This is a genomic window from Streptomyces sp. NPDC017529, assembly GCF_044329785.1.
Taxonomy (GTDB): domain Bacteria; phylum Actinomycetota; class Actinomycetes; order Streptomycetales; family Streptomycetaceae; genus Streptomyces.
The window spans coordinates 552,954-608,093 of the sequence record NZ_JBIRJY010000002.1; the positions used below are offsets into that span (position 1 = coordinate 552,954).

The window sequence follows — 55,140 nt, forward strand, 5'->3', positions numbered from 1 at the left end:
AACGAGGCGGTCACGCGCTCGGTGTGGGAGGGCTTCTTCCAGGACCCGAAGTTCACCCCCTCCCTCGCCCAGCGGAACCTCGTGGCGTCCGGCCTGCTGGGCCGCAAGTCGGGGCGGGGCTGGTACGACTACGCCGAGGGCGCCGCCGAGCAGCTCCCGCACACCGCCGAGCCGTGCCCGGCGCCCGCGGCGGTCGCGGTGCACGCGAAGCTCGCCGGGCCGTCCGCCGTCCTGCCGGAGCTGATCGACGAGGCCGGGATCAAGGTCACCCGGGACCGCACGCCGTCGGAGAGCACGGGGTACGTCCGGCTGCCGGGCGGTGCGCGGCTGGCCCTGACCGACGGCTGCCCCGCCACCGGCGACGTGTGCGGCCCGATGATCCGGTTCGACCTGGCGCTGGACTACCGGAGCGCCACCCGGATCGCCCTCGCGCCCGGCGCCGAGGCGTCCCCCGAGGACGTACGGGAGGCGGTGGGCCTCTTCCAGGCGCTCGGCAAGAAAGTCAGCGTCATCGAGGACGTACCGGGCATGATCGTCGCCCGTACGGTCGCGATGATCGTGGACTTCGCCGCGGACGCCGAGGCCCGCGGGGTCGCGAGCCGCGGGGACATCGACACGGCCATGCGGCTGGGCGTGAACTACCCCGGCGGCCCCTCGGAGTGGGCGGAGAAGGCAGGGAACCACTGGGTGTGGGACCTGCTGGACACCATGCACCACCAGTACGCGTCCGGGCGCTACGGACCGTCCTGGGCCCTGCGGCGCAGTTTGAAGTCGCCTTACTAGATGCTCTAATCATGACCATGGCCAAGCGTGACACCTATACGCCCGATTCGCTGCTCGCGGTCGCCGTCGAGGTGTTCAACGAGCGCGGTTACGACGGCACCTCCATGGAGCACCTCTCCCGGGCGGCCGGCATCTCCAAGTCCTCGATCTACCACCACGTGCGCAGCAAGGAAGAGCTGCTGCACCGTGCCATAAGCCGGGCGCTGGACGGCCTCTTCGGGGTGCTCCAGGAGCCCGCCGCGCTCACGGGCCGGGCCATCGACCGCCTGGAGTACGTGACCAGGCGCGAGACCGAAGTGCTGATGGACGAGCTGCCGTACGTGACGCTGCTGCTGCGGGTGCGCGGCAACACGGACACGGAGCGCTGGGCCATGGAGCGCCGGCGGGAGTTCGACGGCGAGGTCACCGAACTGCTCAAACAGGCCGCTGCCGACGGCGACCTGCGCCCGGACGTGGACGTCCGGCTGGCGACCCGGCTGCTCTTCGGGATGATCAACTCGATCGTGGAGTGGTACCGGCCGGGCCGGGGCGGCTCGGCCAGCCGTGAAGAGGTCGCGGACGCCGTGGTGCGAACGGCTCTCGCGGGGCTGCGGACGTAGCGCCGCCCCGCTTCCGCGTACCGGCCCGCACGGCGGCGGGCCTGGCCAGGCCCTATCCCTGCTCGGCCCCCAGGTCGGTTTCCTCGAAAACCAGCAGGGTGCGGGTGCTGAGCACCTCCGGGATCGACTGGATGCGGGTGAGGACCAGCTCCCGCAGCTCGTGGTTGTCCTTGGTGTGCACCAGCAGCAGTACGTCGAAATCGCCGCTGACCAGTGCGATGTGGGACGCCCCCGGAAGCGCGGTGAGCTGGGCGCGTACCGTCCGCCAGGAGTTTTGGACGATCTTCAGCGTGACGTAGGCGGACGCGCCCTGGCCGGCCCGCTCCTGGTCGATACGGGCGCTGAAGCCCCGGATCACCCCGTCGTCGATCAAACGGTTGATGCGGGCGTAGGCGTTGGCGCGCGAGACGTGTACCCGCTCGGCGACGGAGCGTATCGAGGCCCGCCCGTCGGCCTGGAGCATGCTCAGGATCGCGCGGTCGATGGTGTCCAAGGGGCGAGCGGGACGGTGCCCTCCGCTCGTGGCCATCTGTTCGTCCGGCATACCGCCTCGCCTCCCCTTCATGGACGCACTGTTCTCATCTCAGGCTGTGGAGAACCGATTGTCCACAGGCTGAGCCCGCCTGTAGCCAAAATGTGCCGGCGACCGAACAATCGGTAGGGAAGGGCGGACGCCCGCCCGTCCCACCCGCATCCCTACCCGCCCGTCGTCCATCACCGTCCTCAGCGAGGCGTTCGGCGCCTCCGATTCCGACTCCAAGGAGGTGCTCGTCATGACGGTTCTAGAGCAGCGCGGAAGCAGCAGGAGCGAGAGCCACCGGCCCGCACCGCCGCCGGCCTGGCGGCCCCGCGTCGACCCCGCGCCCCTCCTTCCCGACGCGGAGCCGTACCGCCTGCTGGGTACGGACGCCGCCGGCCGCCCAGGGGCCGAGCTGCTGACCGGCCTGTACGAACACCTGGTGCGCGGCCGCCGTTACAACGCGCAGGCGACGGCCCTGACCCGGCAGGGCAGGCTGGCGGTCTACCCGTCCTCCACGGGCCAGGAAGCGTGCCAGGTCGCCGCCGCGCTGGCGCTGAAGGAACAGGACTGGCTCTTCCCCAGCTACCGCGACACCCTCGCAGCGGTGGCCCGCGGCCTCGACCCGGTACAGGCCCTGACCCTCCTCAGGGGCGACTGGCACACGGGATACGACCCGCGCGAGCACCGCATCGCGCCGCTGTGCACCCCGCTGGCCACCCAACTGCCGCACGCGGTGGGCCTCGCGCACGCCGCCCGCCTGAAGGGCGACGACGTGGTCGCGCTCGCCCTGGTCGGCGACGGCGGCACCAGTGAGGGCGACTTCCACGAGGCGCTGAACTTCGCCGCGGTGTGGCAGGCCCCGGTCGTCTTCCTCGTGCAGAACAACGGCTTCGCGATCTCCGTGCCGCTGGCCAAGCAGACGGCCGCGCCGTCCCTCGCCCACAAGGCGGTCGGGTACGGCATGCCGGGCCGCCTCGTGGACGGCAACGACGCGCCCGCCCTGCACGAGGTGCTCACCGAGGCGGTGGAGCGCGCGCGAAGGGGCGGCGGGCCGACGCTCGTCGAGGCGATCACGTACCGCATCGAGGCGCACACCAACGCCGACGACGCCACCCGCTACCGCGCCGACGCCGAGGTCGAGCAGTGGCGCGGGCACGACCCGATAGCCCTGGTGGAGCACGAGTTGGCGGAGCGCGGCCTGCTCTGTGACGACCTCGTACAGCGGGTACGGGACGGCGCCGAGGAGCTGGCGGCCGACCTCAGGGAGCGGATGAACCAGGACCCCGCCCTGGACCCGATGGACCTGTTCGCGCATGTCTACGCCGAGCCCACCAGCCAGTTGGCGGAGCAGGCGGCGCAGTTGCGGGCCGAACTGGAGGCCGAGGCCGAGGGGACCGACGGCTCAGGCGGCCGTGCGGCGCACGAGAACGTGACAGGGGAGGAACGGCCATGACACCGACCGCGGTGGCCGCGGGGCGCAAGCCCGTCAGCATGGCGCAGGCCCTGAACCGGGCACTGCGCGACGCGATGGCCGACGACCCGGCCGTCCATGTGATGGGCGAGGACGTGGGGGAGCTGGGCGGCGTCTTCCGGGTCACCGACGGGCTGGCCAAGGAGTTCGGTGACGAGCGCTGCGGTGACACCCCGCTCGCCGAGGCGGGCATTCTCGGTACGGCGGTCGGCATGGCCATGTACGGGCTGCGGCCCGTGGTGGAGATGCAGTTCGACGCCTTCGCCTACCCCGGCTTCGAGCAGCTGATCAGCCATGTGTCGCGGATGCGCAACCGCACCCGGGGCGCCATGCCGCTGCCCCTGACCATCCGCGTCCCCTACGGCGGCGGAATCGGCGGCGTGGAGCACCACAGCGACTCCTCCGAGGCGTACTACCTGGCCACCCCCGGCCTGAAGGTCGTCACCCCGGCGACGGTCGCCGACGCGTACGGGCTGCTGCGGGCCGCGATCGCCTCCGACGACCCGGTGGTCTTCCTGGAGCCGAAGCGGCTCTACTGGTCGCGCGCCGACTGGTCGCCGGACGAGCCGGAGCCCGTCGCCCCGCTGGGCCGGGCGGAGATCCGGCGACCGGGCACCGGCGCCACGCTCATCACGTACGGGCCGTCGCTGCCGGTCTGTATGGAGGCCGCCGAAGCGGCCACGGCGGAGGGCTGGGACCTGGAAGTCGTGGACCTGCGCTCGCTGCTGCCCTTCGACGACGCCACGGTCTGCGCTTCGGTACGGCGTACGGGGCGCGCGGTCGTCGTGCACGAGGCCGGCGGCTTCGGCGGCCCCGGCGGCGAGATAGCCGCCCGGGTCACGGAGCGTTGCTTCCACCACTTGGAGGCGCCGGTGCTGCGCGTCGCCGGCTTCGACATCCCGTACCCGCCGCCGATGCTGGAACGCCACCACCTGCCGGGCGTCGACCGGATCCTGGACACCGTGGGCCGGCTTCAGTGGGAGTCGGACTGGACCGAGGGGAGCGGTGACTGATGGCCGTGGTCCGTGAGTTCACGCTGCCCGACCTCGGGGAGGGCCTCACCGAGGCGACGGTGGTGCGGTGGCTGGTCGAGGTCGGCGAGGTGGTGGCCGTGGACCAGCCGGTGGTCGAGGTGGAGACCGCCAAGGCGCTGGTGGACGTGCCGTGTCCGTACGGAGGCGTGGTCACCGCGCGGTTCGGCGACGAGGGCTCGGAGCTGCCGGTCGGCTCGCCCCTGCTGACGGTGGCGGTCGGCACCGGCGCGGAGGCGGCTTCGGGCGCCGAAGGCGGCGGGAAGGACGACGGGGAAGCGGCCGAGGAGTCGGGGAACGTCCTGGTCGGGTACGGGACGAGCGCGGCGGCGGCGCGCCGGCGGCGGGTCCGCCCGGGGGCCGGTGGCGATGCGCGGACCGGTGGCGACGCGGGGGCGGCGGGCCCGGAGCGGGGGAAGGAGAGGCCGAGTGGGAAGGCTGTGCGAGAGGGGGAGCGGGGGCGGGAGCAGGGACCGGAGGCACGGCAGGACGGCCCGGTGCCGGTCATCTCGCCGCTGGTACGGCGGCTGGCGCGGGAACACGGCCTGGATCTGCGAGAGATACGGGGGACCGGCCCGGAGGGGCTGATCCTGCGGACCGATGTCGAACGGGCGGTGCGCCTGCGGGGTACGGCAGCGAAGGACGAGGCCGCTGGTGTCGGTGGGGCGGCTGGGACTGCTGGTGTTGGCGCCATCGCCGAGGCCGGAACCGCTAGGGGTACCGGAACCGCTACAGGGCACCGAACCGCCGCAGGCCACCGAACCGCCGCAGAGGTCGGGTCCGGAGCGTACGGTGGCCTGCCCGAGGAGGCCGAGCGGATACCGCTGCGGGGGATGCGGGGCGCCGCGGCCGAGAAGTTCCGGCGCAGCCGCCAGGAGATCCCCGACGCGACGTGCTGGGTGGACGCCGACGCGACCGAACTGCTCGTCGCGCGCCGCGAGATGAACGCGGCCGGTGGTGCCAAGGTGTCGCTGCTCGCGCTGCTGGCCCGGGTCTGCACGGCGGCGCTGGCGCGGTACCCCCAGCTCAACGCCACCGTCGACCTGGAAGCCAACGAGATCGTACGGCTGCCCGCCGTGCATCTGGGCTTCGCGGCGCAGACCGACCGGGGCCTGGTGGTCCCGGTCGTACGGGACGCGCACCGCCGTACGGCCGAAGGGCTGTCCGCAGAGATGGCGCGGCTGACCGAGGCCGCACGGGACGGGGCGCTCACCCTCGGCGAGCTGACGCACGGCACCTTCACGCTCAACAACTACGGCGTCTTCGGCGTCGACGGCTCCACGCCGATCATCAACCACCCCGAGGCCGCGATGCTCGGCGTGGGCCGAATAACGGCCAAGCCGTGGGTGCACGAGGGGGAGTTGGCCGTACGCCAGGTCGTGCAGCTGTCGCTCACCTTCGACCACCGGGTCTGCGACGGGGGCACGGCGGGCGGGTTTCTGCGGTACGTGGCGGACTGCGTGGAACGGCCCGCGGTGTTGCTGCGCACGGTGTGAGCCGGGGGCGGGGACAGGAGGGGTGCCGGGCCGGTGCTCGGCGGGGCGGGCCCGCCCCGTCGGCCGGAGTGGCACCGGCGATACTCGTCGGGTGACCGACGACCCTCCAGCCACCGACCACCCCCCAGCCACCGACCACCCTCCGGCTACCAGTCAGGCTCCGCGCGACGACTGCGGTCGGGGTGCCGCCGCGTACGACGTCATCGTGCCGGCCGGGGGTGCCGCCCGGCGGCTCGGCGGGGCGGACAAGCCGGCGCTGTCCGTAGGCGGCCGTTCGCTGCTGGACCGGGTGCTCGACGCCTGCCCGGACGCGGCGCACACCGTGGTCGTCGGCCCGTCGCGCCCCACCGCGCGTCCGGTCGTCCACGTCCGCGAGGAGCCTCCCGGTGGCGGGCCGCTGGCGGCGCTGGACGCCGGGCTGCGGCACACCACGGCTCCGGTCGTGCTCGTCCTCTCCGCCGACCTGCCGTTCCTGACACGAGCGACGGTAGGGGCCCTGCTGGGGGCCGCTACGGGCAGCGCCTCGGGCGGGTGCCACGACACCGCGCGGTCGGACGGCGCGCAGGTGAACGCCGCGCGGGTGGACGGCGCGCTCCTGCGGGACGCGGAGGGCCGGGACCAGCCGTTGGTCGCCGCCTACCGGGCGGAACCGTTGCGGCGGGCGATGGCGGCGGTACGGGCCGAGCGCGGAGCGACGGCCGGGCTTCCGCTGCGTGCGCTGCTGGACCGGCTGACCCTCCGTCGGGTGGCCGACCCGACGGCCACGGCATCGTTCGACTGCGACACCTGGGAGGACATCGAAGCGGCACGCGCCCGTATCAGGGAGCATGGGAACGTGTTGGACGAATGGATCACCGCAGCCAAGGCCGAGCTGGGCATCGAACTCGATGTCGACACGGCGGCACTCCTCGATCTCGCGCGTGACGCGGCGCACGGCGTGACCCGGCCGGCGGCGCCGCTGACGACCTTCCTGGTCGGCTACGCCGCCGCCCAGCAGGGCCGGGACGTGTCCGTGCTGGCGGGCAAGGTGGCCGCGCTGGCCAACCGCTGGGCCGCCGAGTCCGCCGAGAACACCGACGCCACGCCGGAGGCGGCGCCCGAGGCCAAGCCGAAAGCGCGGCCGGCGGAATGACGGACGGGGAGTTCGACGACGCGCTGGCGCTGGCCAACGGCGGCCCCATCGAGCTGCCGGGGCGCGAACGCGGCCGAGATCACGGGCAAGATCACGGTCACGCGCCGCCTGCCGGTGGCAGCCGTATCCCCGCGCCCGACGACGGTCACGGCACGGCCTCCGACACGTACGCGCCCGTCTTCGAGGACAGCTACGCCTGGATCTTCGGCGACGATCAGCGGCCACCGGGCCGAGAAGCCGGTCCGAACCCCACTCGGGAGCCCGGCCGGCAGCCCGCCTCGGAAACCGCCGGGGACCGCAAGCCCAGTGAGAAGCCCAGCGAGAAGCCCAGTCAAAAGCCCGACACGCGACCCGACACGGAGCCCGGCAAAAAGCCCGGTACGAAGTCCAGCCGCAAAACCGGCGGTACAGGTCTGGACGACGACGCGCGCCTCGGCCCGTACACGCCCTGGGATACCACCCCCGCCCCGCCTCCCCAGCCACACGAACCACACGAGCCGTCACCCGCCCCCGACGCACCCACCAGCTCCCCCACCCGCCGCACCCACCACGGGCGCCCCGCGCCGACCGCGTGGCGTACGGCCCGTGCCGTCGCCGCCCGCGCTCCGGAAGGGCCCCTCGCCCCGGCCGTCTGCCCGCTCGGCAGCGCCGCTCTCGGGCGCACCCTCGCCGAGCCGCTGACCGCGCTGACCGACCTGCCGTCCTTCGACACCTCCGCGATGGACGGCTGGGCCGTCGCCGGGCCAGGGCCCTGGCACCTGCCCGCGCGTGGGAACGGCCCTGGCGAGGATGTCCAGGAAATCGGCATCCTCGCAGGTCACGAGAGGTCCGAGGCGCTTGCGGACGGCGACGCGGTGCCGATCGCCACCGGCGCCCGCATCCCGCCGGGCGCCACGGCGGTGCTGCGGAGCGAGCACGGCGAGGTGCGCGAGCGCCTCGACGGAGGCGCACAGTTGTACGCGCCGGCGCCCGCGCCCCCCGGCCAGGACATCCGGCCACGTGGCCAGGAGTGCCGCCGCGGCGAGCCACTCCTCCCCGCGGGCGCCCTGGTGACGCCGGCCGTGCTCGGCCTGGCCGCGGCCGCCGGGTACGACGAGCTGGCCGTGTACGCCAGGCCGCGCGTCGAAGTGTTCGTGCTGGGCGACGAGTTGCTGCGGTCCGGGCTGCCCGCCGACGGGCTGATCCGGGACGCGCTCGGTCCGATGCTCGCCCCCTGGCTGCGCGCCCTGGGAGCGGAAGCCGGGCCGCCGCGCCATCTCGCGGACGACGCCGACACGTTGTACGACGCCATCGCGGACTCGACGGCGGACCTGGTGATCACCACCGGCGGTACGGCCGCCGGGCCCGTCGACCATGTGCATCCCACGCTGCGACGGCTGGGCGCGGAGATTCTGGTGGACGGCGTGGCGGTGCGCCCCGGCCACCCCATGCTCCTCGCGCGCCTCCCCCGTACCGCCGAACCCACCCCCCGTACCGCCGAGCCCATCCCCCGTACCGACCCGCCACTCCCCCGTACCGCCGAACCCCTTACCCGCCCCTGCGCGCAGCTCTTCGTCGGCCTCCCCGGCAACCCGCTCGCCGCCGTGTCGGGCCTGCTCACCCTCGCGGAGCCGGTGCTGCGCACGCTCGCCGCCCGGCGCGGGGCGGCCTCCTGCCGGGTGCCGGTGACCGCCGCCGTGCCCGGGCATCCGCACGACACCCGGCTCGTGCCGGTCGCCTACCGGGACGAACCGGACGGCGAGGGGGACAGCGTGGCGGTCGTACCGCTGCGCTTCAGCGGGCCGGCCATGCTGCGCGGCATCGCGGCCGCCGACGCGCTGGCCGTCGTACCGCCGGGCGGCGCTGCGCGCGGCGAGTACGTCGAACTGCTCGAACTGCCCTGGTCCACCGACTGGTCGGCGGGCTGGACGGCCGAAGTGCCGGACACCCGCTCGAACGTTTCACCAGCCCCAGCCCCAGCCCCAGCCCCAGCCCCAGCCCCGGCCCCCGGCCCGACCTCGGGCCCGCCCCCCGCCCCAGGCCCGTACCCGACCGGCGGAGGCGCCGCGTGAAGCTCCCCACCCACGACGCCGCGGCCCGCGAACTCCCCGAGGACCGCGGCCACCGCGTCGTGCTGCCCCGCCGCACCCCCCTGGCGCCGCTGCGCCAGGTCGCGCGCCGCCTGCTGATGGCGCTGCTCGTGCTCGTCGCGACGGTGGCCATCGTCTGGGTGGACCGCGACGAGTACCACGACAACGCCAACGGCTCCGTCGACTTCCTCGACTGCGTCTACTACGCCACCGTCACGCTCTCCACCACCGGCTACGGCGACATCGTCCCGTACGGGGACGGCGCGCGGCTGCTGAACATCCTGCTCATCACCCCCCTCCGAGTCCTCTTCCTGATCATTCTGGTCGGGACCACTCTCGAAGTCCTCACCGAGCGCACCCGCGAGCAGTGGCAACTGAACCGCTGGAGAAACGCCTTGCGCGACCACACCGTCATCGTCGGCTTCGGCACCAAGGGCCGGTCCGCGGCCCAGACCCTGCGTGCGACCGGACTGACCCGCGACCGCATCGTCATCGTCGACCCGAGCCCCAAGGTCATCGACGCCGCGGTCGCCGAGGGCTTCGCCGGCGTGGTCGGCGACGCCACCCGCAGCGACGTCCTGGTGCGCGCCGAGATCCAGCGCGCCCGCCAGGTCGTCATCGCCACCCAGCGCGACGACACCGCCGTGCTCGTCTCGCTCACCGCCCGCCAGCTCAACAAGAAGGCGAACATCGTCGCGGCGGTGCGGGAGGAGGAGAACGCGCCGTTGCTGCGCCAGTCCGGCGCCGACATGGTCATCACCTCGGCCAGCGCCGCCGGCCGCCTGCTCGGCCTGTCGGTGCACAGCCCCAGCGCCGGCACGGTCCTGGAGGACCTCATCCAGCAGGGCAGCGGCCTGGACCTGATCGAGCGACCGGTGGTGAAGGCCGAGGTCGGCAAGTCGGTACGGGAGACCGACGACCTGATCGTCTCGGTGCTGCGCGGCCACCGGCTCCTCGGGTACGACGATCCGGCGGCCAGCCCGTTGCAGGCCGCCGACCGGGTGATCACCATCGTCAGGGCGGCCCCCGTGGACGAGCCGGACGGGCCGGCCAAGCCCGGCTCGAAGCCGATGATCCCGGGCACGGGGGTCTCTCCCATGGCACCCGCCCGCCGCGACGACTGACGGCCGGTGACCGCAGGCGCCCCCGCCGGCCGAGCGTCTTCGTACGGTGGCGAGTAGCCTCGCGGCCATGCGTGCGATCACCATTCCCGAACCCGGTGGCCCCGACGCCCTCGTATGGGCCGAGGTGCCCGATCCGCAACCCGCCGAAGGGGAGGTCCTGGTCGAGGTGGCGGCGACGGCCGTCAACCGCGCGGACCTCCTCCAGCGCCAGGGTTTCTACGATCCGCCGCCCGGCGCGTCCCCGTACCCCGGCCTGGAGTGCGCCGGCCGGATCAGCGCCCTCGGCCCCGGGGTGAGCGGCTGGTCGGTCGGCGACGAGGTGTGCGCGCTGCTGTCCGGTGGCGGGTACGCGGAGCAGGTCGCCGTGCCCGCGGGGCAGCTGCTGCCCGTACCGAAGGGCCTCGACGCGGCCGCGGCCGCCGCGCTGCCCGAGGTGACGTGCACCGTCTGGTCGAACGTCTTCATGATCGCGCACCTGCGGCCCGGCGAGACGCTGCTCGTGCACGGCGGCTCCAGCGGCATCGGCACCATGGCGATCCAGCTCGCCAAGGCGGTCGGCGCCCGGGTCGCGGTCACCGCGGGCAGCGCCGACAAGCTGGCCCGCTGCGCCGAACTGGGCGCCGACATCCTCGTCAACTACCGGGACCAGGACTTCGTCGAGGAGGTGCGCAAGGCCACCGACGGCAAGGGCGCGGACGTCATCCTGGACATCATGGGCGCCAAGTACCTCGACCCGAACGTCAAGGCGCTGGCCACCAACGGCCGCCTCGCGATCATCGGCCTCCAGGGCGGCGCGAAGGGCGAGCTGAACCTCGGCGCGCTGCTCACCAAGCGCGGTGCGGTCACCGCCACTTCGCTGCGCGGCCGCCCGCTGGCCGAGAAGGCGGCGATCGTGGCCGCCGTACGGGAACACGTCTGGCCGCTGATCGAGAACGGCCAGGTCAGGCCGATCGTGGACCGCACTTTGCCGATGCAGGAGGCGCCCGAGGCGCACCGGGTCGTGGACGCGAGCAGCCACGTGGGCAAGGTCGTCCTGACGCTCTGACCGCGGACGGAGGCAGGCCTGAGGCCGGTACGACCCCCGGGCTCTCCAGGGCTCCGCCCCAGGCCTGCCGCCCCCGCCCGAGATGCCGGACACCTCCCCCCGTGTGACGCTGAGAAGATCAGTCGGCGGCTCCGCAGGCACGGGAGGCCATGAGGGTGACTCCGGAACTCGTGACCCCGGCGAGGCTGCGCCGGTTCACTCTCGCGGCAGGCCTGCTGTTCGCCGCCGCCCTGCTGCCCCTCCCGGGCCCGGCAGCCTTGGCAGCCACCAGCCACACCCGCCCCGAAGGCACCGCATACCCCGACGGCACCGCCCGCCCCGGCGCCCCGGACCGTAACCAGGGCCCGAGCGGCCCGGGAACCGGTGACCCGGACCGCCCGAGCCCCGGCCCCGCCGGTCCGCTCCTGCCCTCGCTCCTCGCGCCGACCGGCCTGCTGCCCCTCCTGCCGCCCGCCGAGGGCCCGGCCACCGCCCGCCCGGCCCACCCGCCGGACCCGAGCCCGTCCGCGCCGCAGAGCCGTCCGTCGGCCGGTGCCGGGGCCGTACCTGCGCGCCCCTCGCCCCGCAGCCCGGCCCCCTCCGCCTCGTCCGGGCGCCTTGAGGCGGCCTCTCCGTCACCCGCCAAGCCGCGCCGGGGCGATCTGGCCGGGCGCCTCGCCAATCGCCCTTACGTGCCGCTGCCGCCCCTCCAGGCCCCCGCCCGCCAGGCTTCCCCGGCGCGGTCGCACGGCCCGTCCCGTTACGCGCCCGGTGCCGTGCCCGGCGCCGCCTCCGCCACTGCCGAGACCCCGTACGAGGCGGTGGACCAGGGCAACGGCGTGCACCGCGTCCTCCCGCTGGGCGCCGGCATGGCCCTGACCGGTCTCGGCCTCGCTTTCATCGCCCTGCGGCTGCGCCGTTCCTGACGCGTTCCGCACCGGATCGGCGTTCGGAGGTTGGATCACCTTTCTCCCAGGGCACAACCGTTCCTAGTCGTCTGTACGAGAGAATGGCGGCATGGATATGCCGATGAACGAACGGTCGCAGGAGAGTCCGCACGTCCTGGTTGTCGGCCCGGACGGAATGGCTCTCGGCAGCGCCGGCTCCGGTGGCGGGGACGGCGACGACGAGTCCCGCGAGGTTCCCGTGACGGACATGGTCGAACAGCCCGCGAAGGTCATGCGCATCGGCAGCATGATCAAGCAGCTTCTCGAAGAGGTGAAGGCCGCCCCGCTGGACGAGGCGAGCCGGGTGCGGCTCAAGGAGATCCACTCCAGCTCGGTCAAGGAGCTGGAGGACGGTCTGGCGCCCGAGCTGGTCGAGGAGCTGGAGCGGCTGTCGCTCCCGTTCACCGACGACTCGGTGCCCACGGACGCGGAACTGCGGATCGCCCAGGCCCAGTTGGTCGGCTGGCTGGAGGGGCTGTTCCACGGCATCCAGACCGCGCTGTTCGCCCAGCAGATGGCGGCGCGCGCCCAGTTGGAGCAGATGCGCCGCGCGCTGCCGCCCGGTGCCGTGCCGTCCGATGACCACGAGCAGCACCAGCCCGGGCAGGGCGGCGCCCGCTCGGGCCCGTACCTCTGATCAGACCTTACGAACACCCGCCGACCGCCGCCGCACACGAGAAGGGGCCCGGCCGCGCAGCACGCGCGCCGGGCCCCTCTCGTGCCGGAACCGGGTGACGTTACGAGCTGCGCCCGTTGGACACGGTCAGGTGAATCTTCCCGCCGGTCTTCGGGTCCCACAGGGAGGTCGGCGACTGGCTGATGACCGTGTCCTTGCCGTAGAGGGAGTTGGGGCGCTCGGTCACCTCGTACTTCCAGCCCGCGGCGTCCATGCACTGCTTCACCGAGGCCAGGTTCTTGCCGTAGAAGTAGGGCAGGTAGATCTTGCCCTTCTGGGCGTAGCTCTCCAGCGGGTCGGTGCAGCGGCTGGTGGGGATGGTGGCCGACAGGTCCGGCGGCCTGACCGAGGGGGACGGCGAGTAGGAGTACGGGTTGGTGGGGCGCGGGCGCGGGCTGTCGCCGCTGCCGCCGCTCAGGCCGATGCCGATGGCGACCGCGGTGACCACGACCACACCGACGATGGCGGAGACGACGACCACCGGGGTGTTGCCCCGGCCGCCGGAGCGGTTGCCGCCGGGCCCCGGGCCGACCGGCGCGGGCGTGGCGGGGCCCGCGTACGGCGGCGGGGTCTGGAAGCTGTTGTTGAACGGGGCCGGGCCCTGCGCGGGGATCGGCGCGGGCGGCTGGTAGGCGTTGACCGGCGGGGGCGTGGACGCCGCCGAGGGCCCGTAGGGCGAAGGTCCGGGCCCCATCTGCGGGCCGGCCTGGGGTGCGGCCTGCGTCGGCTGGTACGGCGTCTGCACGCTCGGCGGCGCCGGGGTGTGCGGCCCGGCGGCGTTGGCGGACGCGGCGGGGAAGACCGCGGAGGAGACCGACGAGCCGCTGGTGCGTGCCCGCGGGCCCTCGCTGATGATCAGCGGTGTGGCGCCGGGCTGGCCCGATCCGGCGACGCGCAGGCACTCGTCCCGCATCGCCTCGGCGGTCGGGAAGCGCTCGTTGGGGTTCTTCTTCAGCGCGCGGGCGATCAGCGCGTCCACGGCGGGCGGCAGCGACCGGTTGATGCCGGAGGGGACCGGCGGCTCCTCCTGGACGTGCGCGTAGGCGATGGCCAGCGGGGAGTCCGCGTCGAAGGGCAGCTGTCCGGTCAGCAGCTCGAAGAGCATGATGCCGACCGAGTACAGGTCGGAGCGGGCGTCCACGCCGCGGCCGAGCGCCTGCTCGGGGGAGAGGTACTGCGGGGTGCCGACGACCATGCCGGTCTGCGTCATGGAGGTGACGCCGGACTGCATGGCGCGGGCGATGCCGAAGTCCATGACCTTGACGACGTTGCGCTTGTTCAGCATGACGTTGCCGGGCTTGATGTCGCGGTGGACCAGGCCCATTTCGTGGCTGACCTCAAGGGCGGCCAGCACATCGGCCGTGATCTTGAGCGCCTTCTCGGTGGGCATCGCGCCGTGCCGGGCGATGTCGCTGTCCAGGTCGGAGCGGAGCGGCTGGCCCGCCACGTACTCCATGACGATGTACGGCACCATGCCGCCGTCCAGCTCGTCCTCGCCGGAGTCGAACACCGAGACGATGTTGGTGTGGGTGAGCTTGGCCACGGACTGGGCCTCGCGCCGGAAGCGCTCGCGGAACGCCGGCTCGCGCCCCAGCTCGGTGTGGAGCGTCTTGATCGCGACCTCGCGGTCCAGGACACTGTCGTAGGCGAGGTGCACGGACGCCATGCCGCCGGCGCCCAGCAGGTCACGGAGCTGGTAGCGGCCCCCGCCGACCGAACGGCCCTCGTACTGGCCCTGAGCGCCGTCCTGGCTCATGGTTCCGCTTCCCCCTTGGCGCACTGTTCCCGCGCACGTGTTGCGGCGCGCCGCGCCCCGTGGCTTTCTCGTGCCCGTCCGTGTAGAGACGTGTGACGTATTGACGTGTACAGACGTTACTCAACGTCGTCCGCCTGCGGCACGTGCGACTGCGGACGTGCCGAGATCAGTATGGGTTGTGTCGAGATCAGTATCCGCAATGGCGCAGCCCAGTCTGCCCCAGGGCCCGGACACGTCAAGCTGTGTGCCCGTTCCGTGACCAGATGCGCAAGATCCCATTACGGTCCCGGGCCGCTCCGGCCGCCGATCGGCCCGTGAATCCCGCTGGTGAACTTGCGACAATGGGGCCGCAGAAGGTGTGATGACCGGTCCATCACGGGACCGGCGCATGTCGCGGAGCCTGTAGCGTGCTCTAGCGAAGACCGAGACCTTACCGCTGTGATGCGGATCGATTCGACGGCGAGGACCGATGGCACCGACGCAGAGCCCCCAGGGCCCGTCCGATCCTGATGCCACCGGCTCCAACTCTTCCGATGCAAATCTTTCCGATGCACCGGAGATGTGGGGCAATGGCGGTTTGGTGGGCGACGGACGCTACCGGCTCACGCGCCGGCTCGGCCGTGGCGGCATGGCGGAGGTGTTCGCCGCCGAGGACGTGCGCCTCGGCCGCACCGTCGCCGTCAAGCTGCTGCGCGCCGACCTCGCGGAGGACCCGGTCTCCAAGGCCCGCTTCACCCGTGAGGCACAGTCCGTCGCGGGGCTGAACCACCACGCGGTGGTCGCGGTGTACGACTCCGGCGAGGACTACGCCGGCGGCTCCACCGTGCCCTACATCGTCATGGAGCTGGTCGAGGGCAGCACCATCCGCGACCTGCTGATGAACGCGGACGCCCCGCCGCCGGACCAGGCGCTGATCATCGTCTCCGGGGTGCTGGAGGCGCTGGCCTACAGCCACCAGCACGGCATCGTGCACCGCGACATCAAGCCCGCGAACGTGATCATCACCCACGGTGGCGCGGTCAAGGTGATGGACTTCGGCATCGCCCGCGCGCTGCACGGCGCGCAGTCGACGATGACGCAGACCGGCATGGTCATGGGCACGCCCCAGTACCTGTCGCCGGAGCAGGCCCTCGGCAAGACCGTCGACACCCGCTCCGACCTGTACGCGACCGGCTGTCTGCTGTACGAACTGCTCGCACTGCGCCCGCCGTTCACCGGCGAGACGCCGCTGTCGGTCGTCTACCAGCACGTCCAGGACATGCCGGTGCCGCCCTCGGAGGTCTCCTCCTCGGTGCCGCCGGAGTTGGACGGCCTGGTGATGCGCTCGCTCGCCAAGGACCCGGACGACCGTTTCCAGACCGCCGAGGAGATGCGCGGGCTGGTCCAGTACGCGCTGCAGATGCTCCACGAGCAGGGCGGCCACTCCGGTACGTGGAACACCGGGCCGGTCGCCTTGCACGAGGCCGGGCACACCCCGGCCATGGGATCGGTCGCCGCCACCACCGCGCTGCCGCACCCGGACCACGGGCAGACCACGGCACAACCGATACTGCCCCCCGGTATGCGGGACGGGGACGGCGGCTACGAGGGCGGGCACCGGCCCGCCAAGGGCGGCAGCGGCAAGATCTGGCTGATCGCGGCGCTCGCGGTGATCGCCATCGCGGTCGGTGTGGCCATCGCGCTGCAGAACGCGGGCGGCGACGACAAGAAGACCCCGGCGCCGACCAAGAGCCCGTCGGCCTCCCAGAGCTCCGAGGAGCAGACCTCCGACTCGCCCTCCGCCGAACCCTCCACGCCGTACACCCAGCCCGGCAGCACGGGCGGCGATTCCGGCTCGTACACCCGTACGCCGTCGCACCGCCCGACCACGCCGCGCACCTCCGAGCCGCCCACCAACAAGCCCTCGCCGTCCAAGCCCCCGACGTCCCCGTCGTCCCCCAAGCCGACCAACGGCGGTACGACCGGCGGCCACACGACCACCGGGTCCGACGGCGGCAACGGCGACACCAACGGCAGCACCAGCAACGGCAGCACGACCAACGGCAACACCAGCACCGGGGCCAACGGCGGCAGCGGCAGTCCCGGCGGGGCCGGCGCGATCGGCGGCACCACCGACTGACCGCCGCGCGGGCGGCCCTCACTCCGTGAAGGCCGCCCGCACCGCCGCGTACTCCCGCGTCCACCAGACCGCCAGCGCGGCCGCCGCGGGGAACTGCGGGTCGGCCCGCCGGTCGCCGAGCCGGTAGCGCCAGTCCAGCATCCAGAAGTCGTTCAGCCGCTCCCACCACACCCGGTGTACGGCGGCGGCGAGTTCGGCGGCGGGGGCCCCGCAGGCGCGGCGGTAGGCGCCCGCGTAGGCCCGTACCTTCGGCAGGTCCAGGGTGCCCGCGGGCTGTACGAAGAAGATCGCGGCGGCCCGTACGGCCTCTTCCGCGCGGGGCTGCACGCCCAGCCGGTCCCAGTCGACGATGGCGGCGGGCTCGGCGCCCCGGTAGAGCAGGTTGAGCGGGTGGAAGTCGCCGTGCACCCAGCCGGCGGCCGGTACCTGAGCGGCCGTCGGACGCCGGTGCGCCTCCCGTTCCAGCAGCGTACGGCGTTCCAGCAGCCGGTGCTCGGCGAGTTCGTCGAAGCTGCTGCGCGGCCGCGACCGGCGGGCCAGCGCCAGTAGTTCGTCGATCGTCTCGAAGGTCCGCGCGGGGTCCGCGCCGGTGCGCTCGTGCGGGGCCCTGGGCCCGCCCGTGTCGTCCGCTATGACCTGCTCCAGCGCGGTGTGCACCTGCCCCAGCAGGGCGCCCAGGCGGCAGGACTGGAGGCGGGTGAGGGCGGCGCCGTCGCGGTGCCGGCCCTCGATCCACGGGTGCAGCGCGTAGCAGCGGCCGTCGATGACCGTGACCGTGCGCCCGTCCGCGCCGGCGACCGGCGGGGCGACGGGCAGGCCGAGGGCGGCCAGGCGCCGCGTGGCGCGGTGCTGGCGGGCGATGGCGGCGCGGTCGCCGTCGAGGTGGTGCTTGAGGAAATAGCGGCCGTGCGTGGTGGTGAGGCGGTAGCCGTGGTTGAGCAGCCCTTCGGCGACGGGCTCGCACGACAACGGCTCCCCGGCGCCGTAGCGGCGCAGCAAGGAGCCGAGGGTGTGTCCGTCGGGCGTGGTCACCGTCCGGACATCGGATGAGCGCAGCACGCGCCAGATGTTAGATCACTGCGTCACGCGGAGTGGGCGTAACGGAAGACCGGGACATCGGACAGGCAGTGCACCTTGACAAACTCCGCTTCTATGCGGAGGAAAACCGGGTCGAAGGGCTCGCCGTCGGCCAGCCGCGGGGTGCGGCCGAACAGTTCCAGTTCGCAGGTCGTGGGCAGGATGGCGCGTGCGGTGCCGGTGAACTGCACGGACCAGGTGTCCGGGGCGCCGGAGTTGACGTTGTCGGCCTCGTAGGCGACGACGTTGCCGTCCAGGGCGCGGTGGTAGCCGTAGCCGCGGTGCAGCCGGAGCAGGAGGCGGCCGTCGGCCACGATGTGCCGGGTGATCGTGGTGAAGGGCAGTGCCCGCTGGCTGGCCGACACCCGCCCGTAGGGAGTGCGGTTCAGCAGCTCGATGGCGCGGAAGTCGTCGGTGGGCATGCGTACACCCTGCCGTGCCGCTGCGCGGGAGAGTAGGGGCCCCCGCCCTACCGGAAACGGGACGTTGGTCCTGAAAAGGGCAGGGTTTCTCCTGGTAAGGCCTTTTTGCGAGGTCAGGGCCGGGTCGGGCGCCGGAATTTTTTACATTCTTTGAACTTTCGCCCAAACAAGGGCCCTGGGGACGGCCGGGCCCGCCCGCGCCGCGCTACTGCCGTTCGGCCTGCATACGTGCCACGTACGCGGCCGCCTGGGAGCGGCGTTCCATGCCCAGCTTCGACAGCAGGCTGGAGACGTAATTCTTGATCGTCTTTTCCGCGAGGTGCAGCCGCTCGCCGATCGCGCGGTTGGTCAGACCCTCGCCGATCAGGTCGAGGATCTTGCGCTCCTGCTCGGTCAGGTTGGCCAGCCGGTCGTCACCGCGCGCGTTGTTGCCGTCCCGCAGCCGCTCCAGTACGCGGGCGGTGGCCACCGGGTCCAGCAGGGACCTGCCGGCCGCCACGTCCCGTACGGCGCTCAGCAGCTCGTTGCCGCGGATCGCCTTGAGCACGTAGCCCGACGCGCCCGCCATGATGGCGTCGAAAAGGGCCTCGTCGTCGGCGAAGGAGGTGAGCATCAGGCATGCGATGCTCTCGTCCTGGGAGCGGATCTCGCGGCAGACCTCGACCCCGCTGCCGTCGGGGAGGCGGACGTCCAGGACGGCCACGTCCGGGCGCGTCGCAGGGATCCTGACCAGGGCATCTGCGGCGGTCCCGGCCTCGCCGACCACCTCGATGTCCGCTTCCACGGAGAGCATTTCGTGGACGCCGCGGCGCACCACCTCGTGGTCGTCGAGCAGGAATACCGTGATTTTTCCTTCTTCGCGCACCTGCTCAGTCTCACACACCAACTCTTCCCGTGCTCCAGGTCACCGATATAACGTGCCGTTGTCCCGGCGGACTGCAACGCTGTGAACAGGGGATTGCCGACTGGTCGGCGCGATGCTCGGAAATCCAAGCAAAATACTTGGAACCCCAAGCAAAGTCGCAGGTCAGGGCCCCTTTCGCCTAGGCTCCGGAAGTAGGGCACAACGCCCCTTCCGGCAGGCCGTGGCCGGGGCACCTTGTTCCACCCGGGCCGCGCCGTGCCGCACACACCCCGTGCGCCGTAACGGATACCGGGTGAGCCGCAATACGGCCACCGGCGGACCCCGGGGGCCGGACAGACGGAGGAGCAGCACGTGACCGTGGAGAGCACTGCCGCGCGGAAGAACACCCGCGGTGGCGGCAAGCGCGCCACCGCCAAAAAGGCGACACCCGCCAAGGCGAAGTCCCCGGCCCCCGGCCAGGCACCGGCCGAGGAGCAGGACCAGCTCGTACAGCTGCTGACCCCCGAGGGCAAGCGCGTCGAGCACCCCGAGTACGCGATCGACCTGTCGCCCGAGGAACTGCGCGGGCTGTACCGGGACATGGTCCTCACACGGCGCTTTGACGCCGAGGCGACCACCCTCCAGCGCCAGGGCGAGCTGGGCCTGTGGGCCTCGCTGCTGGGCCAGGAGGCCGCGCAGATCGGCTCGGGCCGGGCCCTGCGCGACGACGACTACGTCTTCCCGACCTACCGGGAGCACGGCGTCGCCTGGTGCCGCGGTGTGGACCCGACGAACCTGCTGGGCATGTTCCGCGGCGTCAACCACGGCGGCTGGGACCCCAACAGCAACAACTTCCACCTGTACACGATCGTCATCGGCTCGCAGACGCTGCACGCGACCGGCTACGCGATGGGTGTCCAGAAGGACGGCGCCGACTCGGCGGTGATCGCCTACTTCGGTGACGGCGCCTCCAGCCAGGGCGACGTCGCCGAGTCCTTCACCTTCTCCGCGGTCTACAACGCCCCCGTGGTGTTCTTCTGCCAGAACAACCAGTGGGCCATCTCCGAGCCCACCGAGCGCCAGACCCGCGTGCCGCTCTACCAGCGCGCCCGCGGCTACGGCTTCCCCGGCGTACGCGTCGACGGCAACGACGTCCTGGCCTGCCTGGCCGTGACCAAGGCGGCCCTGGAGCGGGCCAGGTCCGGCGAGGGCCCGATGCTCGTCGAGGCGTTCACGTACCGGATGGGCGCCCACACCACCTCCGACGACCCGACGAAGTACCGCCGGGAGGAGGAGCGCGAGGCGTGGGAGGCCAAGGACCCGATCCTGCGGCTGCGCACCTACCTGGAGACCGAGGGCTTCGTCGACCGGGAGTACCTGGACGCCGTCGAGGAGGAGAGCGAGGCGCTCGGCAAGCGGGTGCGCGAGGTGGTGCGCGCCATGCCGGACCCCGACACGATGGCGATCTTCGAGAACGTCTACGCCGACGGGCACGCGCTCGTCGACGAGGAGCGCGCACAATTCGCCGCGTACCAGGCATCGTTCGCGGACGCGGAGGAGAACTGACCATGACCGTCTTCGAGAAGATCACGCTGTCCAAGGCGATCAACGAATCGCTGCGCGCCTCCATGGAGGCCGACTCCAAGGTCCTGGTCATGGGCGAGGACGTCGGCAAGCTCGGCGGCGTCTTCCGCGTCACCGACGGCCTGCAGAAGGACTTCGGCGAGGACCGGGTCATCGACACCCCGCTCGCCGAGTCCGGCATCGTCGGCACCGCCATCGGCATGGCGCTGCGCGGCTACCGCCCGGTCGTGGAGATCCAGTTCGACGGCTTCGTCTTCCCCGCGTACGACCAGATCGTCACCCAACTCGCCAAAATGCACGCCCGTGCGCTCGGCAAGGTCAAGACGCCGGTCGTCATCCGCATCCCGTACGGCGGCGGCATCGGCGCGGTCGAGCACCACTCCGAGTCGCCCGAGGCCCTCTTCGCGCACGTCGCGGGCCTCAAGGTGGTCTCCCCCTCGAACGCCTCGGACGCGTACTGGATGATGCGCCAGGCCATCGAGGGCGACGACCCGGTGATCTACTTCGAGCCCAAGCGCCGCTACCACGACAAGGGCCGCCTGGACACCGAGGCGATCCCCGACCCGCTGCACAAGGCCCGGGTGGCGCAGGCCGGCACGGACCTGACGCTCGCCGCGTACGGCCCGATGGTCAAGGTCTGCCTGGACGCCGCCAAGGTCGCGGCCGAGGAGGGCAAGTCGGTCGAGGTCCTGGACCTGCGCTCGCTGTCCCCGATCGACTTCGACGCGGTCCAGGGCTCGGTGGAGAAGACCGGCCGGCTGGTCGTCGTCCACGAGGCGCCGGTCTTCCTCGGTACGGGCGCGGAGATCGCCGCCCGCATCACGGAGCGGTGTTTCTACCACCTGGAGGCGCCCGTGCTGCGGGTGGGCGGCTACCACTCGCCGTACCCGCCCTCGCGGCTGGAGGACGAATACCTGCCGGGTCTGGACCGGGTCCTCGACGCGGTCGACCGCGCGTTGGCGTACTGAAGGGCTTGAGGAGTAGTGACCATGACTGCAACCGAACAGCGCTTCCGCGAGTTCAAGATGCCCGACGTGGGCGAGGGACTCACCGAGGCCGAGATCCTCAAGTGGTACGTCCGTCCCGGTGACACCGTCACCGACGGGCAGGTCATCTGCGAGGTGGAGACCGCCAAGGCCGCCGTGGAGCTGCCCTGCCCGTACGAGGGCGTGGTGCACGCGGTGCACTTCGAGGAGGGCACCACCGTCGACGTGGGCACCTCGATCATCGCGGTGGACACCGACCCCGGTGCGGGCCCGGCCGAGGCCCCGGCCCCGGCAGCGGAGCCCGCCCCCGCGGCGGCCGAGGAGGACGCCGAGCCGCAGGGCCGGCAGGCCGTGCTCGTCGGGTACGGCGCGGCCCCCTCGTCCACCAAGCGCAGGGCGCGCAAGCCGCAGCCGGGCGTACCGGCACAGGAGCCGGCCGCCGCGGCGGTCCAGGCGGAACTGAACGGCCACGCGGCGGCCCCGGCCCCCGCGGCCCCTGCGGCACCCGCAGCTCCCGCCCCCGGCCGGCCGCTGGCCAAGCCCCCGGTCCGCAAGCTCGCCAAGGACCTCGGCATCGACCTGGCCACGGTCACGCCGACCGGCCCGGACGGCGTGATCACCCGCGAGGACGTGCACGCCGCGGCGGCCCCCGCGCCCGCCACCGAGGCCCCGGCCCCGCGGCCGGACGCCACCGAGGCCCCCGCCGCCTCCGGCGCCCTCCGCCCCCGGGAAACCCGCATCCCCATCAAGGGCGTACGCAAGGCCACCGCCCAGGCGATGGTCAACAGCGCCTTCACCGCGCCGCACGTCACGGAGTTCGTCACCGTCGACGTCACCCGCACGATGAAGCTCGTCCAGGAGCTCAAGCAGGACCCCGACATGGCGGGCCTGCGCGTCAACCCGCTCCTGCTCGTCGCCAAGGCGCTGCTGGTCGCCATCAAGCGCAACCCCGACGTCAACGCGGCCTGGGACGAGGCGAACCAGGAGATCGTCCGCAAGGACTACGTGAACCTGGGCATCGCGGCGGCCACCCCCCGCGGCCTGATCGTCCCGAACATCAAGGACGCGGACGCCAAGACCCTGCCGCAGCTCGCCCAGGCGCTCGGCGAGCTGGTGTCCACCGCGCGCGAGGGCAAGACCTCCCCCGCCGAGATGTCCGGCGGCACGGTCACCATCACCAACGTCGGCGTCTTCGGCGTCGACACCGGTACTCCCATCCTCAACCCCGGGGAGTCGGCGATCCTCGCCTTCGGCGCGGTCAAGCTCCAGCCCTGGGTCCACAAGGGCAAGGTCAAGCCCCGCCAGGTCACGACGCTGGCGCTGTCCTTCGACCACCGGCTGGTCGACGGCGAACTGGGCTCCAAGGTCCTCGCGGACACCGCGGCGATACTGGAACACCCCAAGCGCCTGATCACCTGGGCGTAGCACGCACAAGGGCGGCCCGTGCCAACCGGCACGGGCCGCCCTCGCGCGATGCACGTCCTCGCGCGTTCACACGTCCTCGTCAGCCCCGGATGATCTCCACGGCGCGGCTGAGGTGCCCCACAGGCCCGCCCGGCGCCGTGTGGTCGGCCTGGGCCGCGCCCTTCGTCAGCGCGATCCCGCCCCACAGCGCGGCCACGAGCAGTGCGACCATGACGCTGGTGCGGGCACGCCGGCCGGCGTTCGTCCTGGGCTGCATGGTGGTCTCCCCTTGCGTACGGTTCGGAGCCTGGCTGCCGGCCCCTCCCTTCCATTACTCCACGGGAAAACGCCGATTTCGTACGCGCCAGGTACAGACTCACGTCAGCCTTAAGTCGGACACCCGATACATCCTTCGGCAGATCGCCGCCCTCGCGAGGGGTCCGCGCGGCGGGGCGAGGCCCTCCAAATGGAGTTGCCTCCTCCCCCTCCCCTCTCTACCGTCGATCCGATGAGCAGCCAAACGATCACCAGCCCCCACCGCCCCGCGCCCCTGCACTCCGTCGGCTGGCTGCACATACAGGACGGCCGTCTGCTCAGCGTCCGTACGCGCGGCAACGACACGTTCTACCTCCCCGGCGGGAAGTACGAACCGGGCGAAACCGCGCCCGAGGCCCTCTCCCGCGAACTCTCCGAAGAACTCGGCCTGACCGTCCCCGCGGGTGACCTCCGCGAAGCCTTCGTCATCCACGCCACGGCCCACGGCGTGAACGCCGGCCGCACCCTCCACATGACCTGCTTCGCCGGCGGCCCCCAGGACATCGCTCCGGTACCCGGCCGCGAGATCGCCGAATACGCCTGGTTCGACCGCCACGAGGCCCGCGAGCGCTGCGCCCCCGCCCACATGCAGGTCGTCAACCACCTGATCGAGCAGGGCCGCATGCCCGCGTGACGGCACGCACCTGAAGCTCCAGCTCCGCCCACACGGTCTTCCCTACGGTGCGGGGCTCGGTCCCCCACCGGTCGGCGAGGCCGTCGATGAGTACGAGCCCGTGCCCCGACGTGGAGGCCACCCCACGCCTCCTATGCGGCAAGCGCTCCCCGCGTGGATCACTGACCTCGACCCGCAGCACCGTCGCGCTCATCACCAACCGCACCCGGAACAACCGCCCCCGCAGCGAGCCGTGCAACAACGCGTTGGTGGCCAACTCCGAAACGACCAGCGCCGCGTCCCCCGCGGCGTCCTTCCGCCCCCACTCCGCCACCAGCCGTGCCGCCCGCCGCCGGGCAAGCGAGACGCTGCGGGCGGTGGGGGTGTAGTCGAGCGTGTCCACGTAGGTGAGTTGGGGAACGGGCATGGCTGATCGCCTCCGTCGGAGTGCCAACGTTCTTCTCGCTGTGCGAGCGAGTGAACACAGAAGGTAGTGTTGCGGTGCGTGATGCGGCAAGTTGCTCGCGCAGAAACTTTTACGAGAAGTAGGTTGGGCAACTCGACGGCAGGGGGCGAAAGATGGCGAATGACCGACCCGAACGGGGCGCTTCGGTCTCGACGGTGCTGGGCCGCAGGCTGGGCGGCGAGCTGCTGCGCATGCGGGAGGCCCGGAACCTGCGCCAGGCCCGCGCGGCGGAGGCGCTGACCGCCTCGGTCCCCAAGGTCGCGAAGATGGAGCGCGGGCTTGTCCCGATGCGGGACCCGGACATCCGTGCGCTGTGTCATCTCTACGGGTCGGACGACGACGCGACGCTGGCGCGGCTGCTGGGCCTGGCGAAGCTGGATCGGGAACGGCGGAAGGCGAAGGGGTGGTGGCACCATTCGCCGAACGCGGGGGCTTTGGCGGAGTACATCGCCTTGGAGGATGTGGCGAGCCGGATTCGGAACTGGCAGCTGTCGCTGGTCCCCGGGCTGTGCCAAACCCGCGAATACGCCCGCGCATTGGAGGTGAGTTACGGGGCGTGGCAAGACCCGGACGAGATCGAGCACATCGTCGAGGTCAGGCTGCGCCGACAGGAGAGGCTCAGCGGGGAGCGGCCCCTCCAGGTGTACGCCGTGGTCTGGGAAGCAGCCCTTCGGCAACTGGTGGGCGGTACAGAGGTCATGCGCAAGCAGCTGGGTCAGTTGATCGACCTGGCCGGGCTGCCCAACGTAAAGCTGCAGGTCCTACCGTTTCGGGCAGGGGGCCACCCGTGCATCACGGGTCCGTTCAACATCCTGTCATTCGCCGAGAACGAGGCAGTGGACGTCGTGCATGTCGACGGCATCGCCTCTACCGTCTGGGTGGAGAACGCGGAGGATAGCGCCACTTACGCAGCTTTCTTCGACCGGACCGCCAGGTTGAGCCTGGCGCCGCGAGACTCAGTCACTCTGATCGACACCATCCGTAAGGATCTATGACCCGTGTGCGAGTTCCAGTTCACCAAATCCAGCTACAGCAGCCCGGGTGGTGGCGAGTGCGTCGAGGTGGCCACCAACGTGCCCACCGTCGTGGCCGTCCGCGACTCCAAGAACCCGGCCGGGCGCACTTTGCTCTTCGGGGACCGCGAGTGGCTGGCCTTTCGGGCCGCCGTGGTCGACGGGAACATATGACCTTTCTGACTTGGGACATATTGCAGTTCGTCAAGACCAGTTACAGCGGGGGTCCCTCCAGGCAGGAGCGCGTCGAGGCCGTCGGCGCACCGTGGCCGGTAACGCAGCGACGCCTTCCCGTGCCGAACTCCCACCGTTAGGGGGCTGGTGCTCGCTCAGGGTAATCGCCAAGCTGTGGCAAGGCGCCCAACGCGAGGGGGAGAGGGGGGCGCACTTCACTCCGTAGCGAGGAGGTACCCCTATGGACTCTGCGGCCCCATGGGCTTTGCGTCTGGTTACCGACCGCCTTCCGGCAGGACCGCCGCCGTACACAGCGGCGCACCTGGACGAGATCACCCAGACTGCGGTGTACACCGACGCGGACGGCCGGGTGGTGGAGATGGGCAAGCACGGGACCAACAAGACCACCGGCACGGCGACGTACTCGGGAGGCGGAGACGGTCAGGAGCCGACACCGCAAGTCCAGGATGACAACACCACCGACTACGAGTCGGACTGACCGGTGGCTTCCACTGTGCTGGTCATCACCTCGCTGGAGGACGTCACCGCTGACTGGGTCATCGCCGCGCTGAACGAGCGAGGCGTACCGGTGGCCCGCGTCGACCCGGCGGATATCGGCGTCGGCCTGTCGTTCGCGGCGCGGATCGGTGAGGGGGAACGGCCCGTATGGAGTGGCACGGTGCGTACGCCGATCCGGACGGTGGAGCTGGACGAGGTGGCGGCGGTCTACTACCGCCGCCCCACCCCCTACCAAGGCCGATTCGCACATCTGCCCCCGCAGCAGCGGGATTTCTCGGTCGCTGAGGCCCGGCACGGCCTCGGTGGGCTCCTTTATGCGCTGCGCGGTGTCCGGTACGTCAGCCACCCGGCCGCTATTGCCCGCGCGGACTTCAAACCCGCCCAGTTGCGGCGCTTCGCCGAGCTGGGTCTGACCATTCCCCCGACCCTGATCACCAACGACGTCGCCCAAGCCGTGAAGTTCGCCGCTCACCACGGCCGGATCATCTACAAGACCTTCCGGGGCCTGCCGCCCTCGGAGAACGGCTACACCGGCGCGATCTGGGCCCAGCCCGTCGACCCCAGCACCTTCGACGACTCGATCGCGGTGACCGCTCACCTCTTCCAGGCCGAGGTGCCCAGCGTCCGCAACGTACGGGTCACCGTGGTCGGTGACCTCGTCTTCGCCCAGACGATCACCGCCCCGAGGCCGTACTGGACTGGCGCCGCTGTCCACCCGAGGCCCTTACGTACGCCCCGACCAAGGTGCCGGGCCCCATCGCCGCCGCGCTCCGCGCCTACCTGAGATCGTTCACCCTGGAGTTCGGGTGCTTCGACTTCGCCCTGACCGGCGATGCCGCGCACCCCGAGCACTGGACGGTCTACGAGTGCAACCCGAACGGCCAGTTCGGTTGGCTGCCGGACGCCGACCAGGTCGTCACAGCCCTCGCCGACCTCCTCCAGCAAGGAGCAGCACCGTCATGACGCGGGAGACCGACTTCGATCAAGACGCTGCCCAGCGACGCCGGGAGCTGGCCCAAACGCTCACGCACGCCGGCGTGAACGCTTCGGGGTGGCTCGACGCCGTCCGTACCGTTCCCCGGCACCTCTTCGTGCCCGGCTTCTACCTGCCGGCCGATGGACGCGACGCCACCGGGCTCCCCCTGTGGGAGCCGGTCACCGCCGACGGCGACTCTGCCCGCTGGCTGGCTGCCGCCTACTCGGACATCACCCTGATCACCCAGTTCGACGGTGAGGAGGCGGACTGGAAGGACCGCGCTGTACGACATGGAGGGGCACCCACCTCCTCCTCCACCCTGCCGTCCCTGGTCGTGCGCATGTGGGCCGACGCCGATGTACGCCCCGGCCACACCGTTTTGGAGATCGGCACGGGCAGCGGCTACTCCACCGCCCTGGCCTGCGCGTACATCGGCTCGGACGCCGTCACCTCCATCGAGGTCGACGCCCACCGCCTGAACCAAGCCGCCACAGCGCTCGACAACGCCGGCTACACGCCGACCCTCGCCGTGTCCGACGGCCTGTACGGCTACTGGCCCGAAGCACCCTTCGATCGCATCGTGGCGGCCTGCTCCTTCCGCTCCGTCCCGCCGGCCCTCATCGCCCAGACGTGTCCTGGCGGCAAGGTCCTGCTCACCCTCAGCGGCTGGCTGTACGGGTACGCTCGCGTTCTGCTGACCGTCGCGGAGGACGGCACGGCCGAGGGCCCGCTTCTCAACGGCACGGTCAGCTTCATGAGCGCCCGCACCCACGCCGCCCCTGCCTTCGGCAACCCCGCACACTGGGCCGCCGACATGCCCGGGGACACACGCGAAGTCCGACACGCCCCCGAGCGCATCACCGCCACCACCACAGAAGCCTTCCACCTGCGCTTCCTTGCCCAGAGCGCGGCGCCTTCCGCCCAGCTGACCACCTTCGGCGACCGGACGTACCTGATCGACACCGTCACCGGGTCAGTCGCCATCCTCACCCGGCACGATTCCGGCTGGAGGGCGCAGGAAAAAGGGCCCGTCCGACTCTGGGAGTGCATTGAAGCGGTCATCGACGTGTACGACCAGGCGGGCAAACCCCCACCAGCTACCTTCCGGTTGCACGTGGACAGCAGCGGGCAGCGACTGACTCATGCTCGACTTCCCGACCTCATGTTGCCCTGAAGGCAGCCGAGGCGCGCACAAGACGGCGTCGTACCCCGCCCACACCAGGGCGCCGTGCGCAGTGTGCGGGACGTGCGGGCCGACGAGGGAGTACTCCCGCCCTCCCTGGGCAGGCGCGCCCGGCACAGACAGTGTCGAAAGGAACGTGAGATGCGGAGCAAGTGGGTTCGGCGGGCGGCTGTGGCTGCTGGTGGTGTGGTTGTGGCGGGGGCGTTGCCGCTGGTTGGGGCGAGTCCGGCGCAGGCGATGTCGTGGGACTGCCAGCAGTACCTGCGGCATGCGGGCTACAACGTGCCCGTCGGCGGCAAGGCCGCCAACGCGTGCTCGACCGCCGAGGACGGTGCGGGGTCGGCGTACTCGCTCGACCTGTGCAGGCAGCAGCTTGAGGCGATTCACGTCAAGGACAAGCACGTGAAGCCCGCCTGTAAGAAGGGCGCTTGGCGGTAGGCGTGACAGGTATGGGGAAGGGTCCCGGCGGCATGCCCCGCCGGGGCCCTTTTCCGTGTGGGGTCAGGTGCCGGAGGCCAGCCCCGTCGCGTCGGCGAGGGTGCCGATTTCCAGGGTGAGGAGGGTGGCGGGATCGTGGCCCATGCCCTTGTAGCTGCCCTGGACTTCGAGGCTGACGATGCCGTGGGTGCGGGTCCAGGCGAGCACGGTGGCGGCGAGGGCGGGGACCGGGTCGGCCACGGGGGCGTAGGCGGCGACCCAGGTGGCGACCTCGGGGGTGGTCGCGATCCAGGCGCGTACCTCGTCGTACAGGGGCTCGGCGGCCGGCCACGGGCTGCCTTCGGCGAGGACGGCCATGAAGGGGCCGAGGACGGCGCGGGCGCTCTCGGCGGTGTGGCCGGGGGCCTCGTACGTCGCGGAGGGGGTGCCTGCGAGGAGCAGGTAGCGGTGGGGCTGGGCGACGGCCCAGTCGCGGAACGCGTGGGCGAGGGCGAGCAGGCGGTCGCGCGGTGACCGGTCGGCGGTGTGGTGCGCGGCCGTGCGGATGGCTTCGGCGGCGTCTTCGTATCCGTCGCTGATGAGGGCCGTGAGCAGGTCGTCGCGGTTGCGGAAGTACTTGTAGAGGGCGGGGCCCGACATGCCCAGGGTCTTGGCGATGGCGTTGATGCTGAGCGCTTCGATGCCGCCCTCCGCGATCTGCGCCAGGGCGGCCTGTTTGACCTCTTGCTGGACCTGGGCCCGGTACCGCTCGCGCGGCGTGGAAGGGGTGGGGGGCGTGGAGGGTGCGGCTGGCGGCATGAGGTCGGCTCCATCGAAGGGCTGGCGGAGGTCTCTCCTGAGGCAGTCAGGGTATCGGCTGTAGTGTTGGTTAGAAGGTGTAGCTATAGTGAGAGGCATTGGGTGGGCGCCGCGGTGCGGTGTCTCTCGTCGCTTCGAATGTTGGGGGTTCGCATGTGTGCTGCTTCGTCGTCCCGTCCGCTGCATGTCGTCCTGGGTACCGGCCCGGCCGGCACCACGCTCGCCGAGGAACTGCTGCGGCAGGGCCACCGGGTACGGACCGTCGACCGCGCGGGCCGGAGCCGGCTGTCCGGCGTGGAGGCCGTCGCCGCCGACCTCGGGTCGCCGGACGCCGCGCGGCAGGCGGTGGCCGGGGCCGAGGTGGTCTACCACTGTGTGAACGTCGCCTACGAGCTCCAGGTCGAGGTGATGCCCGCGCTCCAGAAGGTGATCGTGGACGCCGTGGCGGCGGTGGGCGCCCGGCTGGTGGTGACGGACACCCTGTACCCGTACGGTCCGTCCGGCGGCATGCCGCTGACCGAGGACGCGCCGTGGCGGGCCACTTCCCGCAAGGGCCGGATGCGGGCGCAGCTGGACGAGGCGTACCTGGCGGCTCACGAGGCGGGCCGGCTGCCGGTCGTGCTGGCCCGTGCGGCCGACTTCTACGGGCCGCGGGTGCTCAACTCGACGCTGGGCGCGGCGGTCTTCCCGGCGGCGCTGACCGGCGGCACGGTCCTGGCCCTCGGCAGCCTGGACGTGCCGCACAGCTTCACGCACATCGGGGACGTCGCCCGCGGCCTGGCCCGGCTCGGCCAGGAGCCGGACGCGTACGGGCTGGTCTGGCACCTGCCGACGGCTGCCGCGCCGACCGTGCGGGAGGTGTTGGGGCTCGTACGGGAGCACGCAGGGGTGGCGTTCGGTACGGAGGTGCTGGCGGAGCCGCGGCCCTGGGGGCCGTTCGACGACGCCTTCATGGCGGAGTACGCCGAGCTGTTCTACCAGCACACCGAGGCGCAGGAGATGGTTTCGGACGCTTTCGAGCGGCGCTTCGACATGGCGCCCGTTCCGCTGCCCGACGGGATCGGCGCGACCGTCGGCTGGTACCGCGGTTGGCTCGCGGAGCAGGGTGGGGCGGGCCGCGCGGCCTAAGGGATGGGCGGGCGGTGGCCGGTCAGGGCCCGGGGTGCCGGGCCGGTGCGGCGGGCAGTGGTTCCGGGGTTTCCGCCGCCGCCCGCTCCGCCGTACGGCTCGGCAGCCGGAGGGCCAGGAGTACGCCGACGGCTGCCGCGGCCGCGAGGGTCGCCAGCGTGGGGCCCATGGCGGTGACGAAGGAGGGCCCGGCCACGCGCGGCCCGCCCCCGGGGACCGGCGCGGTGAACGCCGTCATCAGCATGGTCGCCGCGGCGACGCCCAGTGTCGGGCCGAGGTTCAGCGCGGTCTGCTGGAGGCCGCCGGCGACCCCGGCGGTGTGTACGGACGCCTGGTGCACGATCGCGGCCGTCGCGGTGACCATCACCGTGCCGAACCCGGCGCCGAGGAGGAGGAAACAGGTGCCGATGGCCGCGGTGCCCGACGCCTCGTCGAGGCGGGACATCAGGAGGACGCCGAGGGTGACCAGGGCCGCGCCGGTCGCGGCCGTACGGCGGGTGCCGAGCCGGCGCGTCAGGGCGGCCGAGGCCGGGGCGCAGAGGATCATCATGACGGCCAGCGGCAGGGTTTCCAGGCCGCTGCGGAGCGGGTCGAGCGCCAGCACGTCCTGGAGGTAGTACGTGCCGAGGAACAGCGCGCCGAACAGGGCCGCCGACACGGTGACCAGGATGCCGAGGGCCGGGGCGACGACCGGGGAGCGGAGCACGTCCGGTGGGATCAGCGGGCTCGCGGTGCGTCGTTCGTGGCGTACGAAGGCGGCGCCGGCCGCCACGGCGGCGGCCAGGCCGAGCGCGGTGACCGGCGTCCAGCCGTCCTCCGGTACCCCGACGAGGGTGTTGACCAGGCCGCTCAGGGCCACCGTGAACAGGCAGGCGCCGGGCAGGTCGAGCCGTACGGCGGGCGGCGGGTCGTGCGGGGCCGGTATCCGTACGGCGAATACCAGTGCGCACGCGGCCAGCGCGGGGGCGACGTTCAGGAAGAAGACCGCGCGCCAGCCCAGGTGGGCGGCCAGCGCGCCGCCGAGCACCGGGCCGGCCGCGACCGCCAGTCCGATGGCGCTGGTACGCAGCGCGATGGGCGCTCCGAGCCGGTCGCGCGGGTAGACGGCGCGCAGCATGCCGAGGGTGGCCGGTTGCAGCAGGGCTCCGGATACCCCTTGGGCTACGCGGAGGCCGATGACCCAGCGGATGTCGGGCGCCAGGCCGATGCCGGCCGACGTGGCGGCGAAGCCGAGCACTCCCAGGGCGAAGACCCGCCGGTGGCCGTAGCGGTCACCGAGGCGGCCCGCGAAGACGAGGAGGCCGGCCACGGCGATCAGGTAGCCCGTGCCCGCCCACTGGACCTGTACGAACGAGGCGTCCAAGTCCTCTTGAACGGTGGGTTGCGCGACGGTCAGCACGGTGCCGTCCAGGGCGACGATCACGGCTCCGGTGATGCTGCTGACGAGCGTGCGGCGCTGGAGCCGGCGGGTACTCACCGGGGCTCCGGGCCCAGGTGCGCGTCGAGCGCGGCGCGCAGCAGCGGCTCGGCGTCGTCGGTTCCCGTGGCGAGCTGGAGGCTTCCCCAGGCACGCAGTTGGGCGATGCCGTGCAGGTTCGCCCACAGTGCGCCCGCGACGACCGCGGGCTCGGCGGCGGGGCGGGGCCTCACGTGGGCGACCAGGTCAACGAGGGTGGCGAAGAGCGGCAGGCTCGTCTCCCGCAGGCCGAGCTGATCGCTTTTCAGCAGGTCGTGGCGGAACATCAGCTCGAACATGCCGGGGTGGGCGCGGGCGAAGCCGACGTAGGCGCGGGCCAGGGCTTGCAGGGCGGCGCGTGCGCCGGGGGCGTCGGCGACCGCTTCGGCGACCCGGTCCGAAAGGCCGGCGAATCCTTCCCGTGCGATGGCGGACAGCAGGGAGAGGTGCGTCGGGAAATAGCGGCGCGGTGCCCCGTGCGAGACGCCCGCGCGGCGTGCGATTTCGCGGAGGGTCAGTGCCTGCGCCCCTTCGCTCGCGACGAGTTCGGCCCCGGCGGCCACCAGCCGGTGGCGGAGGTTCGCTTCTTCCTGGTGCGGGCCGTGCGGCTCGTTCTGTCGGTGCATAGACACTGTCTACCAGGAGACGTAGACAGTGTCTACGAGCTGGGAGGGGCGAGGGGAGGGTGGCTCCGGCTGCGCCCGCTGGCCGTGCCGCGCAGACTTGGTTCAATTGCCTCGTAACGGGGCGAAACCCCCGTAACGGGCTCATCACATCAGCAGGACCGAAGGGGCTGATTGGTGATGCGAGTCGCGGTCATAGGACAGGGATACGTGGGCTTGACCGGAGCGGTCGCCCTTACCCACCAGGGACATCAGGTCACCGGAATAGAACAGGATCCGGGCCGGTTGCGCTTGCTGCGCGAGGGCCGGGCGCCGGTGTTCGAGCCGGGGCTGCCGGAGCAGCTGTCGGCCGCCGGGGCCACCGGGAGGCTCCGCTTCACCGATTCCGTCACGGAAAGCCACCGGCGGACGCCGTTCGACATCGTCCTCGTCACCGTGGGCACGCCGCCCGCGGCCGACGGGTCGGCCGACCTGACGCAGGTGGACGCCGTGTTGGAGGAGGTCCTGCGGTTGCTGCCCGCGCCGTGCGTGGTGCTGAAATCCACCGTGCCGCCGGGCACCAGCGCCATGCTCGCCGAGACGCACCCCGGGCTGCGTGAACGCTTCGCGTACAACCCGGAGTTCCTCAACCAGGGCAGCGCGCTGGAGGACTGGGCCGTGCCCGCCCGGATCGTGGCCGGCACGTGGACCGAGGGCGGGCTGGAGGCGCTGCGGGAGCTGTACGCGGGCGTGTCGGCGCCCTGGGTGGCGACCACGCCCTCCGGTGCCGAGATGATCAAGTACGCGAGCAACGCCTTCCTCGCCACGAAGATCAGCTTCGCGAACGAGGTGGCGGGCATGTGCTGCGGCCCCGACATCGACATCGACCACGTCATGCAGGGCGTCGGCTTCGACCCCCGTATCGGCCACGCCTTCCTCCAGCCAGGGCTGGGGTACGGCGACTCCTGCCTGCCCAAGGACACCAACGCGCTGGCCCACTGGGCGGGCACGGAGGGGCTGGCGACGCCGTTGCTGCGCGCCACCATCGCCGTCAACGACGCGCAGGCCGGGCTGGCCATCCAGATCCTGCGCACCGAACTCGGCGCCGGACTCGGCGACGGGCCGGGCGACGGGCTCGCCGACGGTCTGGCCGACGCGGAGATCGCCGTGCTCGGCGTGCGGTACGAGCCCTGGAGCGACGACCTGCGCGCGGCCCCCAGCCGTACGGTGGTCCCCGCGCTGCTCGCCCAGGGGGCGCGGGTCCGGGTGTGGGACCCGGGCACCGACACCGGCACCACCGCGGGGCTCTTCCCCGGCGCCCGCGCGGCCGCCGGTCTGCCCGACGCGGTCGAGGGGGCGCACGCCGCCGTCGTGCTGACCGAATGGCCGCAGGCGATCGAGGCGGACTGGCGGGGGCTGGCCGCCCTGCTCGCCGAACCGCGCCTGATCATCGACGGGAAGAACTGCCTCAGCCCCGAACAGATGCACGACCTGCCGGTCCGGTACCGCAGCGTCGGTACCCGGCTGCCCGCCTCGGCCGTCCACAGCGGCGTGAGCCGCCGGGCCGGTCCCCGGACGGAGGCATGACAGGCCCGGCAGCGGGCGGCACACCCCCGCCCCTTCTCCCAGACCGGTGAATCTCGGGACGTATGTGGTCGTTGCGGGTACGGACACAGGGACACAGCGGTCGGTTGCCACGGCGAGGAGAGCGTTCCGGTGAATCAGCCACCCACGCTGGACGAGCCGCCTGCGGACGGGACTCCCCCGCAGGCGGCTCTTCCGGAACCGTCGGCGTGGGCCCCGATGCGCCGCCGGGTGTTCCGTGCCCTGTGGATCGCCCAGCTCGCGGCCAACATGGGCACCTGGATGCAGACGGTCGGCGCCCAGTGGCTGATGGGCGACCTCGGCGGCGGGGCCCTGGAGGTGGCCCTCGTCCAGACGGCCACCACGCTGCCGGTCTTCGCGCTGGTGGTGCCCGCCGGGGCGCTGGGCGACATCCTCGACCAGCGGCGCCTGCTCCTCGGCGGCCAGCTGCTGATGTTCCTCGGCGCGGCCGGCCTCGCCCTCGTCACGGGCGCCGACGCGGTGACCCCGGCCCTGCTGCTCGGCCTGACCGCGCTGATGGGAGTCGGCGAGGCCTTCTGCATCTCCTCCTTCCAGGCCATCCAGCCCGAGCTGGTCAGCAAGGACGAGATCCACCAGGCGGCGCTGCTCAACAGCGCCAACGGCAACGTCGCGCGGGCCGCGGGACCGGCCATCGGCGGCCTGCTCATCTCCGCCGCGGGGCCCGCGGCCACCTTCGGGATCAACGCGCTGTCCTTCCTGGGCGTCATGATCGTGCTCTACGCGTGGCGGCGGCCCGCCACGCACCGGCCGCTGGGCTCGGAGCACGTGCGCGGCGCGATCCGCGCGGGCGCCCGTTACGTGCGCAGGGCGCCCCAGTTCGGGGCGGTCCTCGGCCGCTCGGGGCTGTTCATGCTCTTCGCGGGCGGACTGTGGGCGCTGCTCCCGGCGATCGCCCGTGGCCCGCTGGGGATGAGCGCCGGGGGCTACGGCCTGCTGCTGGGCTGCGTCGGCGTGGGCGCCGTGGCGGGTGCCGTCGCGCTGCCGGCGATCCGGCCCCGTACGACGACGAACGGCCTGGTGACCGTCGCCATGGTGCTGTACGCGGCCACCATGGCCGTGATCGGCCTGGTGTCGTCGCCGATCGTCGCGGCGGTCGCGCTGATCGTCTCGGGCCTGGCCTGGGTGGCCGTGCTGTCGACCCTGTCCGCCTCGGCGCAGATCCTGCTGCCCGTCTGGGCGCGCACCCGCGCGCTCGCCTACTACCAGCTGGTCTTCATGGGCGGACAGGCGCTGGGCGGGGTGGGCTGGGGCCTGGTGGCCGACTGGTTCGGCGTACAGACCGCGTTCGTGATCGCGGGTATCGGACTGGTCCTGGCGACGGCCGTGGGCACGTGGCTGATGCCGATGCCCGCGGGCCACATCGACATGGAGCATGTGCAGCACTGGCCCGAGACGGAGAGCATGCAGACGCCGGGCCGCAACATCGGCCCTGTGCTGGTCATCGTCGAGTGGCGGGTGGACCGGGCCGACGCGGAGGCGTTCATCCGGGCCATGCGGCCGGTCGGGCAGGCCAGGCGGCGGACCGGGGCGACCCTGTGGGGCCTGTTCGAGGACATGGACGATCCGACGGTCTTCCTGGAGACGTTCACCGTCGTCTCCGAGCGGGAGCACCTGCGCCAGCACCTGGAGCGCGGGACCAAGGAGGACCAGGAGCTCGAAGCGCGGGCCCGCAGCCTGATCAAGCCGGGCAGCGCGCCCCGCGTACGGCACCTGATCTGGGCGTACGCGCTGGACCGCACCGAGGAGCTGTCGGCCCACCAGCACTGAGCGACCCGGGCACGGCGCTCCGGGGGCAGCGGCCTGCGCCCCCACCCCGCGCCCCCCTGCGCCCCACCCCGCTCCCGTCCGCATCCCGGACCGCCCTGCCTGACGCATACGTGTTGTATCTATGCTGTGCGCATGTCATCAGCCGCCGCTCCGGTCACCTCTGCCCCGGACTCCCCACGCACCACAGCCACCACCGGCTCCGCCGCCCCGGCGCCCGCCGAGACGCCGGCCAAGACGCCTGCCAAGACCCCGCCCGCCGCCGAGCGCGTCTACGCCTACGTCAAGCAAGCCGTACTGGAGCGGCGCTACGAGGGCGGGATGCTGCTCACCGAAGGGGAACTGGCCGAGGCCGTCGGCGTCTCGCGCACGCCCGTGCGGGAGGCCCTGCTGCGCCTTGAGGCCGAGGGGCTGATGAAGCTCTACCCGAAGAAGGGCGCCATGGTCCTGCCGGTCTCCGCACAGGAGATCGCGGACGTGGTGGAGACCCGGCTGCTGGTAGAGGAGCACGCGGCGCGCAAGGCCGTGCCGGCCGGCCCGGCGCTCCTCGCCGAGCTGGAGGAGCAGCTCGCGAAGATGAAGGAACTGGCCGCGTCCGGCGACCTCGCCGCCGTGTCCGTCGCCGACCGCTGCTTCCACGCGGCGATCGTGCGCAACGCGGGCAACCAGATCCTGGACCGGCTGTACGAGCAGCTGCGGGACCGGCAGCTGCGGATGGGCGTCGCCGTCATGCACGCGAACCCGGACCGGATCGCGAAGAACATCGCGGAACACGGCGAGATCCTGGAAGCGCTGCGCGCAGGGGACGCCGCGGCGGCCACCGACGCCGTGCACCGGCACGTCAGCTGGGTGCGGAACCTGGCACAGGGAGACGTCCGATGAGCGGCGGGACCGGGGGCCGGGGCGCCCTGCTGCCCGGCGACCCGCCCGGCGGCCGCAGGGCCATGGCGGTCTGGGGCATCGGGGTCGCCGTCTACTTCCTGGCGATCACCTACCGTACGAGCCTCGGCGTGGCGGGACTGGACGCGGCGGAACGTTTCCACATCAACGCCTCCGCGCTCTCCACCTTCTCCATCCTCCAACTGCTCGTCTACGCGGGCATGCAGATACCCGTCGGCCTGATGGTCGACCGGCTCGGCATCAAGAAGGTGCTGGTCCTGGGTGTCGTCCTGTACACCGTCGGCCAGTTCGGCTTCGCGCTGTCGCAGTCGTACGCCATGGCGCTGGGCTCGCGGGCGATGCTCGGGTGCGGTGACGCGATGACCTTCATCAGCGTGCTGCGGCTGGGCACGCACTGGTTCCCGGCCCGCCGCGGCCCGCTGATAGCCCAGGTCGCCGCCCTCATCGGCATGGCGGGCAACCTCGTCTCCACGCTGGTCCTGGCCCGGCTGCTGCACACCTTCGGCTGGACGCAGACCTTCGCGGCCAGCGCGGTCGGCGGGTTCGTCGTACTCGCCCTGGTGCTGGCCTTCCTCAAGGACCACCCCAAGGGCTACGAGCCCGCCCCGGCGCCCGCCACACACACCGGCGGCGCCTTCGTCCGCCGCCAGATAGCCGACGCCTGGCGCGAGCCGGGCACCCGGCTGGGCATGTGGGTGCACTTCACCACCCAGTTCCCCGCGATGGTCTTCCTGCTGCTGTGGGGCCTGCCGTTCCTCGTCGAGGCGCAGGGCCTGACGCGCGGTGAGGCGGGCGAACTGCTCACCCTCGTCGTCCTGTCGAACATGGCCATCGGCCTCGTGTACGGGCAGGTCATCGCCCGCCACCACGCCGCCCGCGTGCCGCTGGCGCTCGGCACCGTCGCCGTCACCGCGCTGCTGTGGGCCCTCACCCTGGCCTGGCCGGCCGACCACGCGCCGGTCTGGCTGCTGATCGTCCTGTGCACGGTGCTCGGCGGCTGCGTCCCCGCCTCGATGATCGGCTTCGACTTCGCCCGCCCGGCCAACCCGCCGGAGCGCCAGGGCACCGCCTCCGGCATCGTCAACATGGGCGGCTTCACCGCGTCGATGACGGTGCTGCTGGCGATCGGCGTGCTGCTGGACGCCACCGGCGACAACTACCGGATCGCCTTCGCCTCGGTCTTCGTCCTGGAGGCGGTCGGCGTCGTGCAGATCCTGCGGCTGCGCGCGCGTGCGCACCGGCGGGAGCGGGAGCGGCTGGTCACCAGCCGGGTCGAGGCGGTGCACGTACCGGTGTGAGGGGACCGGGCGGGGGCGGGTCCCGGCGGCCGTGCGGCGAAGGCCCCTACGGCGTGATCGCGAAGTGCGCGAGGACCGCCTCGGCCAGCGCGCGGTCGCCGTCGATCTTCACCTGTTCGGCGACGGCGGCGGGCCGCACCCGGCCGCAGGCCAGCCGCCAGAACGTCTCCCAGTCCATCGAGAACGTGACGGCCGGGCCGAGCGAGACGCTCGCGTCCACCGTGCCGTTGCCCTGCGCGTCCACCCGCACCGTCCGCATGAACTCCAGCGGGCCGCTGACGTCGAAGACGACGGCCGAATCGGCGGGCGCGCCCGCGTCCTTGGCGACCACTTTCGGCAGCGCGAGCAGCAGCAGGTCGCGGGTGAGCTGGGCGCCGGGGGAGTCGAGGTTGCCGGGGGCGTTCAGCGCGTGCCGCAGGTCCTGTTCGTGGACCCAGACGTCGAACGCCCGCTGCCGCAGGGCGTACGCGAGCGTGCGCTCCTCGCCGAGCGGGGTACGCAGCACCGTCTCGGGGTCGCGGGTCTCGTTGCGCAGCGACCGTGCCCGGCGGATGACCATGTACTCCAGCTCGGCGGTCATCTCGGGGCCTGTGTGGTGCCGCCGTACGTCCACTTGGAGTTCCATACGGCGGGCGAATTCGGTGCGCACGTGGTAGAGGTCGCGCGGCAGCGAATGGATGGGCCTGGGGTCGCCGAGCATCTCGCTCTCCAGGCCGATGATGTGCGAGACGATGTCGCGGACGGACCACCCCGGGAGATCCGTCGGCCTGTTCCACTCCCCTTCGACGAGTGGTGTGACCAGCTCGGATATCGCCTCGATGGAGTGCGTCCAGGCGTCGATGTAGGGCTGCAGGCTGGGATGGACGGTCACGGGACCCCTCGGACGGTTCGTACGCGGGCTGCTGTCTGTGCAGTTAAGTTACGCTGCGCACGGGCACCCCGGCAGTGCTTTCGGGTGACCATCGTAGGTCGATTTTTGACGGCGTACCGGCTCGAATGCTTAGGCGGTGGTACTGTGCGCGCTTCACTGATCCAGATGGGTGTGGACACGGAAGAACCGGTCAATTCGCGGCGGCAGCGCGCTGGTTCGCTGGTGCGCGAGCGGGCGGACAGCGATCTGGTGGTGCTGCCCGAGCTGTGGCCCGTGGGCGCCTTCGCGTTCGAGTCGTTCGCCGACGAGGCGGAGCCCTTCGAAGGGCCCACCTACCAGGCGATGTCACAGACCGCCCGGGACGCCGGGGTCTGGCTGCACGCCGGCTCCTTCGTCGAACGGGCCGCCGACGGCACCCTCTACAACACCTCGCTGGTCTTCGCGCCGGACGGGCAGCTCGCCGGCTCCTACCGGAAGATCCACCGCTTCGGCTTCGACAAGGGCGAGGCGGTCCTGCTGGGAGCGGGCGAGAAGCCGGCCACCGTGCCGCTGCCCGACACGACGCTGGGCCTGGCGACCTGCTACGACCTGCGCTTCCCCGAGCTGTTCCGGCAGTTGGTGGACGCGGGCGCGCAGACGCTCGTCATCCCGGCGGGCTGGCCGGCCCGCCGCCGCGCGCACTGGTCCCTGCTGGCCCGCGCCCGCGCGGTGGAGAACCAGAGCTATGTGCTGGCCTGCGGTACCGCGGGCACGAACGGCGGCGTCGAGCAGGCGGGCCACAGCGTCGTCGTCGACCCGTGGGGCGAGGTGCTCGCGGAGGCGGGGCCGTACGAGGAGGTGCTGACCGTGGAGCTGGATCCGGCCAAGGTGGGCAAGACCCGCGCGGACTTCCCGGCCCTGCGCGACCGGGTCCTGGGCCTGGACCTTCCGTAACGGCGTACAGGGACGCCGCGCTCAGTCCTCCCCCCTTTCCCGCTCCGCGAGCCGGATCACGCACACCGCGACCGCGATGAGCAGCGAGGGATCGGCGTCGTCCCGTACGACCTGCACCGCGTAAGCGTCCCGCACGGAAAGCCACCGGCGCGAGATGTCCGCCAGCAGTTCGCCGTCGTACTCGACGGCGAACTCGCGGTCCAGGATCTTGCCGCTGACGTCCAGCTCGGTGCCGTCCACCAGCTCCACGCGGTAGTGGTTGCGCAGCAGCGACAGCCGCTTGCGCCGGATGGTGGCCAGCGGCCGGTCGTCGCGCTCGATGGTCATGGTGTCGCGCAGGGCGAGCCACTTCTTGCGGATGGTGACCAGCACGCGCCGCTCGGTGTCCTTCAGCTCGAAGGTCTCGCGCAGCCGCAGGGCCTTGCCGTCGACGAGGTACACGTGCCGGCCGTGCTCGTCGTTGATCCAGTAGTCGTCACCGATGCCGAAGATCCGGTCGTGCACGAGGAATCTCATGGCTCCATGTTCCCGGCCGCCGTACGGCGAAGCGCCTTTTCCGGCCCCGGGACACGCCGCAGCCAGGTGACCTTGGGCCGCTCCTGCGCGGGTCCTTCGCCGCCCCGGGCCGCGGCGCGCGGACGATGACCCCATGGCAGACGCGGTGACGAAACGGCGGTTCACCCCGGAGGCGGGATGCGGACGATGCGCCCGGTTGGACGCGGCGCGCCGCCGGGCTGCGCGCGACCGCGACCGCAGCGCCGAGACGGACGCCCGGGTGCTGATCAAGCAGCACATAAGCGCGGACCACGGCACGGAACTGGCCGTCGGCTGGTCGTAACGGCGTACGCGGCCAGGACCGCCGCCGCACCCCCGGCCCCCGCGGCCCCCACCCGCCGTACTCCCGTGATCGCGTGTTCATGCCCAAGTGGCACTCTTGAAGCATGAATGACGCCGCCGCCGCACCGAACACCCCGCGCCGCGCCCGTGTCCGCGCCCCCGAGCTGATCGGCAAGGGCGGTTGGCTGAACACGGGCGGCAAGGATTACACCCTCGCCGACCTGCGAGGACGCATCGTCATCCTGGATTTCTGGACGTTTTGCTGCGTGAACTGCCTGCACGTCCTGGACGAGCTGCGGGAGCTGGAGGAGCGGCACCGGGACACCGTGGTGATCATCGGGGTGCACTCGCCGAAGTTCGTCCACGAGGCCGAGCACCAGGCCGTCGTCGACGCCGTCGAGCGCTACGAGGTCGAGCACCCGGTACTGGACGACCCGGAGCTGGCCACCTGGAAGCAGTACGCGGTACGGGCCTGGCCGACCCTCGTCGTCATCGACCCCGAGGGCTACGTCGTCGCCCAGCACGCCGGTGAAGGACACGCACACGCCATCGAGACGCTGGTGGCGGAGCTGGAGGCCGAGCACGAGGCGAAGGGCACGCTGCGGCGCGGCGACGGCCCGTACGTGCCGCCGGAGCCGGTCGCCACCGACCTGCGCTTCCCCGGCAAGGCGCTGCGCCTGCCCGAGGGCACCTTCCTGGTCTCCGACACCACCCGGCACCAGCTCGTGGAGCTGGCCGCGGACGGCGAGACCGTACTGCGCCGGATCGGCAGCGGCGAGCGCGGCCTCGGCCCGGACTCCTTCAGCGAGCCGCAGGGCCTGGCGCTGCTGCCGGACGGCAAGGTCGCCGTCGCCGACACGGTCAACCACGCCATCCGCACGTTCGACCCGGAGACCGGTGCGATCGCGACCGTGGCCGGGACCGGCAGGCAGTGGTGGCAGGGCTCGGCGACCTCCGGGCCCGCCCTCGACGTTGATCTGTCCTCGCCGTGGGACGTGGCCTGGTGGCAGGACCGGCTGTGGATCGCGATGGCGGGCGTGCACCAGCTGTGGACGTACGACCCGGCCACGGAGACGGTCGAGGCGGTCGCCGGCACGACGAACGAGGGACTGGTGGACGGCCCGGCCGCCGAGGCGTGGTTCGCGCAGCCGTCCGGCCTGGCGGCCGGCGGCGACCGGCTGTGGGTCGCGGACTCCGAGACCAGCGCCGTCCGCTGGCTGGACACGGACCTCGTCGTGCACACCGCGGTCGGCACCGGTCTCTTCGACTTCGGCCACCGCGACGGCGACGCTGACCAGGCGCTGCTCCAGCACCCGCTGGGCGTCACCGCGCTGCCCGACGGCTCGGTCGCCGTCTCCGACACGTACAACCACGCGCTGCGCCGCTACGACCCGGCGACCGGCCAGGTCACCACGCTCGCCACCGATCTGCGCGAGCCGTCGGACGCGGTGCTCGTCGGCGGCGAGGGGTCCGGCGACCCGGACCTCGTCGTGGTCGAGTCGGCGCGCCACCGGCTGACCCGGCTGCGGCTGCCCGAGGAGGCCGTACGGGTCGAGTCCGTCGCGCACCGCACGCAGCGCGCGGCGACCGAGGTCGGCCCCGGCAAGCTCCGCCTGGACGTCGTCTTCCAGGCCCCCGCCGGCCAGAAGCTGGACCTCCGGTACGGCCCGTCCACCCGCCTCCTGGTCAGCTCGACCCCGCCCGAACTGCTGGCCTCCGGCGACGGCGCGGACACCGACCTCGCCCGCGACCTGGTCCTGGCGGACGGCGTGACGGAGGGCGTACTGCACGTCTCCGCCATGGCGGCTTCCTGCGACGACGACCCGGCGATCGAGTACCCGGCCTGCCATGTGCACCAGCAGGACTGGGGCGTCCCGGTGCGGGTCGTGGACGGCGGCACGGACCGGCTGGCGCTGGTGCTGGCGGGCATGGACGAGGCGGACGGCGAGTAGCGGCCCCGGGGCGTCCCACCGGGGGACGCCCCTGCCGGCCCCCGGCCCCTACCCCTTCGGCTTCGTGAAGCTCTCCGCCCGGTTGAGCGTCTGGTGCCAGTAGGTGACCTGCGTGGTGCCGACGGCGAGCGGCGCGGTCGGGAAGGCGACGCGCTGCGGCGGACCCTTCGGTGCCCCGTTCAGGCCGCTGCCGCTGAACTCGATCGTCGCGTACGTCTTCTTGGGCCCGCTGCCCTTCTGGGCGGCGGTGCCGGTCGGAATGCTCGCCCAGATGGTGCCCTTGGGGGCCACGGTCTCCACGTCGCCGCCGGCCGCGTTGCTGCCCTTCAGCAGCGGCAGCGGGTCCTTGGCGCTGCCGAAGCGGATCAGCGGGTGGTTGTAGACCAGGCAGGAGCGGGTGCTGCTGGTGTTGACGGCCTTGATCACGACATGGTCGTTCGGCGTGTGCGAGTACACCTCGAACCGGAACATACCGGGACCACACGCCTGCGCACCCCGCGAGCCTGCCGCCGCTCCGGCACCCGCGCCCGCTGCCGCGCCACCGCCGATGATCTTCTTTTTCTTGCTCTTGGACGAGGATTTCGACGACTTCGACGACGACTTCTTCGAGTCCTTGCCGCTCTTCGAATTCCCGGAGCAGCCGGTCAGGACAAGCGATCCGGCCACGGCGACGGCCAGCGCCGCATACGCGGCGGAACGGCGGGAGCGGCGTGCGGTCATGGGGTCCCCCAGTGATGTCACTGCGTTCAGCGGTGCGGATCGGGCGGTGCGTGCGTCGGTGTCATGGCAACGCCACCATAGCGACTGACTCCCGGCGCACGACCGACGTCATCCCCAGCCTCAAGACGCCGCAATCATTCTCAATCGGCGTCAAACCGGGCAGGCGGGAAGCGTGGTGTTGTCCACCTGCTCGGGTCGTATCCGTATCCCCGGAACCCACATCCGCCGCCCGCCGTGCACGACCCGGAACCAGACGCTGCTGTGGCCGCCCACCTCGTCGGTGACCGTCACGCCGTTCGATATCCGGCACTCGGCCCGCAGGACGTCGCCGTGCCAGACCCGGCCCGCGATGTTGGACGGCCGGTAGGGCAGGTACGGGTCCCGGGCCAGCCCGAGCGCGCAGTTCGCACCGCGCCCCTGGCGGCAGGCGCGCTCGACGTTGTGCACGGTGATGCGGGCAGCGCCGGGCGACGGTGAGGCGGTCGCCGGCTCCCCGCCCGCCGTACCGGAGGCGCTCGCGCCGGAAGCGGGCGGCGTGTCGTCCGCCGCGTTCATGGACCACACGGCGGCGGTGGCACCGGACACGGCGACGGCGACTCCGAGGGCTGCAAGCCCGTACCGAAGGCGGCGGCGCACGGCCGAACCGGATCGGAGCCAGGCCAGTCCCCTGCCACCGGATTCCGGCACCGAATCTCCACTCCCCGCCCCCGCCCCGTCACCAGCCGGCCCCTCTTCCTCCACAGAGACCGACGGCTCGGACGCCGACGGCTCGGCCTCCTGCGCGCGGTGCAACAGGTCCACCAGCGCGGGCAGCCGGTCCTCGCCGGTGAACGAGACCTTGCACCACTGCACCAGCAGCCGCTCGTCGGGCAGGCTCTGCCCGCGCAGATAACGGGAGAGCGAACTGCGGCTCGCGGGCAGCCGCCCCTCCAACTCCTTCAGACTCAGCCCCAGCTCGCCGTGCATACGGCGCAGCGCGGTCACGAACTCCCGGGCCGGGCCGCCCAGTTCCGCGGGCAGCGGGCCGAGCGGCTTCCGCCGGGCGTTGGCGTCTCGGTTCGGTTTCCCGTACACACGGCGCATTCCAGCACAGCGACGGCGCACCGGCGAGAGGCACTCCCGCACCCCCGCGGCGGAAGTGCCTCCCGGATCTTCTACGCGTGGCGGTCCATAGGCACCCGCCGAGGCCGTGTGGAGTCCCCGTACATCCGCTCGTACATCCCGAATCCCTTCCCAGGCCGTCCGGTTCAGCCGCCGCTCCCGGCGACGACTCCCACTCTGAACGCCCCTCGGAGAGTTCCGCCCCGCCCCACGTCCCACGAGACATCCCGCCCCCTGCCACGTTCCTGACCTGCGGAGACGTGGAGAGAGCGGGACGTGATCGGGGGTACGGCGAGACGTGACGAGACGAACGCGGAGGTCGCTACGCGCAGTCCGCCAGCCGGTAAACCGACACATGCGAACCCGACTCGGCGGTGAACTCGCTGCCCTGCCAGTCGGCGTGTCTGGTCTCCAGCCCGAAGCCGGCCAGTTGGGCCATGAGGTCGAGTTCGGCGGGCCAGATGTAGCGGTGCGGGCTGCGGGCCAGGCGGGCCTGGCCGTCTTCGGTGTAGCGGAAGTGGTGGGAGACGAGGTGTTGGTTGAGAGGGTCGTAGGTGTCCACGCCGAGGTAGCCGGGTTCCGTTCCGAATACCACGGCCTGCTGCCCGGGCGGGAGTTGCCGCAGCTCGGGCACCCCCAGTTCGATGACGAACCGGCCGCCGGGAGCCAGGTGGCGGGCGGCGTTGCGGAAGCAGGTGACCTGTTCGGCCTGGGTGAGCAGGTTGGAGATGGTGTTGAAGACGAGGTAGACGAGCCGGAATGCGCCGGGCGGGCCGGCGGTTGTGGTCGCCATGTCGCCGGCGACGACGGGGATCGTCGTCTCGTCCGCCTTCGTGCGCAGTTGGTCGATCATCGGCTGTGACAGCTCGATGCCGGTGACCGGAACCCCGCGTTCCGCGAGCGGTACGGCCACGCGGCCGGTGCCGATGGCGAATTCGAGCGCGCTGCCGCCGTCGGCGAGTTCCGCGAGGCGGTCCACGGCCGGATCCAGCACCTCCGGTGCGAACATGCCCGTACCGGGAGTGTCATAACTCAGGGCGGTTGCCGCGTCCCAGATCTCGTCCTGTCGGATCTCGTCCTGTCGCATGCCCATCACGATGCACGGGCGGCCAAGGGGATGTCGACGGATTATTCGCGAGGCGTCAGGCGGCAGGCGTCAGTCGTCGTAGTGCATGCGGTGGGTCTCCTCGACCACCGGGGCCGCGGGGCTCGGCGGCTGCATGCGGCGGCGCTTGAAGATGCTGACGTAGGCCGCGATGCCGATGACGCCCACGGCCATGAGGATCAGGCCGACGAGGTGGACGTTGACTCCGGCCATGTGCCAGTCCACCGCGAAGGTCAGGATGCCCCCCACCGCGAGTAGACCGATGCACCATCCGATGCCCATGGTTCTGCCTCCGTACGCAATTGGATGTTCCGGGCCGGTCGTTGACCGGGTACCCGGGGGTGGAGGCGCCAATCGCGTGTCCTCGGCAGCGGGTCGTCACGGGCGGAGCGCGCGGCCCGGGTCGTGCTGCCAGTAGGTGACGCGGACGCTGTCGCCGAGGCGGTAGCCGTCGGGCAGCCGTACGTGTGCGCGGGGGCCGGGGACGCCCTGGCCGTCGTGGTCGGTGAAGCCGACGGACAGGGTGCGCGCCTCGTGGCCGGTGCCGGCGGTGGACAGGTCGAGGGTCGCGTACGCGGTGGCGCCGGGGGCGAGGGCGAGCGGCGCGCGGGGTGCCTGCTGCTTGGCGTACGGGGTGACGGCCGGGTCCGTGCCGCCCGTCCGCAGCCGGGGGAAACCGTGCAGGTCGCAGGCGGTCCGGGAGGTGTTGGTGACCTGGAGCAGGAGGCGTCCGGGCGGCTGGGGGAGCGGTTTGGCGGCGAGCGTGACCTTGCCGGGGTCGCAGGACGGGTGGCTGCCGCTGGCCGTCCGGTCGGTACGGGAGCCGCTGGGCATGCCCGTGCCCAGCGGCTCGTCCGAACCGCCGGAGTCCTTGCCGAAGGGGTGGAACGGCTTGGCGTCGTTGGTCTTCAGCGCTTGCTGGCCACCGCAGGCCGTGAGGAGGCCGAACGCGGCCACCGCCGTGAGCCCGGCGGCGGCGGCTCGCAGCATGCGGGACCGGCTGTGGCGTGTCCCGCGGAGCCCGCCGCCGTCACGGCTGTGGTCGCGGCGGGCGGTGGCGGCCTCCGTAACGGTGAGGTGCGGCATGGGGTCTCCCGGGGTCGCTGCGGTGTCTGCAGGGTGCATTGCCACCCTGACGTGCCCGGCTGCCGCCCGGCTAACGCTTCCCTAACGGAATCGGCACAGTGTGCCGGTGATGGTACGGATCGCGCCGCCGGCGTTCTCGTCGTCGGTGCCGAGCACACCCTCGCGGGAGTGCGGGAGGCAGGCGAGTGCTTCGATCTTGTGGCCGGTGTAGCGGGCGAGGGGCGCGGGGGACCGGCGCACGGACAGCCGTACCGCGCCGTCGCGGTCGAGCGTCACCTTGCCGGCATCGTAGACGGCGGAGTCGAAGGGGCCGTCGTCGCCGGTGTCCGAGGCCGATGAGACGGTGAGTGCGCCGGAGGGAGCTGTCTTGACGTCGCTGATGTGCCGGACGTTCGCGGCGGGATACGGCGCGTGGAACGGGGCCGTGACCGGCGAGGAGAAGGTGTGGCGGCCGAGGTCCAGGGTGGCGGCGTGCAGGGTGCCGGGGCGGCTGTTCTCGCCCCGGTCGGCCCAGACGGCGACGAGCCGGTGCGCGCGGGAGGTGAGCGCGAAGCCCTCGTAGTTGTCGTTCTCGGAGGCGCCGGGGACGGTGAAGGTGCCGAGCACCCGGGCTGCGTCCGAGCCTGTCGTGCGCAGGTGGTAGCCCTCGCCGGAGCTGGTCAGGGCGACGTACTCGCCGGGGCGGCCGGGCACGGAGTCGAGCGCCTCCAGGTCGGCGGGGGCTTTGCCGCCCTGCCAGGCCAGCGGCCGCACCTCGGGCTTCGCGCCGGTACGCAGCCGTATCGTCGCCAGGCGGTTCTCGCCGGCGCGCTTGTTGTCGCGTACGACCAGGACGTCGGTGGCGCCTGCCCGGGAGCCCGGCGCCACGGCGATGCCGCTGATGCCGGAGGTGATGCCGTCGCCGACCTGCTGCCAGGCGGCGGCGCGGGCCGTGGGATGTGCGCCGGCGGAGTGCGCGCCGGCGGTCTGCGCGGCGGCGAGGGACGCCGTACAGGCGAGGGCGGCGGCCACGGCGGTGTACCTGCTTGTGATCATGCGCAGACGGTAGGGGGAACCGGCCGGGAAGGGAACAGCCCGGGAGGAGGAAGGGAACCGGGGCTTCCGGAGGGATGCGGGGACGCCTCCGGCCGCCCCGCCCCTCAGCTCTCGCTACGGCCGTCGGCCGGTCCCTCGTCGCGCGCGAACAGCTGGGTCAGGGTGCTGATCGTGTAGACGTCGGTGGACTCCTCGTCGACCAGGTGCATTTCGGTGAGCCGGTCCAGGCCGTCCTGGATGCGCTGCGGATCGGAGCCGGCCAGCGCCGCCGCGACGGACGCGTTCAAGTGCCCGTCGGCACTGGCGGCGAGCGCGCTCAACAGGCGCGCGTCGTCGGCGGAGAGGCGGGCCACGGACATCCTGAGAGCCGCCGCGACCCCGGTGTCCTCCGCGGACAACAGGGCCAGCCGCCGCCGTTCGTCGCGCAGCGCGGCGGCGAGGCGGGCCAGCCGCCAGCGCGGCCGGGCCGTCAGCTGCGCGGCGGCGGCGCGCAGGGCCAGCGGCAGGCCGTCGCAGAGCGCGACCAGTTCCCGCGCGGCGTCCGGGTCGTCCGCGACCCGCTCGGCGCCGAGCATCGCGCCGAGCAGCGCCACGCCCTCGGCGGCGCCGAGCGCCTGGAGGGCCACGGGGCGGGCGCAGTCGGTGGCGACCAGGCCGTCGAGTCGGCTGCGGCTGGTGACGACCGTCGCGCAGTGCGGGCCGCCGGGCAGCAGGGGGCGCACCTGCGCGGAACTCTCCGCGTTGTCGAGGACGACCAGCAGCCGGCGCCCGGCCACCAGCGACCGGAACAGCGCGGAGGCCGACTGCGCCGACGTCGGTACGCGCTCCGGCGGCGTGCCGAGTGCCAGCAGGAAGTCGCGCAGGATCTCCACGGGTTCGGCCGCCGCGCCCTCGTTGAAGCCGCGCAGGTCGGCGAAGAGCTGGCCGTCGGGGAACGCCCCGGCGTACGTGTGGGCCCACTGCACCGCGCAGGCGGTCTTGCCGACGCCGGCCGGGCCGGTGACGACGGCGAGCGGGCTCTCGCCGGGCAGCGCGGACCGCGGCACGGCGGTCAGCGCGGCGAGCTGCTGCTCGCGCCCGAGGAAGCGGGCGGGCGGCCTGGGCAGCAGATGGGGCACGGGAGGCGGTCCGTTGGTACGGGCGGGAGTGCCCGAATGGCCACCGGGCGCGCTGCCCGCCTGTGCGGGTACGCGGGGGTCCACGGGGCGCTCCGGCACCCCGGCACCGGTGCGCGCGGCGCCGGGAGAGGCGTCCGCCGGCCCGTCGGCCACGGGGGCGGTGGCGGCCGCCGCCACGGCGTTCCCCGCCTCCTCGGCCCGCAGGATCTCCTCGTACGCCTGCTTCAGCCGCGCCCCGGGCCCGACGCCCAGGTCCTCGTCGAGCAGCCGCCGCGTCCGGTGGAACCACTCCATCGCGTCCGACTGCCGCCCGGTGCGGAACAGCGCCCGCATCAGCTCGGCGACCATCCCCTCGCGCAGCGGGTTGTTGACCGCGGCCGTGTAGAGGATCGCCGCGGCCTGTTCGTGCTCGCCGAGCGCGCCGTGCGCCCGGGCCAGTGCCTCGGTCGCCGTCAGCCGCTGCTCCTCCAGGGCGTGCGCGGCGGCGGCGAACGGCGGGCTGGTGACCGTGCCGGTGAGGGCGGGGCCGCGCCACAGGCCGAGCGCCTCGCGCAGCAGCGGCACCGCGTCGCGGGGCGCCGCCTCCGGCCGGGCCAGCGCGACCAGTTCGCCGAACCGGTGGGCGTCGATCAGCTCCTCGGGCAGCCGCAGCAGGTACGCGGAGCCGTGGGTGGCCAGCTCGATGCCGTACGCCTCGGCGCCGCCTCCGGCGAGCGTCGCGCGCAGCCGCGAGACATGGCCCTGGACGACGGTGCGGGCGTGCTCGGGTGGTTCGTCCTCCCACAGGGAGTCGATCAACTGCTCCAGCGGGACGGTGGTGTTGGGCTGCAACAGCAGCAGCGCCAGTACGCTGCGCCGTTTGGCGGGCCCGAGCGCCAGCTCACCGGAGCCGGTGGTGACGGATATCGGGCCCAGCAGGGAGAAGTCCAACTCAGCTCTCCAGGAAAGCCGTCAGGGCGCTCGCCAGCAGGTGCGGGTCCTCGCTGCCGCACAGCTCGCGCGCCGAGTGCATCGACAGGATGGCGACACCGATGTCCACGGTGGCGATGCCGTGCCGGGCGGCGGTGATGGGTCCGATGGTGGTGCCGCAGGGCATGGCGTTGTTGGAGACGAAGGACTGCCACGGCACGCCGGCCCGGTCGCAGGCGTCGGCGAAGACGGCCCGGCCGGTGCCGTCGGTGGCGTACCGCTGGTTGACGTTGACCTTCAGGATCGGGCCGCCGTTGGGCAGGGGGTGGTGGCCGGGGTCGTGGCGCTCGGTGTAGTTGGGGTGCAGGGCGTGGCCGGTGTCGGAGGAGAGGCAGACCGTGCCGGCGAAGGCGCGGGCGCGGTCCTCGTAGGAGCCGCCGCGGGCGAAGACCGAACGTTCCAGCACCGTGCCGAGCAGCGGGCCGTCCGCGCCGGTGTCGGACTGGCTGCCGTTCTCCTCGTGGTCGAAGGCGGCGAGCACCGGGATGTACGGCGGCTCCTCGCCCGAGGTGGCGACCGCGGCGAGCGCGGCCGTACCGGCGTGCACGGACAGGAGGTTGTCCATCCGGGGGCCCGCGACCAGCTCGCGGTCGCGGCCCAGGTAGGCGGGCGCCTCGACGCTGTGCAGCATCAGGTCCCAGCCCCGTATGTCGCCCGCCGGCACCCCCAACTCGTCCTCCACGAAGGCGATCAGGTCGCCCTCGCGCACCTCGCCGAGGCCCCAGATCGGCGTCATGTGACGCTGCTTGTCCAGCTTGAGGCCGTCGGCGTTGACGGAGCGGTCCAGGTGGACGGCGAGCTGCGGCACCCGCATCAGGGCGCGGTCGACGTTGACGAGCCGGGTGCTGCCGTCACGCAGGGTGACGCGGCCGCTGAGGCCGAGGTCGCGGTCGAGCCAGGTGTTGAGCAGGGTGCCGCCGTAGACCTCCACGGCGACCTGCCGCCAGCCGCGGTGGCCGGTGTCCGGAATCGGTTTGACGCGCAAATTGGGAGAGTCGGTGTGTGCGCCGACAATCCGGTACGGAGTGGCCGCCGTGGCCCCCTCCGGCACGTACCAGGCGATGATCGCCCCGCCGCGGAGCACGTACTTGCCGCCGCTCTCCCGGTCCCAGGCATCGGTCTCGGCCACCTGGTGGAAGCCCGCCTTCTCCAGCCGCTCGGCCGCGTTGGCCACCGCGTGGTACGGCGACGGGGAGGCGGCGAGGAAGGACATCAGGTCGTCGGTGTGGCCGCGGTCGAAGCGAGGGGAATGGCTCATGGATTCAGCATAAGGACTAGCGGGTGCCCTTCCCCGGTATGGCAATCCGCATGCATCACGGTATGGGCATCTTCGGTGCCCATCGGGGCAATGCGGGACCGGTCTCCAGGTACGGTGGAATGCGAACCCGTGCAGGAACGGAACGACGCGGAGCCGCCGAGATGCCCGACGCCGAGGGACACCCCGCCCCCGCCGAGATGACGCTGCGTACCGTACTGGCCGCCTTGGCCGACCCGCTGCGGTACGAGGTCGTGCGGGCCCTGGCCCGGGACGCCGACGGGGCCGCGCGCACCTGCGCGTCCTTCGGCTTCCCGGTCTCGAAGTCGACACTCAGCCACCACTTCCGGGTGCTCCGTGAGTCTGGGCTGATCCGGCAGGTGGACCGGGGCAACAGCCGGGCGGCGACGCTGCGGCGGGACGAGATCGACGCGCGCTTCCCGGGGCTGGTGCAACTGGTCAGGGACAACCCGGCCGTGCCCTGAGCCCTTCCGGGCCGGGAAGACGGTGCCCCGCACGACGATGCCCGCCTCCCCGGGGGATGGGAGGCGGGCAACGCCAGCATGGCGCGCTTGTCTGAGAAGGATGTGAGAGCCTGCCGCGCACCGCGCCTTTCAGGACGCGCCTTAGGCGCTCCTTAGAACGCCCTTAGAGCGCGGCAGGCCCCTCGGGACCCCTCTAGAAGGCGGCCTCGTCCAGCTCCATCAGCGACTGGTCGACGGTCTCGGCCAGGCCACGCTGCACGGATACGCCCGGCAGCACGTTCTGCGCGAAGAACTTCGCCGCCGCGATCTTGCCCTCGTAGAACGGCTTGTCCTTGCTGGAGGCGCCCGCCAGCTTCTCGCTCGCGACCGCGGCGCCCTTCAGGAGCAGGTAGCCGATGACGACGTCGCCGGAGGCCATCAGCAGGCGGGTGGTGTTCAGGCCCACCTTGTAGATGGACTTGACGTCCTTCTCGGTCGCCGCCAGGTCGGTCAGCATCGCGCCGACGATCGCCTCCAGGTCGGCGGCGGCCTTGGCCAGCTCGCCGCGGGCCGCCTCCAGCGCCTCGCCGCCGACGGCCTCCGCGAGGAACTTCTTGATCTCCTCGGAGAGCGCGGTCAGCGCCTGGCCCTGGTCGCGGACGATCTTCCGGAAGAAGAAGTCCTGGCCCTGGATGGCGGTGGTGCCCTCGTACAGGGTGTCGATCTTGGCGTCGCGGATGTACTGCTCGATCGGGTACTCCTGGAGGTACCCGGACCCGCCGAAGGTCTGGAGCGACTGGGCCAGCTGCTCGTAGGACTTCTCCGAGCCGTAGCCCTTGACGATCGGCAGCAGCAGGTCGTTCAGGCGGGTCGCGGCGGAGGCGTCCTCGCCGGCGGCCTCCTTGGCGATGATCTCGTCCTGCACGGTCGCCGTGTAGAGCACCAGGGCGCGCATGCCCTCCGCGTACGCCTTCTGCGTCATCAGCGCGCGGCGCACGTCGGGGTGGTGGGTGATGGTGACGCGCGGCGCGGTCTTGTCGGTGAAGGCGGCCAGGTCCGGGCCCTGCACGCGCTCCTTGGCGTACTCCAGGGCGTTGAGGTAGCCGGTGGAGAGGGTGGCGATGGCCTTCGTGCCGACCATCATCCGCGCGAACTCGATGATCTTGAACATCTGGCGGATGCCGTCGTGCTTCTCGCCCAGCAGCCAGCCCTTGGCCGGGAGGTTGGCGCCGAAGGTCATCTCGCAGGTGTTGGAGGCCTTCAGGCCCATCTTGTGCTCGACGTTGGTGGCGTAGACGCCGTTGCGCTCGCCCAGCTCGCCGGTCTCCCAGTCGAAGTCGTACTTCGGCACGATGAACAGCGACAGGCCCTTGGTGCCGGGACCCGCGCCCTCGGGGCGGGCCAGCACGAAGTGCACGATGTTCTCGGACATGTCGTGCTCACCGGAGGTGATGAAGCGCTTCACGCCCTCGATGTGCCAGGAGCCGTCCGCCTGCTGCGTGGCCTTGGTGCGGCCCGCGCCGACGTCCGAGCCCGCGTCGGGCTCGGTCAGCACCATGGTGGAGCCCCACTGCTTGTCCACCATCAGCTGGGCGATCTTGTGCTGCTCCTCGGTGCCCTCCTCGTGGAGCACGCCCGCGAAGGCCGGGCCCGAGGCGTACATCCAGATCGCCGGGTTGGCGCCGAGGATGGTCTCGGCGAAGGCCCACAGCAGGGAGCGCGGCGCGGTGGTGCCGCCGATCTCCTCCGGGATGCCCAGGCGCCACCACTCGGCGTCCATGTACGCCTGGTAGCTCTTCTTGAAGGTGTCGGGGACCGGAGCGGTGTTGGTGTCCGGGTCGAAGACCGGCGGGTTGCGGTCGGTGTCGGCGAAGGAGTCCGCCAGCTCGTTCTCGGAGAGCCGGGCGATCTCGCTCAGCACGCTCTTGGCCGTGTCGACGTCCATCTCCGCGAACGGTCCGGTGCCGTACACGCTGTCGCGCCCGAGCACCTCGAAGAGGTTGAACTCGATGTCGCGGAGATTCGACTTGTAGTGGCCCATGGGTACGGCTCCGTAAGGTTCGGGAGGAGACCCAGCGCTTGGAAGCGAGGGACCTCAAAACGCAATACCAGCAAGTAGCTCCGATGATGCTACCCGTCGGTAATAAGAAGCAACCCCTAACCGCCCATCTGTGACGAGCGTCCCTGCGCGCCCCGGCGGACCCCCGGAGCGCGGCTCACGGCCGCTCCGGCCACCTCCCCTGCGTATCGCTGGTGGTCACCCGGCACACCGCGGGCTTGCCCGGCCCCGGCGACCTCCCCGAGGCGACCTCCCGCACGCCGTCCAGCAGGATCCGGCAGGAGGCCGTGCCGTTCCCGGCGGGCGTCACCTCCACCCACGCCTCCTCGCCGCCGTCCACCACAGCCTTCTCGTGCCAGGGCAGCCGCGTCCCGCCGGTCTTCTCCACCCGCCGCTCGCTCCCCAGGCGCGCGACGACGTCGTGGCCGTAACGCACCTCGGTGGCGCGCGGCGGGCCGCCGGTGGAGGCGCCCTCGTACGTCAGGGACCAGGCGGTGCCCGAATTCGCGAGCAGGGTGGCGCCGTAGAGCATCAGCCCGCCGGCGAACACGGCGGTGACGGTGAGCAGCACGCCGGCGCGGGTGACGCGCGGCTTCGTGCGGGTGCGGTCGGACATGAAAGGGCGGCCTCGGTCGGTGGTGCGGGCGGGGCTCTTACAACGTAGCGGCGTGCGCCCCACGCCGACTCAGTACGCTGTGCCGCATGTACGGCTACGACCAGAACGCGGGCGCCGGGCAGCAGCAGTACGGTGCGCCCCCGCCGCAGCACCCGGCCCCCGGCGGCTACGGCGAGCAGCCGCTCTACCCCGAGCCGTCCCCGCCCTCCCTCGCCGACGCGGTGCGGGCCTTCACCACCGGCTCGATGTCGGCGGAGGACTTCCAGGGCATCTTCTCCACCTCCAAGGTCTACTGCCCGCGCGGCGACAACCCCGGGTTCCTGGCGCTGCACAACACCCAGCAGCCGGTCATCCCGATGTTCACCTCGCTCAAGGAGCTGCGCCGGTACGCGGGCAAGGAGTCCAAGTACTTCGTGATCACCGGCGCCGAGGTCCTCGACCTGCTCCCCACCGGCTACGGCTTCGTCCTGGACATGGAGGGCGACCACCGCATGGTCTTCGACGCCAAGTCGGTGGAACAGATGGTCGACTTCGCGATGCGCCGCATGTACGGCTGAGACCCGCCCCGACCTGGCGATACGGCGGCACCTGGCGGGGTGCCGCCGTTTTCTCTTCGTGGCCGTCACTCCAGCCCGGCCTGCGCCTTCGCCACCAGTTTCCCGTCGGCGAACGTGAGCGAGGCATTG

General features: G+C 72.2%; 56 protein-coding genes (2 of these 56 running past the window's edge). 33 read left to right on the top strand and 23 right to left on the bottom strand.

Features of this window, described 5'->3' with window-relative positions:
• Both ACH4K4_RS06225 and ACH4K4_RS06230 read left to right on the top strand, forming a co-directional pair.
• Nucleotides 1–783 carry the 3' portion of a 3-hydroxyacyl-CoA dehydrogenase gene (locus ACH4K4_RS06225; RefSeq protein ID WP_398165154.1) on the top strand. The gene continues 729 nt to the left of window position 1, outside the view, so only the last 783 of its 1,512 coding nucleotides appear in the window; its start codon lies off the left edge, out of view; the stop codon is at nt 781–783.
• A gap of 11 nt (nt 784–794) precedes the next feature.
• A complete protein-coding gene (locus ACH4K4_RS06230) occupies nt 795–1,382 on the top strand; it encodes a TetR/AcrR family transcriptional regulator (RefSeq protein WP_398165156.1) in 588 nt (195 codons plus the stop codon).
• 52 nt (nt 1,383–1,434) lie between these two features.
• Here the strand turns inward: ACH4K4_RS06230 and ACH4K4_RS06235 are convergent, their stop codons facing one another.
• A complete protein-coding gene (locus tag ACH4K4_RS06235; RefSeq protein ID WP_398165157.1) occupies nt 1,435–1,926 on the bottom strand; it encodes an Lrp/AsnC family transcriptional regulator in 492 nt (163 codons plus the stop codon).
• A 229-nt stretch (nt 1,927–2,155) separates the two neighbouring features.
• Between ACH4K4_RS06235 and pdhA (ACH4K4_RS06240) the strand changes: the two genes are divergently transcribed.
• The 9 genes from pdhA (ACH4K4_RS06240) (at nt 2,156) to ACH4K4_RS06280 (ending at nt 12,833) form a co-directional block, all read left to right on the top strand.
• Nucleotides 2,156–3,355, top strand: a complete 1,200-nt coding sequence (pdhA, locus tag ACH4K4_RS06240) for a pyruvate dehydrogenase (acetyl-transferring) E1 component subunit alpha (RefSeq protein ID WP_398165158.1) — start codon at nt 2,156–2,158, stop codon at nt 3,353–3,355.
• Nucleotides 3,352–4,386, top strand: coding sequence for an alpha-ketoacid dehydrogenase subunit beta (locus tag ACH4K4_RS06245; RefSeq protein WP_398165159.1), 1,035 nt, complete (start codon nt 3,352–3,354; stop codon nt 4,384–4,386). The genes pdhA (ACH4K4_RS06240) and ACH4K4_RS06245 overlap by 4 nt, the downstream gene beginning before the upstream one ends.
• Nucleotides 4,386–5,900 (top strand): dihydrolipoamide acetyltransferase family protein, encoded by a 1,515-nt coding sequence (locus ACH4K4_RS06250; protein WP_398165161.1) that lies wholly within the window; start codon nt 4,386–4,388, stop codon nt 5,898–5,900. The genes ACH4K4_RS06245 and ACH4K4_RS06250 overlap by 1 nt, the downstream gene beginning before the upstream one ends.
• Nucleotides 5,901–5,991: 91 nt before the next feature.
• Nucleotides 5,992–7,032 (top strand): DUF6457 domain-containing protein, encoded by a 1,041-nt coding sequence (locus ACH4K4_RS06255; protein WP_398165163.1) that lies wholly within the window; start codon nt 5,992–5,994, stop codon nt 7,030–7,032.
• Nucleotides 7,029–9,083: a molybdopterin-binding protein gene (locus tag ACH4K4_RS06260; protein WP_398165164.1), complete on the top strand. Its 2,055-nt coding sequence runs from the start codon at nt 7,029–7,031 to the stop codon at nt 9,081–9,083. Before ACH4K4_RS06255 ends, ACH4K4_RS06260 begins: the two co-directional genes overlap by 4 nt.
• On the top strand, nt 9,080–10,225 hold the full coding sequence (locus tag ACH4K4_RS06265) for a potassium channel family protein (protein WP_398165165.1): 1,146 nt from the start codon (nt 9,080–9,082) through the stop codon (nt 10,223–10,225). The genes ACH4K4_RS06260 and ACH4K4_RS06265 overlap by 4 nt, the downstream gene beginning before the upstream one ends.
• Before the next feature lie 67 nt (nt 10,226–10,292).
• Nucleotides 10,293–11,270: an NAD(P)H-quinone oxidoreductase gene (locus ACH4K4_RS06270; protein ID WP_398165167.1), complete on the top strand. Its 978-nt coding sequence runs from the start codon at nt 10,293–10,295 to the stop codon at nt 11,268–11,270.
• Between the two features lie 149 nt (nt 11,271–11,419).
• Nucleotides 11,420–12,175 (top strand): hypothetical protein, encoded by a 756-nt coding sequence (locus tag ACH4K4_RS06275; RefSeq protein ID WP_398165168.1) that lies wholly within the window; start codon nt 11,420–11,422, stop codon nt 12,173–12,175.
• Nucleotides 12,176–12,266: 91 nt separating this feature from the next.
• Entirely contained in the window at nt 12,267–12,833 is a 567-nt protein-coding gene (locus tag ACH4K4_RS06280) for a bacterial proteasome activator family protein (protein WP_360125489.1), read from the top strand.
• A 100-nt stretch (nt 12,834–12,933) separates the two neighbouring features.
• Here the strand turns inward: ACH4K4_RS06280 and ACH4K4_RS06285 are convergent, their stop codons facing one another.
• Complete coding sequence (locus ACH4K4_RS06285; RefSeq protein WP_398165169.1) at nt 12,934–14,628, bottom strand: protein kinase; 1,695 nt, start codon at nt 14,626–14,628, stop codon at nt 12,934–12,936.
• Between the two features lie 469 nt (nt 14,629–15,097).
• Between ACH4K4_RS06285 and ACH4K4_RS06290 the strand changes: the two genes are divergently transcribed.
• Entirely contained in the window at nt 15,098–16,747 is a 1,650-nt protein-coding gene (locus ACH4K4_RS06290) for a protein kinase (protein ID WP_398165170.1), read from the top strand.
• Between the two features lie 18 nt (nt 16,748–16,765).
• Here ACH4K4_RS06290 and ACH4K4_RS06295 read toward each other — a convergent pair whose 3' ends face one another.
• The 3 genes from ACH4K4_RS06295 to ACH4K4_RS06305 form a co-directional block, all read right to left on the bottom strand.
• Entirely contained in the window at nt 16,766–17,806 is a 1,041-nt protein-coding gene (locus ACH4K4_RS06295; protein WP_398165171.1) for a phosphotransferase, read from the bottom strand.
• A gap of 23 nt (nt 17,807–17,829) precedes the next feature.
• The gene (locus ACH4K4_RS06300) at nt 17,830–18,246 is read right to left on the bottom strand and encodes a pyridoxamine 5'-phosphate oxidase family protein (protein WP_398165172.1); all 417 of its coding nucleotides are present in this window, start codon (nt 18,244–18,246) and stop codon (nt 17,830–17,832) included.
• A gap of 205 nt (nt 18,247–18,451) precedes the next feature.
• Nucleotides 18,452–19,111: a response regulator gene (locus ACH4K4_RS06305; RefSeq protein ID WP_398165174.1), complete on the bottom strand. Its 660-nt coding sequence runs from the start codon at nt 19,109–19,111 to the stop codon at nt 18,452–18,454.
• Between the two features lie 351 nt (nt 19,112–19,462).
• Between ACH4K4_RS06305 and pdhA (ACH4K4_RS06310) the strand changes: the two genes are divergently transcribed.
• The 3 genes from pdhA (ACH4K4_RS06310) to ACH4K4_RS06320 are packed head-to-tail and all read left to right on the top strand — an operon-like array spanning nt 19,463 to nt 23,085.
• On the top strand, nt 19,463–20,656 hold the full coding sequence (pdhA, locus tag ACH4K4_RS06310) for a pyruvate dehydrogenase (acetyl-transferring) E1 component subunit alpha (RefSeq protein ID WP_398165175.1): 1,194 nt from the start codon (nt 19,463–19,465) through the stop codon (nt 20,654–20,656).
• 2 nt (nt 20,657–20,658) lie between these two features.
• On the top strand, nt 20,659–21,642 hold the full coding sequence (locus tag ACH4K4_RS06315; protein ID WP_398165177.1) for an alpha-ketoacid dehydrogenase subunit beta: 984 nt from the start codon (nt 20,659–20,661) through the stop codon (nt 21,640–21,642).
• 21 nt (nt 21,643–21,663) lie between these two features.
• Nucleotides 21,664–23,085 carry a dihydrolipoamide acetyltransferase family protein gene (locus ACH4K4_RS06320; RefSeq protein ID WP_398165178.1) on the top strand — a complete coding sequence of 474 codons (1,422 nt, stop codon included), beginning with the start codon at nt 21,664–21,666 and terminating at the stop codon, nt 23,083–23,085.
• A 79-nt stretch (nt 23,086–23,164) separates the two neighbouring features.
• Here ACH4K4_RS06320 and ACH4K4_RS06325 read toward each other — a convergent pair whose 3' ends face one another.
• The gene (locus ACH4K4_RS06325; RefSeq protein ID WP_360125507.1) at nt 23,165–23,341 is read right to left on the bottom strand and encodes a hypothetical protein; all 177 of its coding nucleotides are present in this window, start codon (nt 23,339–23,341) and stop codon (nt 23,165–23,167) included.
• A 231-nt stretch (nt 23,342–23,572) separates the two neighbouring features.
• On the opposite strand from ACH4K4_RS06325, the gene ACH4K4_RS06330 reads away from it, so the two are divergent.
• Nucleotides 23,573–24,013, top strand: a complete 441-nt coding sequence (locus ACH4K4_RS06330; protein WP_398165179.1) for an NUDIX domain-containing protein — start codon at nt 23,573–23,575, stop codon at nt 24,011–24,013.
• On the opposite strand, the gene ACH4K4_RS06335 is transcribed toward ACH4K4_RS06330, so the two are convergent.
• Complete coding sequence (locus tag ACH4K4_RS06335) at nt 23,976–24,419, bottom strand: ATP-binding protein (RefSeq protein WP_398165180.1); 444 nt, start codon at nt 24,417–24,419, stop codon at nt 23,976–23,978. The two genes, ACH4K4_RS06330 and ACH4K4_RS06335, sit on opposite strands and share 38 nt — an antisense overlap.
• A 152-nt stretch (nt 24,420–24,571) precedes the next feature.
• Here ACH4K4_RS06335 and ACH4K4_RS06340 point away from each other — a divergent pair, with 152 nt between their 5' ends.
• From ACH4K4_RS06340 to ACH4K4_RS06370, 7 genes are all read left to right on the top strand, one after another.
• Nucleotides 24,572–25,453: a helix-turn-helix domain-containing protein gene (locus ACH4K4_RS06340; RefSeq protein ID WP_398165181.1), complete on the top strand. Its 882-nt coding sequence runs from the start codon at nt 24,572–24,574 to the stop codon at nt 25,451–25,453.
• Between the two features lie 3 nt (nt 25,454–25,456).
• Nucleotides 25,457–25,645 (top strand): DUF397 domain-containing protein, encoded by a 189-nt coding sequence (locus tag ACH4K4_RS06345; RefSeq protein ID WP_398165182.1) that lies wholly within the window; start codon nt 25,457–25,459, stop codon nt 25,643–25,645.
• 241 nt (nt 25,646–25,886) lie between these two features.
• The gene (tgmA, locus tag ACH4K4_RS06350; protein ID WP_398165183.1) at nt 25,887–26,144 is read left to right on the top strand and encodes a putative ATP-grasp-modified RiPP; all 258 of its coding nucleotides are present in this window, start codon (nt 25,887–25,889) and stop codon (nt 26,142–26,144) included.
• A 3-nt stretch (nt 26,145–26,147) separates the two neighbouring features.
• Nucleotides 26,148–26,948 (top strand): MvdC/MvdD family ATP grasp protein, encoded by an 801-nt coding sequence (locus tag ACH4K4_RS06355; protein ID WP_398165184.1) that lies wholly within the window; start codon nt 26,148–26,150, stop codon nt 26,946–26,948.
• Complete coding sequence (locus ACH4K4_RS06360; protein ID WP_398165186.1) at nt 26,909–27,127, top strand: hypothetical protein; 219 nt, start codon at nt 26,909–26,911, stop codon at nt 27,125–27,127. Before ACH4K4_RS06355 ends, ACH4K4_RS06360 begins: the two co-directional genes overlap by 40 nt.
• Nucleotides 27,124–28,314, top strand: coding sequence for an ATP-grasp peptide maturase system methyltransferase (tgmC, locus tag ACH4K4_RS06365; RefSeq protein ID WP_398165187.1), 1,191 nt, complete (start codon nt 27,124–27,126; stop codon nt 28,312–28,314). The genes ACH4K4_RS06360 and tgmC overlap by 4 nt, the downstream gene beginning before the upstream one ends.
• 150 nt (nt 28,315–28,464) lie before the next feature.
• Entirely contained in the window at nt 28,465–28,761 is a 297-nt protein-coding gene (locus ACH4K4_RS06370; RefSeq protein ID WP_398165188.1) for a hypothetical protein, read from the top strand.
• Between the two features lie 63 nt (nt 28,762–28,824).
• Here ACH4K4_RS06370 and ACH4K4_RS06375 read toward each other — a convergent pair whose 3' ends face one another.
• A complete protein-coding gene (locus ACH4K4_RS06375; RefSeq protein ID WP_398165190.1) occupies nt 28,825–29,559 on the bottom strand; it encodes a TetR/AcrR family transcriptional regulator in 735 nt (244 codons plus the stop codon).
• Between the two features lie 153 nt (nt 29,560–29,712).
• Between ACH4K4_RS06375 and ACH4K4_RS06380 the strand changes: the two genes are divergently transcribed.
• Nucleotides 29,713–30,687, top strand: coding sequence for an NAD-dependent epimerase/dehydratase family protein (locus ACH4K4_RS06380; protein WP_398165192.1), 975 nt, complete (start codon nt 29,713–29,715; stop codon nt 30,685–30,687).
• Nucleotides 30,688–30,709: 22 nt separating this feature from the next.
• On the opposite strand, the gene ACH4K4_RS06385 is transcribed toward ACH4K4_RS06380, so the two are convergent.
• Nucleotides 30,710–32,164: an MFS transporter gene (locus tag ACH4K4_RS06385; protein ID WP_398165193.1), complete on the bottom strand. Its 1,455-nt coding sequence runs from the start codon at nt 32,162–32,164 to the stop codon at nt 30,710–30,712.
• Nucleotides 32,161–32,769, bottom strand: coding sequence for a TetR/AcrR family transcriptional regulator (locus ACH4K4_RS06390; protein WP_398165194.1), 609 nt, complete (start codon nt 32,767–32,769; stop codon nt 32,161–32,163). The genes ACH4K4_RS06385 and ACH4K4_RS06390 overlap by 4 nt, the downstream gene beginning before the upstream one ends.
• A gap of 207 nt (nt 32,770–32,976) precedes the next feature.
• On the opposite strand from ACH4K4_RS06390, the gene ACH4K4_RS06395 reads away from it, so the two are divergent.
• The 4 genes from ACH4K4_RS06395 (at nt 32,977) to ACH4K4_RS06410 (ending at nt 38,333) form a co-directional block, all read left to right on the top strand.
• Nucleotides 32,977–34,332, top strand: a complete 1,356-nt coding sequence (locus tag ACH4K4_RS06395; RefSeq protein WP_398165196.1) for a UDP-glucose dehydrogenase family protein — start codon at nt 32,977–32,979, stop codon at nt 34,330–34,332.
• Between the two features lie 129 nt (nt 34,333–34,461).
• Nucleotides 34,462–36,138 carry an MFS transporter gene (locus ACH4K4_RS06400; RefSeq protein ID WP_398165198.1) on the top strand — a complete coding sequence of 559 codons (1,677 nt, stop codon included), beginning with the start codon at nt 34,462–34,464 and terminating at the stop codon, nt 36,136–36,138.
• 132 nt (nt 36,139–36,270) lie between these two features.
• Nucleotides 36,271–37,017, top strand: coding sequence for a GntR family transcriptional regulator (locus ACH4K4_RS06405; protein WP_398165199.1), 747 nt, complete (start codon nt 36,271–36,273; stop codon nt 37,015–37,017).
• Nucleotides 37,014–38,333 carry a nitrate/nitrite transporter gene (locus ACH4K4_RS06410; protein ID WP_398165200.1) on the top strand — a complete coding sequence of 440 codons (1,320 nt, stop codon included), beginning with the start codon at nt 37,014–37,016 and terminating at the stop codon, nt 38,331–38,333. The genes ACH4K4_RS06405 and ACH4K4_RS06410 overlap by 4 nt, the downstream gene beginning before the upstream one ends.
• A 46-nt stretch (nt 38,334–38,379) precedes the next feature.
• Here the strand turns inward: ACH4K4_RS06410 and ACH4K4_RS06415 are convergent, their stop codons facing one another.
• Nucleotides 38,380–39,204, bottom strand: a complete 825-nt coding sequence (locus tag ACH4K4_RS06415) for a maleylpyruvate isomerase family mycothiol-dependent enzyme (protein ID WP_398165202.1) — start codon at nt 39,202–39,204, stop codon at nt 38,380–38,382.
• Nucleotides 39,205–39,348: 144 nt separating this feature from the next.
• On the opposite strand from ACH4K4_RS06415, the gene ACH4K4_RS06420 reads away from it, so the two are divergent.
• Nucleotides 39,349–40,137 carry a carbon-nitrogen family hydrolase gene (locus ACH4K4_RS06420; protein ID WP_398165203.1) on the top strand — a complete coding sequence of 263 codons (789 nt, stop codon included), beginning with the start codon at nt 39,349–39,351 and terminating at the stop codon, nt 40,135–40,137.
• A gap of 21 nt (nt 40,138–40,158) precedes the next feature.
• Here the strand turns inward: ACH4K4_RS06420 and ACH4K4_RS06425 are convergent, their stop codons facing one another.
• Complete coding sequence (locus tag ACH4K4_RS06425; protein ID WP_398165205.1) at nt 40,159–40,653, bottom strand: LURP-one-related/scramblase family protein; 495 nt, start codon at nt 40,651–40,653, stop codon at nt 40,159–40,161.
• 133 nt (nt 40,654–40,786) lie between these two features.
• Here ACH4K4_RS06425 and ACH4K4_RS06430 point away from each other — a divergent pair, with 133 nt between their 5' ends.
• Both ACH4K4_RS06430 and ACH4K4_RS06435 read left to right on the top strand, forming a co-directional pair.
• On the top strand, nt 40,787–40,975 hold the full coding sequence (locus ACH4K4_RS06430; protein WP_398165206.1) for a hypothetical protein: 189 nt from the start codon (nt 40,787–40,789) through the stop codon (nt 40,973–40,975).
• A gap of 103 nt (nt 40,976–41,078) precedes the next feature.
• Complete coding sequence (locus ACH4K4_RS06435) at nt 41,079–42,926, top strand: NHL domain-containing thioredoxin family protein (RefSeq protein ID WP_398165207.1); 1,848 nt, start codon at nt 41,079–41,081, stop codon at nt 42,924–42,926.
• 48 nt (nt 42,927–42,974) lie between these two features.
• On the opposite strand, the gene ACH4K4_RS06440 is transcribed toward ACH4K4_RS06435, so the two are convergent.
• The 8 genes from ACH4K4_RS06440 to ACH4K4_RS06475 all read right to left on the bottom strand — a co-directional run bounded on the left by ACH4K4_RS06440 (nt 42,975) and on the right by ACH4K4_RS06475 (nt 51,318).
• On the bottom strand, nt 42,975–43,646 hold the full coding sequence (locus ACH4K4_RS06440) for a hypothetical protein (RefSeq protein ID WP_398165209.1): 672 nt from the start codon (nt 43,644–43,646) through the stop codon (nt 42,975–42,977).
• A gap of 150 nt (nt 43,647–43,796) precedes the next feature.
• Nucleotides 43,797–44,729: a helix-turn-helix transcriptional regulator gene (locus ACH4K4_RS06445; RefSeq protein ID WP_398165210.1), complete on the bottom strand. Its 933-nt coding sequence runs from the start codon at nt 44,727–44,729 to the stop codon at nt 43,797–43,799.
• A 340-nt stretch (nt 44,730–45,069) separates the two neighbouring features.
• The gene (locus tag ACH4K4_RS06450) at nt 45,070–45,819 is read right to left on the bottom strand and encodes a class I SAM-dependent methyltransferase (protein ID WP_398165416.1); all 750 of its coding nucleotides are present in this window, start codon (nt 45,817–45,819) and stop codon (nt 45,070–45,072) included.
• A gap of 84 nt (nt 45,820–45,903) precedes the next feature.
• Nucleotides 45,904–46,134 (bottom strand): DUF6458 family protein, encoded by a 231-nt coding sequence (locus tag ACH4K4_RS06455; protein WP_360136891.1) that lies wholly within the window; start codon nt 46,132–46,134, stop codon nt 45,904–45,906.
• Between the two features lie 96 nt (nt 46,135–46,230).
• Nucleotides 46,231–46,938 (bottom strand): DUF4232 domain-containing protein, encoded by a 708-nt coding sequence (locus ACH4K4_RS06460; protein ID WP_398165211.1) that lies wholly within the window; start codon nt 46,936–46,938, stop codon nt 46,231–46,233.
• Between the two features lie 81 nt (nt 46,939–47,019).
• Nucleotides 47,020–47,973 carry a hypothetical protein gene (locus ACH4K4_RS06465; protein WP_398165212.1) on the bottom strand — a complete coding sequence of 318 codons (954 nt, stop codon included), beginning with the start codon at nt 47,971–47,973 and terminating at the stop codon, nt 47,020–47,022.
• A gap of 104 nt (nt 47,974–48,077) precedes the next feature.
• Complete coding sequence (locus ACH4K4_RS06470) at nt 48,078–50,021, bottom strand: BTAD domain-containing putative transcriptional regulator (protein ID WP_398165213.1); 1,944 nt, start codon at nt 50,019–50,021, stop codon at nt 48,078–48,080.
• A 1-nt stretch (nt 50,022) separates the two neighbouring features.
• Nucleotides 50,023–51,318, bottom strand: coding sequence for a M18 family aminopeptidase (locus ACH4K4_RS06475; RefSeq protein WP_398165215.1), 1,296 nt, complete (start codon nt 51,316–51,318; stop codon nt 50,023–50,025).
• Nucleotides 51,319–51,479: 161 nt separating this feature from the next.
• Between ACH4K4_RS06475 and ACH4K4_RS06480 the strand changes: the two genes are divergently transcribed.
• Nucleotides 51,480–51,800: an ArsR/SmtB family transcription factor gene (locus tag ACH4K4_RS06480; RefSeq protein ID WP_398165216.1), complete on the top strand. Its 321-nt coding sequence runs from the start codon at nt 51,480–51,482 to the stop codon at nt 51,798–51,800.
• Between the two features lie 193 nt (nt 51,801–51,993).
• Here the strand turns inward: ACH4K4_RS06480 and ACH4K4_RS06485 are convergent, their stop codons facing one another.
• Both ACH4K4_RS06485 and ACH4K4_RS06490 read right to left on the bottom strand, forming a co-directional pair.
• Nucleotides 51,994–53,820: an acyl-CoA dehydrogenase gene (locus ACH4K4_RS06485; protein WP_398165217.1), complete on the bottom strand. Its 1,827-nt coding sequence runs from the start codon at nt 53,818–53,820 to the stop codon at nt 51,994–51,996.
• 175 nt (nt 53,821–53,995) lie between these two features.
• On the bottom strand, nt 53,996–54,454 hold the full coding sequence (locus tag ACH4K4_RS06490; protein WP_398165219.1) for a hypothetical protein: 459 nt from the start codon (nt 54,452–54,454) through the stop codon (nt 53,996–53,998).
• An 86-nt stretch (nt 54,455–54,540) separates the two neighbouring features.
• On the opposite strand from ACH4K4_RS06490, the gene ACH4K4_RS06495 reads away from it, so the two are divergent.
• Nucleotides 54,541–55,011, top strand: a complete 471-nt coding sequence (locus ACH4K4_RS06495; protein ID WP_003980379.1) for an SseB family protein — start codon at nt 54,541–54,543, stop codon at nt 55,009–55,011.
• A 65-nt stretch (nt 55,012–55,076) separates the two neighbouring features.
• On the opposite strand, the gene ACH4K4_RS06500 is transcribed toward ACH4K4_RS06495, so the two are convergent.
• Nucleotides 55,077–55,140: the 3' portion of a hypothetical protein gene (locus tag ACH4K4_RS06500; protein WP_398165220.1), read on the bottom strand. Its footprint extends 530 nt past the window's final position; 64 of the gene's 594 nt are visible here — the last part of the coding sequence; its start codon lies off the right edge, out of view; the stop codon is at nt 55,077–55,079.

Coding starts and splice junctions, on each gene's coding strand:
- ACH4K4_RS06230 (WP_398165156.1), top strand. CDS start 795: ATGACCATGGCCAAGCGTGACACCTATACGCCCGATTCGCTGCTCGCG.
- ACH4K4_RS06235 (WP_398165157.1), bottom strand. CDS start 1,926: ATGCCGGACGAACAGATGGCCACGAGCGGAGGGCACCGTCCCGCTCGC.
- pdhA (WP_398165158.1), top strand. CDS start 2,156: ATGACGGTTCTAGAGCAGCGCGGAAGCAGCAGGAGCGAGAGCCACCGG.
- ACH4K4_RS06245 (WP_398165159.1), top strand. CDS start 3,352: ATGACACCGACCGCGGTGGCCGCGGGGCGCAAGCCCGTCAGCATGGCG.
- ACH4K4_RS06250 (WP_398165161.1), top strand. CDS start 4,386: ATGGCCGTGGTCCGTGAGTTCACGCTGCCCGACCTCGGGGAGGGCCTC.
- ACH4K4_RS06260 (WP_398165164.1), top strand. CDS start 7,029: ATGACGGACGGGGAGTTCGACGACGCGCTGGCGCTGGCCAACGGCGGC.
- ACH4K4_RS06270 (WP_398165167.1), top strand. CDS start 10,293: ATGCGTGCGATCACCATTCCCGAACCCGGTGGCCCCGACGCCCTCGTA.
- ACH4K4_RS06275 (WP_398165168.1), top strand. CDS start 11,420: ATGAGGGTGACTCCGGAACTCGTGACCCCGGCGAGGCTGCGCCGGTTC.
- ACH4K4_RS06280 (WP_360125489.1), top strand. CDS start 12,267: ATGGATATGCCGATGAACGAACGGTCGCAGGAGAGTCCGCACGTCCTG.
- ACH4K4_RS06285 (WP_398165169.1), bottom strand. CDS start 14,628: ATGAGCCAGGACGGCGCTCAGGGCCAGTACGAGGGCCGTTCGGTCGGC.
- ACH4K4_RS06290 (WP_398165170.1), top strand. CDS start 15,098: ATGGCACCGACGCAGAGCCCCCAGGGCCCGTCCGATCCTGATGCCACC.
- ACH4K4_RS06300 (WP_398165172.1), bottom strand. CDS start 18,246: ATGCCCACCGACGACTTCCGCGCCATCGAGCTGCTGAACCGCACTCCC.
- ACH4K4_RS06315 (WP_398165177.1), top strand. CDS start 20,659: ATGACCGTCTTCGAGAAGATCACGCTGTCCAAGGCGATCAACGAATCG.
- ACH4K4_RS06320 (WP_398165178.1), top strand. CDS start 21,664: ATGACTGCAACCGAACAGCGCTTCCGCGAGTTCAAGATGCCCGACGTG.
- ACH4K4_RS06325 (WP_360125507.1), bottom strand. CDS start 23,341: ATGCAGCCCAGGACGAACGCCGGCCGGCGTGCCCGCACCAGCGTCATG.
- ACH4K4_RS06330 (WP_398165179.1), top strand. CDS start 23,573: ATGAGCAGCCAAACGATCACCAGCCCCCACCGCCCCGCGCCCCTGCAC.
- ACH4K4_RS06335 (WP_398165180.1), bottom strand. CDS start 24,419: ATGCCCGTTCCCCAACTCACCTACGTGGACACGCTCGACTACACCCCC.
- ACH4K4_RS06340 (WP_398165181.1), top strand. CDS start 24,572: ATGGCGAATGACCGACCCGAACGGGGCGCTTCGGTCTCGACGGTGCTG.
- tgmA (WP_398165183.1), top strand. CDS start 25,887: ATGGACTCTGCGGCCCCATGGGCTTTGCGTCTGGTTACCGACCGCCTT.
- tgmC (WP_398165187.1), top strand. CDS start 27,124: ATGACGCGGGAGACCGACTTCGATCAAGACGCTGCCCAGCGACGCCGG.
- ACH4K4_RS06370 (WP_398165188.1), top strand. CDS start 28,465: ATGCGGAGCAAGTGGGTTCGGCGGGCGGCTGTGGCTGCTGGTGGTGTG.
- ACH4K4_RS06375 (WP_398165190.1), bottom strand. CDS start 29,559: ATGCCGCCAGCCGCACCCTCCACGCCCCCCACCCCTTCCACGCCGCGC.
- ACH4K4_RS06380 (WP_398165192.1), top strand. CDS start 29,713: ATGTGTGCTGCTTCGTCGTCCCGTCCGCTGCATGTCGTCCTGGGTACC.
- ACH4K4_RS06390 (WP_398165194.1), bottom strand. CDS start 32,769: ATGCACCGACAGAACGAGCCGCACGGCCCGCACCAGGAAGAAGCGAAC.
- ACH4K4_RS06405 (WP_398165199.1), top strand. CDS start 36,271: ATGTCATCAGCCGCCGCTCCGGTCACCTCTGCCCCGGACTCCCCACGC.
- ACH4K4_RS06410 (WP_398165200.1), top strand. CDS start 37,014: ATGAGCGGCGGGACCGGGGGCCGGGGCGCCCTGCTGCCCGGCGACCCG.
- ACH4K4_RS06425 (WP_398165205.1), bottom strand. CDS start 40,653: ATGAGATTCCTCGTGCACGACCGGATCTTCGGCATCGGTGACGACTAC.
- ACH4K4_RS06430 (WP_398165206.1), top strand. CDS start 40,787: ATGGCAGACGCGGTGACGAAACGGCGGTTCACCCCGGAGGCGGGATGC.
- ACH4K4_RS06435 (WP_398165207.1), top strand. CDS start 41,079: ATGAATGACGCCGCCGCCGCACCGAACACCCCGCGCCGCGCCCGTGTC.
- ACH4K4_RS06440 (WP_398165209.1), bottom strand. CDS start 43,646: ATGACCGCACGCCGCTCCCGCCGTTCCGCCGCGTATGCGGCGCTGGCC.
- ACH4K4_RS06445 (WP_398165210.1), bottom strand. CDS start 44,729: ATGCGCCGTGTGTACGGGAAACCGAACCGAGACGCCAACGCCCGGCGG.
- ACH4K4_RS06455 (WP_360136891.1), bottom strand. CDS start 46,134: ATGGGCATCGGATGGTGCATCGGTCTACTCGCGGTGGGGGGCATCCTG.
- ACH4K4_RS06460 (WP_398165211.1), bottom strand. CDS start 46,938: ATGCCGCACCTCACCGTTACGGAGGCCGCCACCGCCCGCCGCGACCAC.
- ACH4K4_RS06465 (WP_398165212.1), bottom strand. CDS start 47,973: ATGATCACAAGCAGGTACACCGCCGTGGCCGCCGCCCTCGCCTGTACG.
- ACH4K4_RS06475 (WP_398165215.1), bottom strand. CDS start 51,318: ATGAGCCATTCCCCTCGCTTCGACCGCGGCCACACCGACGACCTGATG.
- ACH4K4_RS06480 (WP_398165216.1), top strand. CDS start 51,480: ATGCCCGACGCCGAGGGACACCCCGCCCCCGCCGAGATGACGCTGCGT.
- ACH4K4_RS06485 (WP_398165217.1), bottom strand. CDS start 53,820: ATGGGCCACTACAAGTCGAATCTCCGCGACATCGAGTTCAACCTCTTC.
- ACH4K4_RS06490 (WP_398165219.1), bottom strand. CDS start 54,454: ATGTCCGACCGCACCCGCACGAAGCCGCGCGTCACCCGCGCCGGCGTG.
- ACH4K4_RS06495 (WP_003980379.1), top strand. CDS start 54,541: ATGTACGGCTACGACCAGAACGCGGGCGCCGGGCAGCAGCAGTACGGT.